The organism is Pseudomonas cremoricolorata (assembly GCF_000759535.1).
Classification (GTDB): domain Bacteria; phylum Pseudomonadota; class Gammaproteobacteria; order Pseudomonadales; family Pseudomonadaceae; genus Aquipseudomonas; species Aquipseudomonas cremoricolorata_A.
This window is the reverse complement of record NZ_CP009455.1, coordinates 1,829,785-1,886,264: the sequence shown is the minus strand read 5'-3', so window position 1 is coordinate 1,886,264 and position 56,480 is coordinate 1,829,785. Positions and strand designations below refer to the sequence as shown.

The window sequence follows — 56,480 nt, the reverse complement described above, 5'->3', positions numbered from 1 at the left end:
CCACTGGCGCTGCTGTCGATCGCCGTGTTCTACCTGGGCCTTCGCGACCTGACCCCGCGTCAGGCCATGGCCCGCGGCTGGTGCTTCGGCTTCGGCCTGTACGGTGCCGGCACCAGCTGGATCTACGTCAGCATGACCACCTACGGCGGCGCCTCGCCGCTGCTGGCGGTGCTGCTGTTGCTGGCCTTCTTCGCTGCCATCGCCTGGTTCTTCGCCCTGCCCGCCTGGCTGTGGGCACGCTGGCTGCGGCGCAGCGATTCGCCGCTGGCCGACGCTTTGAGCTTCGCGGCCCTGTGGCTGCTGCAAGAAGCGTTTCGTGGCTGGTTCCTCACCGGTTTTCCCTGGCTGTATGCCGGCTACAGTCAACTGGCCGGGCCGCTGGCCGGGCTCGCGCCGCTGGGCGGGGTGTGGTTGATCTCCTTCGTGCTGGCCTTGAGCGCCGCACTGCTGTGCAACCTGCATCGTCTGCGCGCGCGCCTGCCGACGCTGGCGGCAGGGCTGGCGCTGCTGGTCGCACCCTGGTTGCTGGGCGAGGTGCTGAAGCATCACGCCTGGACGCAACCGTCGGGTGAGGCGCTGCGCATAGCGGCCATTCAGGGTAACGTCGAGCAAGACCTGAAATGGGACCCTGCACACATCAACGCGCAACTGGCGCTGTACCGCGACCTGAGCCTGACGGCAAAGCCGGTCGATCTGCTGGTGTGGCCGGAAACCGCGGTGCCGATCCTCAAGGATCAAGCGCAGGGTTATCTGGACATGATGGGCAGCTTCGCCGCAGGTCGTGACACGGCGCTGATCACCGGGGTGCCGGTGCGCGAAACCGTGCACGGCCAGCGCCGTTACTACAACGGCGTGACCGTGACCGGCGAAGGTGACGGCACCTACCTCAAGCAGAAACTGGTGCCGTTCGGTGAGTACGTGCCGCTGCAGGACATGCTGCGCGGCGCTATCGAGTTCTTCAACCTGCCGATGTCCGACTTCGCCCGTGGCCCGTCCGACCAGACGCTGCTGCAGGCCAAGGGTTACCAGATCGCCCCCTACATCTGCTACGAGGTGGTGTATCCCGAGTTCGCCGCCGGCCTTGCCGCACGCAGCGACCTGCTGCTGACCATCAGCAACGACACCTGGTTCGGCACCTCGATCGGACCGCTGCAACACCTGCAAATGGCGCAGATGCGTGCCTTGGAAGCCGGGCGCTGGATGATCCGCGCCACCAACAACGGGGTCACCGCACTGATCGACCCGTTTGGCCGCATCACCGCCCAGGTGCCACAGTTCGAGCAGGCGGTGCTGTACGGTGAGGTGGTGCCGATGCAGCAACTGACGCCCTACCTGCAATGGCGCTCCTGGCCACTGGCGAGCCTGTGCGCGGTATTGCTGGGCTGGGCGGCGCTAAGCAGACGCAGGGCGCGCACGCCGCACCCTGCGGCAACGCATCAATAGAACAGCCGATACCCCAGCAGGCCGACCGCTTCATTGAGCAGTTGACCGTTCTGCCACAGCGCGCGGCTTTCCGGCAGCAACCCGGCGAAAGGACGCGCGTTGTCGCGGCCAAGGAAACCGACCGGTGCCGGCACCACGCTGAAACCGGCGCGCTCGAAGCTCCAGCGCGCCCGCTGCATGTGCCAGGCCTGGGTCACCAGCACCACGCGCCGTTTGCCCAGGGGCTGCAAAAGGGCTGCGCTGTAGAGGGCGTTTTCCCATGTGGTGCGGCTGGCCCCTTCCTGCCAGGTCACCGGCACGGCAAAGTCGCGCTGCATACCCTCAGCCATCAACTGCGCCTCGCTGGGCGGCGTGCCGTAGTGCAGGCCGCCGCTGGTCAGTACGGGCAGGCCGCTGGCCCTGGCCAGTGCCGCAGCGAAACCCATGCGCTGCAGGGCCAACAGACTTGGCTGGTCGGCACCGCCCCAGGCCGGGTCGCCGCGCTCGCGACCGGCGCCGAGCACGACGATCACATCCGCACGCTCTGCCAACTGCGCCCACTGCTCCAGGGCCAGGGGCGGCTCACTTTCCAGCACGCGCGCCGCCTGCTCCATCACCAACGGCAGGCTCATCAGCAGCAGCCCGCCGGCGCCGCTGAAAAAGCACAGTGCCGCCAGCCGCGGTCGGCGGCGGCGCAGCCACCAGCCGAGCACCAGGAGAATCAGCAGCAGCCCGGGCGGCAGCAACCATTGTTTGATGAAGAACCTGATCGGCATGGCGCACACCTTTGTCGAAGGCCTGCAGCCTAGGAGGATCGGCGCCCCACCTCAAGAGCACGGGAGCCGATCAGATTGAACAGGGTTGTGTATCAAGCGCGGCCCGCCGGACGGCGGGCGCGGTTCACCTGAAGGTCTGCGTGCGCGTGGCAGGTGCGCGCGCCGGACGCTTGCGGTCCTTGAGCCAGATGACTCTGGCAGTGGCGACAGGCGCGCGGTTATCGCGGCCAGCCTGGGCCAAGCGGCCAAGCGCCTGGGTTTCCAGCCAGGTCCTGATCAGCTCGAACTCGGCGGGGCTCAGGCCTCGCAGTTCCAGCTCAGTGGGTGTCTCGTCGCGCAATCGGACGGCAGTCCTGGCGGTTTCCAAGGCCAGGCCAAGACGATCGATCAGGCGTTCATAGACCTCCGGTTCGGTTGTGGTCAGCGGCGAATCTCCCATCCGTACACCTCATTGAAGATAACGATATCTCCCCCCAGCCATGAGCTTAGCGTCACTCGCAAAAGCAGCCGGGCGCCGCGACCAACGGCCCCGGGCATAGATTGGTTAGCCAGCGGCGGCGGCGCTCATGTATGCTACGGCGCTCACTCTCACGACGCCGGAGTGCCGGACGCAGCGAGGTTGCGCTGCCTGGAACAGGGTCCCTTCTCTCTCAGCAAAAAGTAGCCATGCACGAACAATACACGCCCCGTGATATCGAAGCCGCCGCCCAGTCTTTCTGGGATGCGCAACAGTCGTTCGCCGTCAATGAACAGCCAGGCAAGGACACCTACTACTGCCTGTCGATGTTCCCGTACCCGAGCGGCAAGCTACACATGGGCCACGTGCGCAACTACACCATCGGTGATGTGATCAGCCGTTACCAGCGCATGCTGGGCAAGAACGTGCTGCAGCCCATGGGCTGGGACGCCTTCGGCATGCCGGCGGAAAACGCCGCGATGAAGAACAACGTCGCCCCGGCCAAGTGGACCTACGAAAATATCGACTACATGAAGACCCAGCTGATGAGCCTGGGCCTGGCCATCGACTGGTCGCGTGAAGTCACCACCTGCAAGCCGGACTACTACCGCTGGGAACAATGGCTGTTCACTCGCCTGTTCGAAAAAGGCGTGATCTACCGCAAGAACGGCACCGTCAACTGGGACCCGGCCGACCAGACGGTCCTGGCCAACGAGCAGGTCATCGATGGCCGTGGCTGGCGTTCCGGTGCGTTGATCGAAAAACGCGAAATCCCGATGTACTACTTCCGCATCACCGACTACGCCGACGAGCTGCTGGAAAGCCTCGACGAGCTGCCGGGCTGGCCTGAGCAGGTCAAGACCATGCAGCGCAACTGGATCGGCAAGTCGCGCGGCATGGAAGTGCAGTTCCCCTACGACCAGGCCAGCATCGGCCATGCCGGTGCGCTGAAGGTCTTCACCACCCGTCCCGACACATTGATGGGCGCCACCTACGTTGCCGTTGCCGCCGAGCACCCGCTGGCGACCCAGGCCGCTCAAGGTGATGCCGCGTTGCAGGCGTTCATCGATGAATGCAAATCCGGCAGCGTTGCGGAGGCCGACATGGCCACCCAAGAGAAGAAAGGCATGCCCACTTCTCTGCGCGTCGAGCACCCGCTGACCGGCGAAAAACTGCCGGTGTGGGTCGCCAACTACGTGCTCATGCACTATGGCGACGGCGCAGTCATGGCGGTTCCTGCCCACGACGAGCGCGATTTCGAATTCGCCCGCAAGTACCAGCTGCCGGTCAAGGCGGTGGTCCGCACCAGTGCCGGCGACGAGGTCGGCAGCGAGTGGCAGGAGGCCTATGGCGAGCACGGTCAGCTGATCAACTCCGGCGAGTTCGACGGCCTCGACTTCGCAGGCGCCTTCGATGCCATGGAAGCTGCGCTGATCCGCAAGAGTCTCGGCAAGTCGCGCACCCAGTTCCGCCTGCGCGATTGGGGCATCAGCCGCCAGCGTTACTGGGGCTGCCCGATCCCGATCATTCACTGCGCTAGATGCGGTGACGTGCCGGTGCCGGAGGACCAACTGCCGGTCAAGCTGCCCGAGAACGTGGTGCCTGATGGCGCCGGTTCGCCCCTGGCGCGCATGCCTGAGTTCTACGAGTGCACCTGCCCCACCTGCGGCAGCCCGGCCAAGCGTGAAACCGATACCATGGACACCTTCGTCGAGTCGTCCTGGTACTTCGCCCGCTACGCCTCGCCGAACTATGAAGGTGGCATGGTCGACCCGAAAGCGGCCAACCACTGGCTGCCGGTCGATCAGTACATCGGCGGTATCGAGCACGCGATCCTGCACCTGCTGTACGCGCGCTTCTTCCACAAGCTGATGCGCGACGAAGGCCTGGTCACCTCCAACGAGCCGTTCAAGAACCTGCTGACCCAGGGCATGGTGGTCGCCGAGACCTACTACCGCGTCGCCAGCAACGGCGGCAAGGACTGGTTCAACCCGGCCGACGTCGAGATCGAGCGCGATGCCAAGGCCAAGATCATCGGCGCACGCCTGAAGAGCGACGGCCTGCCGGTGGAAATCGGCGGCACCGAGAAGATGTCCAAGTCGAAGAACAACGGCGTCGATCCGCAATCGATGATCGAAGCCTACGGCGCCGACACCTGCCGCCTGTTCATGATGTTCGCCTCGCCGCCTGACCAAAGCCTGGAGTGGTCCGACTCCGGCGTCGAAGGCGCCAGCCGCTTCCTGCGCCGCGTCTGGCGTCTGGCCCAGGGGCACGTCGCCCAGGGCCTGCCTGGCGCACTGGATATCAGCGCATTGGACGATGCCCAGAAAGTCGTGCGCCGCGCCATCCATGCAGCCATTCGCCAGGCCAGCACCGATATCGGTCAGTTCCACAAGTTCAACACCGCCATCGCCCAGGTGATGACGCTGATGAACGTGCTGGAAAAGGCACCGCAGGCCAGCGCCCAGGATCGCGCACTGCTGCAGGAAGGTCTGGAAGCGGTGACCCTGTTGCTGGCACCGATCACTCCGCACATCTCCCATGCGCTGTGGGCGCACCTGGGCCACGCTGGCGCGGTGATCGACGCGACCTGGCCTGCGGTCGACGACAGCGCGCTGGTGCAAGACACCCTGACCCTGGTGGTGCAGGTCAACGGCAAGCTGCGCGGTCAGGTGGAAATGCCGGCCAGCGCCAGCCGCGAAGAAATCGAAGCCGCTGCGCGCAGCAACGAAAACGTCCTGCGTTTCCTCGATGGTCTGACCATTCGCAAGGTCATCGTGGTACCGGGCAAGCTGGTCAACATCGTCGCCAACTGATGGCAACGCCTGCTCGCCAAGGGTGCGAGCAGGCGGAATCGGCCCACAAGGGAGCTACAACATGATCAAACGCAATCTGCTGGTGATGGGCCTGGCCGTCATGCTCAGCGCCTGCGGCTTCCAGCTGCGCGGCACCGGTGCCAATGACCTGAACATCCGCGAACTCGATCTCAGCGCGCGCAACGCCTATGGCGATACGGTCAAGCAACTGCGCACCGCGCTGGAAAACAACGGCGTCAAGGTGTACAGCGGCGCGCCGTACCACTTGGTGCTGACCAACGAGCAGGACACCCAGCGCGCAGCCACCTACACCGGCGGCACCCGCTCGGCCGAGTACGAACTGACCACCGTGGTCAGCTATGTCGTGCAGGGCCTGAACAACGCCGAGCTGCTGTCCGACACGCTGGAAGTGCACAAGATGTACGTGCATGACGGCAACAACATCACTGGCTCCGACCTCGAAGCCCAGCGCGTGCGCAAAGAAATGCGCAACAATGTCGTCCAGGGCCTGATGCTGCGCCTGCAGCAACTGACGCCAGCGCAGCTCGACGAGCTGCAGCGCAAGGCCGACCTGCGCGCCAAGGCCGAGGCCGAGCAGATGGAAGCGGCCCGCCGTGCGCAGGACGCCACGCCCCAGCAATCGCCGATGGAAGTTCCGGCCAATTGAGGCCGAGCGGGGCACTGCGGTGCCCCGCCCTATGTCATGAAGCTTGCCCCCGCCCAGCTCACCAAACACCTGCAAGGCAGCCTGGCGCCGGTCTACGTGGTCAGCGGCGACGACCCGCTGCTGTGCCAGGAAGCCGCCGATGCCATCCGCGTGGCCGCGCGCGCCCAAGGTTTCGATGAGCGCCAGGTGTTCAGCGCCGACGCCAACTTCGACTGGGGCACCTTGCTGCAAGCCGGTGCCAGCCTGTCGCTGTTCGCCCAGCGGCGCCTGCTGGAGCTGCGCCTGCCGTCGGGCAAACCCGGCGACAAAGGCGCTGCTGCATTGATCGAATACTGCAGCAGACCCGCCGAAGACACCGTGCTGCTGATCAGCCTGCCGCGGCTCGATGCCAGTGCCCAGCGCAGCAAGTGGGGCAAGGTGCTGGTGGAAGGTCAAGCGTGCCAGTTCATCCAGATCTGGCCAGTGGAAGCTCGGCAGTTACCGCAGTGGATTAATCAGCGCCTGGCCCAGGCCGGGTTGTCGGCGCAGCGCGAAGCGGTCGATCTGATCGCTACGCGAGTGGAAGGCAACCTGCTGGCCGCAGCGCAGGAAATCGAAAAGCTCAAGCTGCTTGCCGAAGGCAACCAGATCACCGTCGAGACGGTGCAGGCGGCAGTGGCCGACAGCGCGCGCTTCGATGTATTCGGCCTGGTCGATGCGATTCTGGCCGGTGACGCCGGCCATGCCCTGCGTATTCTCGAAGGGCTGCGCGGCGAGGGCGTCGAACCGCCGGTGATTCTCTGGGCACTGGCCCGCGAACTGCGCTCACTGGCAGGCCTGGCCCAGCAGTTCAGCCAGGGCGTGCCGCTGGACAAGGCCTTCAGCCAGGCCAAGCCACCGATCTGGGACAAGCGCCGGCCTTTGGTAAGCAAAGCGCTGCAGCGCCTCTCTGCCCAGCGCTGGGCGCAGCTGCTGCAGGATGCCCAGCGCATTGATGCGCAAATCAAGGGCCAGGCTGAAGGTTCGCCGTGGATGAGCCTGAGCCGCCTGACCCTGCTGATGGCAGGACAGCGCCTGGCACTGCCCGCGCAGTGACCGCAGCGGCGATTGACACATTCAATTGGCCCGCACCCACGCTGCGGCCTAAAGTGCCAGTCGTCTCCCCTCCTGCACAGGACACTGCAATGAGCAAAAAGGCCAGCAAACCCGGCCCGAACAAAGCCAAATCGATCATCGCCCAGCCACTGTTCCGTTGCCGCCAGGAACGCTCTGGCAAGGGCAAAGGTAGCTACCGTCGCGAAGCCTTCCAATCGAGAGATTGGGAGGCTTCTTCCTTTCTGGCGGCATGAAGGCGCAAACCGCACAAGCATGATATGGTCGTCACCTGCCCTGTAATTCCTGGACCTGTGCATGCCTCCCAGTCTTTTCCCTCGCTGGCAATCGCGCCAGCTGATCGCGGCCTCCAGTCTCATTCTGCTCGTGGCCTGCGCGGAAAAACCCACCGCCGCCGATGCGCTACCGCTCCCCCCGGCGCAACCGGCGCCAGTGGTCACGGTGCCGAACGCTCAAGCTGACACCAGCAACGATATCCAGCCCGTTCAGACGTTCGCTCAATGGCAGGCAGGCTTCCGCCAGCAGGCGCTGCAAGCCGGCATCTCCGCCAGCCTGTTCGACCGTGCTTTCCTCGGTATCACGCCGGACATGGACGTGATCAAGGCCGACCGCAGCCAACCCGAGTTCAGCCGTCCGGTGTGGGAGTACCTCGAAGGCGCGCTGTCGCCGCTGCGGGTGCGTAACGGCAAGCGCCTGCTCGAGCAGAACGCCGATCTGCTGGCGCGCCTGGAACAGCGCTATGGGGTCGACCGGCAGATTCTGGTCGCGGTGTGGGGCATGGAAAGCAACTTCGGCCAATTCCAGGGCAGCAAATCGGTTATTCGCTCGCTGGCGACCCTGGCTTATGAGGGTCGCCGTCCGCAGTTCGCCCAGGATCAACTGATTGCCGCCTTGCAGATTCTGCAGAACGGCGACATCCAGCCCGAGGCCATGCTCGGTTCGTGGGCCGGCGCCATGGGCCAGACCCAGTTCATTCCCACCACCTACAACACCCATGCGGTGGACTTCGACGGCGACGGCCGCCGCGACATCTGGAAAAGCACGCCCGATGCCCTCGCCTCCACCGCCCACTATCTTCAAAGCTCGGGCTGGAAGCGTGGCCAGCCGTGGGGCTTCGAGGTACAAGTGCCGGCCGGCTTCGATTACTGGCAGGCCGACGGCGCGCAGCGCAAACCCGTCAGCCAATGGCTGCAAATGGGCGTGACCTTGCCTGCTGGCACGCAGTTGCCGGCTGGCAGCAACGAACTATCCGCCGCATTGCTGCTGCCGGCAGGCGCTCGCGGCCCGGCTTTCCTGGTGCTGGACAACTTCCGCGCCATCCTCAAGTACAACAACTCTTCGTCGTACGCGCTGGCGGTCAGCCTACTCGGCGATCGCTTCTCCGGCTGGGGTTTCATCGGCGGCAGTTGGCCGAAAGATGACCAACCCCTGAGCCGCAGCGAGCGTGTCGAACTGCAGAACCTGCTCAATGCCAGCGGTCACGAGGCTGGCAATGCCGATGGCATCATCGGCGCGAACACGCGCAAGGCGATTCGTACCGCGCAGCAGGCGCTGGGCTGGCCGGCCGATGGCTACCCCACGCACAAACTGCTCGATAGCTTGCGCAGGTAGGCACGCCCGTCAGGCCAGTAGCGACATCACGCGTGGGCTGCCTGGCGGCCCATCGCAGGTAAACCGGGGTGCCCGTCGCTACGACCTGAACAGGCCTTGCTCGAGCGTCAGGGTCTGCGCCGTGCTGTCCAGGCACACCTGGGCGCCCAAGGGCAGGCACAGGTTCGGGTCGCAATGGCCGCTGCGCCAGCCGGCCAGTACCGGTATCTGCAAGGGGTCGAAGATATCCCGTAACAAGGGCGTCAGCGCCGCGACCGTGATGCCGGCGAAATCGCCCACCAATACCCCTTTCAGCCCGGCAAGCTTGCCCGCCAGGCGTAGCTGAGTCAGCAGGCGATCGACCCGATACAGCGGTTCGTTGACATCCTCGATGAACAGCACCGCATCCTCCATATCAAGCTCGGCCAGCGTGCCAAAAGTGGCCCCGAGCATCGACAGGTTGCCCCCCAACAGACGCCCGCTGCCCTGCCCTGCAATGACCGTGCTCAGCGCAAACGCCGCGGGGTGCGCGATTGCGCTACCCGGCTGCAACTGTCCCGACAACTGCTCGATCAGTGAGCTCAGCGTCGGCTCGAGCTTGCCGCCCAGCAAGTCGGCATTGAGCATCGCCCCATGAAAGGTAATGAACCCCGCGTGCCGGGCAATCGCCGTATGCAGTGCGGTGATGTCGCTGTAGCCAATCAGCGGCTTGCGATGGCGTTCCAGCAGCGCGAAGTTGATGCCATCGAGCAGGCGCATGCTGCCGTAGCCGCCGCGCATGCAGACGATGGCATCGACGTCAGGGTCTGCGAAGGCGTCGTGGAGGTCTTTCAGGCGTCGCGCATCGCTGCCCGCCAGGTAGCCATCAGCCTCGCCCACCGAAGGATACAAACGGCACCGGTAGCCCCTGCTGACAAACCACTCGCAGGCCTTGTGCGCATCCAGCCGAGCTGGGCCTGCGGGGGCGATCACGGCAAAACAGGCACCAGGGGTGAGCGCGCGGGGCAGGCGGGTATCGGCGGGCTGAAGACCGGTCATCGGGTGGCTCCACAAGTCAATGCGGCGCAACCAGCGCCGAGGACAATCGATTCAAAAAAAATGCCGACGGCGCCTTTCGGCAGCCCTCGGCATCTTCTACTCAGCGCACGCTCAGAGCTTGATCTTGGCTTCGTGCGCCTGCTGGTCGGCGTGGTACGAGGAACGCACCAGCGGCCCGGAGGCCACGTTCTTGAAGCCCATCTTGTAACCTTCTTCGGCGAACCAGGCGAAGGTGTCCGGGTGCACGAAGCGCTGCACCGGCAGGTGGCTGCGCGACGGTTGCAGGTACTGGCCGAGGGTGAGCATGTCGATGTCATGCTCACGCATGCGGTGCATGACCTCGATGACCTCTTCGTCGGTTTCACCCAGGCCCAGCATCAGGCCCGACTTGGTCGGCACATGCGGCACCAGTTGCTTGAATTTCTGCAGCAGGTCGAGCGACCAGTCGTAGTCAGAACCCGGACGCGCGGCCTTGTACAGGCGTGGCACGGTTTCCAGGTTGTGGTTGAACACATCCGGTGGCTCGGCGGCGGTGATGGCCAGCGCCACGTCCATGCGCCCGCGGTAGTCCGGCACCAGGGTTTCCAACTGCACACCCGGTGACAGCGCGCGGATTTCCCGAATGCAGTCGGCAAAGTGCTGGGCACCGCCGTCGCGCAGGTCGTCGCGGTCAACCGAGGTGATTACCACGTACTTGAGGCGCAGGTCGGCGATGGCCACGGCCAGGTTCTTCGGCTCGTCGGCGTCCAGCGCCTTGGGCCGGCCATGGCCGACGTCGCAGAACGGGCAACGACGGGTGCAGATGTCGCCCATGATCATGAAAGTGGCGGTGCCGCCCGAGAAACACTCGCCCAGGTTCGGGCAGGAGGCTTCTTCGCAAACGCTGTGCAGCTTGTGCTTGCGCAGCAGTTGCTTGATGCGGTCGACCTCCGGCGATACCGGAATGCGCACACGAATCCAGTCGGGCTTCTTCGGCAGCTCATCGGTGGGGATGATCTTCACCGGAATCCGCGCAACCTTCTCGGCACCGCGCAGCTTGACGCCGGCTTCGACTTTCTTGGGCGCCGGACGCGGCGTGACGTCGGTGGTGGCGATGAGGTTCGGCACGGCTTCTTGCACAGTTGTCATATTCAGTCGATTCCGCCCGTGAGGGTCGTCTGCTCTGCGTAGTCGAGGTGTCTGACCAGCTGTTCACGCAGCCTCGTCCTGACCTCGTCGAGTTCGATCGGCCCTGTGTGCTCGCGCAGCTGGGTCATGACCAGCCCGGCATAGCCACAGGGGTTGATGCGGCGAAACGGCGCCAGGTCCATGTCGACGTTCAGCGCCAGGCCATGGAACGAGCAACCGTTACGGATGCGCAGCCCCAGCGAGGCGATTTTCGCCCCGTTGACGTACACGCCGGGGGCGTCGGGCTTGGCCGCCGCTGGCACGCCATAACTGGCGAGCAGGTCGACCAGGCTGCGCTCGATGCGGCTGACCAGTTCGCGCACGCCAATGCCGCGGCGACGCACATCGAGCAGCAGGTAGGCCACCAGTTGCCCGGGGCCGTGGTAGGTCACCTGGCCGCCGCGCTCGGTCTGCACCAGTGGAATGTCGCCCGGCAACAAAAGGTGCTCGGGCTTGCCTGCCTGGCCCTGGGTGAACACTGGAGTGTGTTCGACCAGCCAGACTTCATCCTGCACTGCCGCATCGCGCTGCCCGGTAAATCGCCGCATGGCTTCCAGCACCGGTTCATAGGGCTGCAGACCAAGCTCACGAAAACCCAGGCACGCGTGCATCAGAGCACCATTTTCACGATGCCGGTGGCACGCAGGGCGCTGTTGATGTCGTGCAGCTGATCTTCGCTGGTGGCGACGATGTGCAGTTGCACGGTGGTGTACTTGCCTTCCTTGCTCTGCCGCTCGGCCAGGGTCGAGAGGTCGACTTCGGCGTGCTTCTTGAGGATTTCGATCACCGTATCGCGGAAGTTGACCACGGTGTCGCCGATCACCTTGATCGGATAGTCGGCGCAGGGAAATTCGATTTTATGCGACTTGACGTCTGCTTCGCTCATGGCGGTAACGGCCTCGTAAGCCGTGGCAACAACAAAACCCCCGCAGGTGGGCGGGGGCTTGCCGGGTCACGTATCAGTTGAACAAGCCGTAGAAGAATAGCCGAATGCTATCCCACATACGACGGATGAAACCACCTTCCTCGACCGGCTCGAGGGCGATCAGGTCGGCGCTGTGGACCACTTTGTCATCCAGTTTGACTTCCACTTTACCGATCACGTCACCTTGGGCGATGGGCGCGGTGAGCTGTGGGTTAATGGTCATCGAAGCCTGCAGGCGCTTGAGCTGGCCTTTGGGCATGGTCATGGTCAGGTCGTTGGCCAGACCGGCCTTGACCTGCGAGGTAGCACCCTTCCACACCGGCGCCTGGGCCAGTTCGGTACCTTTCTGATAGAAGGTCTGGGTTTCGAAGAAGCGGAAGCCGTAGGTCAGCAGTTTCTGCGTTTCGGCAGCGCGCGATTGCTCGCTGTTGGTGCCGAACACCACGGCGATCAGACGCTGACCGTCACGTACCGCCGAGGCCACCATGCAGTAGCCGGCCTCTTCGGTGTGGCCGGTTTTCAGGCCATCGACGGTCTTGTCACGCCACAGCAGCAGGTTGCGGTTGGGCTGCTTGATGTTGTTCCAGAAGAACTCTTTCTGCGAGTAGATCGCGTAGTGCGCCGGGTCTTCGTTGATGATCGCCCGGGCCAGCACGGCCATGTCGTGCGCCGAGGAGTAGTGCTCGGGGTGTGGCAGGCCGGTCGGGTTCATGAAGTGGCTGTTGCTCATGCCCAGGTCGGCGGCGGTCTTGTTCATCATGTCGGCGAAGGCGTCTTCGCTGCCGGCGATGTGCTCGGAGAGCGCCACCGAGGCATCGTTGCCCGACTGAATGATGATGCCGTGCAGCAGGTCGCTGACGCTGACCTGGGTGCCGACCTTGATGAACATGCGCGAACCACCGGTGCGCCACGCGTTTTCGCTGACGGTGACAGGGTCGTTCTCGCCGATCTGCCCGCGACGGATGTCGAGGGTGGCGATGTAGGCGGTCATCAGTTTGGTCAGGCTGGCGGGCGGCAGGCGCTCGTCACCGTTGTTCTCGACCAGCACGTTGCCGCTGGAGGCATCCATCAGCACGTAGGACTTGGCGGCCAGTTGCGGCGCTGCTGGCATCATCTGCTCCGCCGCGAAGGCAGCAGGCATGATCATCAGCAGCACGGGCAGGCACAGGCGTTTGGCTATTTTGGTGATGTTCATCCGTCTCTCGTAAATCGCTAAGGGTCTGATGTTTCGTGGACCGGGTAATCTCGGCTATCCAGACCACGCCCCCACATCAATGTTCACGCCTTGGGCCTGGGCCCAGGGTCTGGCGGGCAAAAACGGCCATTGTACATGGCCCTGCCCGCCGATTCATGACAAAACCTGCAGATGCGCTCAGTCGGCACTGACCAGCTTGGCCTGACCAAGATTGGCCAGGCGCACGCTGTCCTGCATCTGCTGCACTTCGCCCTGGCTGTTGATCGGCCCCAGGCGAACCCGGTGCAGCGTTTGCTGGTTACGCACGATCGAGCTGATGAACACCGGCGCGCTGACCATGGTGCTCAGTTTCGAGCGCAGCAGCTCGGCGGCATCGGGGTTGGCGAAGGCGCCGACCTGCAGGAACATCGCGCCACTGTTGGCTGGGCCGGCGTTGCCACCGACCTGCACGGGCACCACGGGTGCGGCGTGCTGCTGCGGCGGCGGCGTCCACTGCTCGACGGTTCCGGTGCTGGCCGGAATCGGCTGGGTCTGCGCCATCTGCGGTTCCTTGAGCACCAGCGGCGCAGGACGGCCACGCTGGGCCCACCACTGCTGCGGATCGATGCCCTCGACGCGCACGCGAGCGGTGCCGGTTTCGGCATAGCCGAGTTTTTTCGCCGCCGCGTAGGACAGGTCGATGATGCGGTCGGAGTAGAACGGCCCGCGGTCATTGACCCGCAGGATCACACTGCGCTGGTTGTCCAGGTTGGTCACCCGCACATACGCCGGCAGCGGCAGGGTCTTGTGCGCCGCGCTCATGCCGTAGAGGTCATAGACCTCGCCGTTGGCGGTGTTCTGGCCATGGAACTTGGTGCCGTACCACGAGGCAGTGCCCTCGGCGCGGTAGTTGCTCGATTGCTGGATGGGGTAGTAGGTCTTGCCCAGTACGGTGTACGGGTTGGCCTTGTAGTTGCCGGTGTGCACGGTCGGCGTGGCGTCGGGAATCTTGTTGACGTCGACGTCCCACCAAGGCGCGCCATCCTTGTGTGCACGGTTGATGTCCAGGCCCGGCTGCGCACGCACGATATCGCCGCTCTGCTTGGGTTTGGTCGCGGTCGGGCGGCTCGACGAGCAACTGGTCAATACCAGCGCAGCGGCTAGGCAGCCGATCAGCTTCAAGGTGTTCGCTTGGAAAAAATCGCGCATTTAGTTGACGCCTCGTGCCTTGACCAGCTGCTCGGAAAGCTGATGCACCGCCATGGCATACATCACGCTGCGGTTGTAGCGAGTGATTGCGTAGAAGTTCTTCAGGCCCATCCAGTATTCCGCGCCGTTGTCGCCTTCGAGGCGAAACGCGGTGACCGGCAGATCGTCAGGCAGCGCATCATGACTCGACCAGCCCAGCGCTCGCAACTGAGCCACCGTGCTGGCCGGCTCGATGCCTTGGGTGACGCCTTGCTCGAAGCGCTCGCCGCTGACCTGGGCGCGGCTGACCACGCCTTGGCCGGCAACCCAGCCGTGACGCTTGAAGTAGCTGGCGACACTGCCGATGGCATCATCCGGGTTGTTCCAGATATTGATATGACCGTCGCCGTCGAAATCCACCGCGTAGGCGCGGAAGCTGCTCGGCATGAACTGCGGCAGGCCCATGGCGCCGGCGTAGGAGCCTTTGAGGGTCAGCGGATCGACTTGCTGCTCGCGGGCCAGCAGCAGGTACTCACGCAGCTCCTTGCGGAAGAACTGCGCACGCGGCGGGTAATCGAAGCCCAGGGTCGACAACGCATCGATCACGCGGAAGTTGCCGGTGTTGCGGCCAAAGAAGGTTTCGACGCCGATGATCGCCACGATCACTTGCGCCGGCACGCCGTATTCCTGCTCGGCGCGGGCCAGCACGGCTTCGTGCTGGCGCCAGAAGTCGACACCACGGGCAATGCGCGCGTCGGTGAGGAACATCGGCCGGTATTCCTTCCACGGCTTGACCCGCTCGGCCGGGCGCGAAATGGCGTCGAGAATCGACTGCTTGCGCTGCACCTCGGCGAACACCTCGAACAGCTGCTCGCTGGCGAAGCCGTGGTCGCGGGTCATCTCGGCGACGAACTCGGCCACCTGCGGCGAGCCATCGTAATCGCCGGCATTGGCTTGCTGGACAGCGCCAAGCAACCCCAAGGCACCGATCCACGGTACCCAACGAGCGGCCCAGCCGCGCACGACTTGCATGAAATTGATCACCTTATTCAAACCTGTGCGATCCACTTGCGGTGCGTGTGGATCGACATCAAAACGCCAAACGCTGACAGCAGCGTCACCAACGAAGTTCCGCCGTAGCTGATGAAGGGCAACGGCACCCCTACCACCGGCAGCAAGCCGCTCACCATACCGATATTGACGAACACGTACACGAAGAAGGTCATGGTCAGGCTGCCGGCCAGCAGCTTGCCGAACAGGGTCTGCGCTTGGGCGGTGATCATCAATCCGCGGCCGATCAGCAGCAGGTAGATGATCAGCAACAGGCAGATACCCACCAGGCCGAATTCCTCGCCGAGCACGGCGATGATGAAGTCGGTATGGCTCTCGGGAAGAAAATCCAGGTGCGACTGGGTGCCGAGCAGCCAGCCCTTGCCGAACACCCCGCCCGACCCGATCGCGGCTTTCGACTGAATGATGTTCCAGCCGGTGCCGAGCGGGTCGCTTTCCGGGTCGAGGAAGGTCAGCACGCGCTGTTTCTGGTAGTCGTGCATGACGAAGAACCACATGCCCACTGCCACCGGCACCGCTGCGGTCAGCACGCTGATGATCCAGCGCCAGCGCAAGCCGCCCATGAACAGCACGAAGGCGCCGCCAGCGAGAATCAGCAACGCGGTGCCCAGGTCGGGCTGGCGCACGATGAGAATGAATGGCACGCCGATCAGCACCAGGCTGATCAGCACATGCCTGAGGTGGGGCGGCAAGGTGCGCTTGGACAGGTACCAGGCCAACGTCGCCGGCATGATGATCTTCATGAACTCCGAGGGCTGGAAGCGGATCACCCCGGGAATGTTGATCCAGCGCGTGGCGCCCATGGCGTTGTGGCCCATGACGTCGACCACCACCAGCAGCAGCACGCCGAACAGGTAGGCCAGCGGCACCCAACGGGCCATGAAGCGTGGTTCGAGCTGGGCGATGATGAACATCGAGCCCAGGCCCAGGCCGAAGGAGGTCGCCTGCTTGAGCAGCAAGTCCCAGTTCTTGCCGCTGGCCGAATACAGCACGAACAGGCTGCCGGCGGCCAGGGTCAGGAGGATGAGCAGCAACGGCCCATCGATGTGGATGCGTTGCAGGAAGCTGGCGCGGCGGCGCATCACGTCTTCGCTGGAGAGCATCCGGTCGAAATTGTTCATCACGGGGCCGTCTCCTCGGCAACGGTGGCAGGCACGGCGCCGGACTTGAGCCGACCGTGTTCATCGAGCAGCCAGGCATCCATGATCTGACGTACCACAGGCGCGGCGACGCCAGAGCCGGATTCGCCGTTCTCGACCATCACCGAAATGACGATCTCGGGTTTCTCCGCTGGGGCGAAGGCGACGAACAGGGCATGGTCACGGTGGCGTTCCTGCAATTTGTTGCGGTCGTACTTCTCGCCCTGGCGGATGGCGACCACCTGCGCCGTGCCGCTCTTGCCAGCGATGCGGTACTGCGCGCCGAGCGCGGCCTTGCGCGCAGTGCCACGGGCGTTGTGCATCACCTGCTCCATGCCATGGGTGACCTTGGCCCAGTCGGACTTGTCACGCAAGACGATGTCCTCCATGGGATTTTCATCCACCGGCGGCTGACCTTCGATGGTCTTGGCCAGATGCGGACGATTCCACACACCCTTGTTGGCGATCAGCGCCGTGGCCTGGGCCAGTTGCAGCGGCGTGGCCTGCATGTAGCCCTGGCCGATGCCCAGAATCAGGGTTTCCCCGGGGAACCAGGCTTGGCGGCGGGTGGCGCGTTTCCATTCACGGGAAGGCATCAGCCCGGCGGATTCTTCGAACATGTCCAGCGACACGCGCTGGCCGATGCCGAACTTGTTCATGTAGGACGACAGGCGATCAATGCCCATCTTGTGCGCCAGATCGTAGAAATAGGTGTCGTTGGAGCGCATGATCGCCGCGTCCAGGTCGACCCAGCCATCGCCGCTGCGGTTCCAGTTGCGGTACTTGTGGTCGTAGTTGGGCAGTTGGTAGTAGCCGGGGTCGAACACCCGGCTGCCGGCGTTGACCACGCCGCTGTCGAGGCCGGCGATGGCCACGGCCGGCTTGATGGTCGAGCCAGGCGGATACAGCCCGCGCAGCACGCGGTTGAACAGCGGTCGGTCGATCGAATCGCGCAGCTCGGCGTAGGCCTTGAAGCTGATGCCGGTGACGAACAGGTTGGGGTCGAAGCTTGGCTGGCTGACCATCGCCAGCACCTCGCCGGTGCGCGGGTCGAGCGCCACCACCGCGCCACGGCGGCCGCCCAGCGCCGCCTCGGCGGCCTCTTGCAGCTTGATGTCCAGGCTCAGGACGATGTCCTTGCCGGGCTTGGGGTCGGTGCGTTTAAGCACCCGCAGCACGCGGCCGCGGGCGTTGGTCTCGACCTCTTCGTAGCCCACCTGACCATGCAGCGAGTCTTCGTAGAAGCGCTCGATGCCGGTCTTGCCGATGTGGTGGGTGCCGCTGTAGTTGACCGGGTCGAGGGTCTTGAGCTCTTTCTCGTTGATGCGCCCGACATACCCCACCGAATGGGCGAAATGCGCGCCCTGCGGGTAGTGCCGCACCAACTGCGCGACCACTTCCACCCCAGGCAGGCGGAACTGGTTCACCGCAATGCGGGCGATCTGGTCTTCGTTGAGCTCGAACAGAATCGGCACCGGCTCGAACGGCCGGCGCCCCTGACGCATGCGCTTCTCGAACAGCACGCGGTCGTCTTCGCTGAGCTTGAGCACCTCGACGATGGTGTCGAGCACCTGCTGCCAGTCACCGCCAGCCCGTTCACGGGTCATGCTGAGGCTGAAGCTGGGCCGGTTGTCAGCGATGATCACGCCGTTGCGGTCGTAGATCAGCCCGCGGGTCGGCGGAATCGGCTGCACGTGCACCCGATTGTTCTCCGACAGCGTCGAGTGATAGTCGTACTGGATCACCTGCAGGTAATACAGCCGAACGATCAACACGCAGATGAGCAGCATGATCGCCACGGCACCGACCACGACGCGGTTGCGCACCAAGCGGGCGTCTTTCTCGTGGTCCTTGAGGCGGATCGGCTGCGACATCGGTCTGGCTTACAGGCTCATTTGTGGTAGGGATGCCCGGACAACACGGTCCAGGCGCGGTAGATCTGCTCGCCGATCAGTATCCTTACCAACGGGTGCGGCAAGGTCAGCGGCGACAGCGACCAGCGCTGCTCGGCCCGCGCGCACACTTGCGGCGCCAGGCCTTCCGGCCCACCGACCATCAGATTGACGGTGCGCGCATCCAGCCGCCAGCGGTCGAGTTCACCGGCCAGTTGCTCGGTACTCCACGGCTTGCCGTGGACTTCGAGGGTGACGATGCGCTCACCGGGCTGCACCTTGCTCAACATGGCGTCGCCCTCCTGACGAATCAGGCGGGTGACGTCGGCATTCTTGCCGCGGGTGTTGAGCGGGATTTCAACCAGTTCCAGGGCCATTTCCGCAGGCAGGCGCTTGGCGTACTCGTGCCAGCCTTCCTCCACCCACTTGGGCATGCGCGAACCAACCGCGATCAGACGCAGACGCACGGCGCAGGCCTATTCCCGATCCTTGAGCTTTTCGAAGTAGTCGTGGGTGGCGTTTTCCGGGCTGTGGTGCTTGCCATCAGCGGCGCGGCTCTGCTCGGCACCGACCCACAGACGCTCGAGGTCGTAGAACTGGCGGGCAGCGGCGGTCATCATGTGCACGATGACGTCGTTGAGGTCGAGCAGCACCCAGTCGCTGTCGCCCTTGCCTTCTTCGCCCAGCGGCTGTGCGCCCTTGGCCTTGACCGCTTCACGGACCTTTTCCAGCATCGCGTTGATCTGCCGGTTGGAAGTACCGGTGGCGATGATCATGTAGTCGGTGAGGCTGTGCTTGTCGCGCACGTCGATCACCTGGATGTCCTGGGCCTTGACGTCTTCCAGCGCGGCCTTGGTCAGCTCGACCAGTTCTTCGCCGTGGATTTTCTGCTTGGTCATATAAAACTCGTTCAACGTGTTGAGTGAGGTGCCCGCGGACACCTTCAGTTAGACGCACGGTACAAGTCGTGCGCCTCTATGTAGGCCAGTACTGCGTCCGGCACCAGGAACCGCACCGACTTGCCGCTGGCCAGCAGCTGTCGGATCTGCGTGGCAGACACCGCAAGCGGTGTCTGCCAGACGAACGAAATGTTTCCCGCCGGGCCGGACATGGCGGTGGGATCGCTCTCGGAGCGTGCAGCCAGCAGGTTGCGCAGCTCAAAAGGGGGTTCAACGTCGGCATCCGGGCGTTGCAGCACCAGGATGTGACAGTGTTGCAGCAATTCTTCCCAGCGGTGCCAACTGGGCAGTCCACAGAAGGCATCCCAGCCCAGCACCATGAACAGCTGGTCGTCAGCGCCCAGCTCGGCGCGCAACGACTCCAGGGTGTCGATGGTGTAGGACGGTTTGTCGCGGGCCAGCTCACGGGCATCGACGCGCAATGGCGCCGCACCCTCTACCGCGCCGCAGACCATGGCCAGACGCTGCTGCGCGGTGACCTGCGGGGTCTCGCGGTGCGGCGGCCGGGCGTTGGGCAGCAGGCGCAGTTCGTCCAGCTGCATCAGCTCGACCACTTCCAGCGCGCTGCGCAAGTGGCCGATATGCACCGGGTCGAACGTACCGCCGAGAATGCCGATGCGCCGGGCTGCCGGGGGCTGGGTCAAATCAGCACGGCTCCTGACCGCGCAGTTGACCGTCGCCCACCACCACATACTTCTCGCAGGTCAGCCCTTCCAGGCCCACTGGACCGCGCGCATGCAGCTTGTCGGTGGAGATGCCGATTTCGGCGCCCAGGCCATACTCGAAGCCATCGGCGAAGCAGGTTGGCGCATTGAGCATGACCGAAGCGGAATCGACTTCAGTCATGAACTGACGGGCCTGGCCCTGGTGTTCGGTGACGATGGCATCGGTGTGGTGCGAGCCGTAATGATTGATGTGCTCGATGGCCTGTTCCAGCCCCTCGACCACGCGAATCGACAGGATCGGCGCCAGGTACTCGGTGTGCCAGTCCTGTTCGCTGGCCGGCAGCACGTCGATCAGCGCCTGGGTGCGCTCGCAGCCGCGCAGCTCGACGCCCTTGGCCAGCAGCGCCTCGGCCATCGACGGCAGGAAGGCCGCGGCCACGCGCTGGTCGACCAGCAGCGTTTCCATGGCGCCGCAGATGCCATAGCGGTAGGTCTTGGCGTTGAGGGCGATGCGCTGGGCCTTGTCCAGCTCGGCGTGTTCGGCGACGTAGACATGGCAGATGCCGTCGAGGTGCTTGATCACCGGCACGCGGGCGTCGCGGCTGATGCGCTCGATCAGGCCACGGCCACCGCGCGGGACGATGACATCGACGTACTCGGGCATGCTGATCAACGCGCCAACGGCTTCGCGGTCGGTGGTTTCCACCACCTGCACCACGGCGGCCGGCAAATCGGCGGCGGCCAGGCCACGCTGAATGCAGCGGGCGACGGCGCGGTTGGAATGAATGGCTTCCGAGCCGCCACGCAGAATGGTCGCGTTACCCGACTTCAGGCACAGGCTGGCGGCGTCGATGGTCACGTTCGGGCGTGATTCGTAGATGATGCCGATGACCCCCAGCGGTACGCGCATCTTGCCGACCTGGATGCCCGAGGGCCGGTAGCTCATGTCGCGGATCGCGCCGACCGGGTCGGGCAATGCCGCGACCTGGCGCAGGCCGGTGATCATGCCGTCGATGCGCGCCGGGGTCAGCGCCAGACGGTCGAGCAACGCGGGCTCAAGACCGTTGGCGCGACCGGCGGCGAGGTCTTGCTCGTTGGCCGCGGTGAGCTCTTCACGGGCAGCGTCCAGCGCGTCAGCGGCGGCATGCAGGGCGCGGTTCTTCTGCGCGGCGCTGGCACGGCCGATGACCCGCGACGCCTGGCGGGCGGCGCGACCCAGGCGGGTCATGTAGTCAAGAACGGACTCAGTCATGGGTTCGGTGTCTTGGCGAAGGGGAAATCGGCTGATTATAACCGGCGCGCCGGTATACGCCCAGCAGTGGGAGGCGGATGGTAGTGGATGTGTACTTCTGAATGTAGGAAAGATGTAACCGGCGGTATCGGATTGTTCTGATTGTTTTCCACCACCGAAGCTGCTCATGCCGCGTCACCACTCGCCTGGCGCCTGGCAGCGGCGTCGCTTTGAACGCCCCCAGGGTGCGCCTCGGTCAGCGGCGATTCAGCCACCGCTGGCCGATTCATTGCTATGCTCGCGCTCTTTTCATTCGGACCGACCGCGCGCATGACCCAGCCCGCCCCTTCGCCCTACCCGGCTCTGCCCGATACCTTCTTCAACCGTGACGCCCAGACCGTCGCCAAGGACCTGCTCGGCAAGGTCATTCGTCATCGCCATGAGGGTCTGTGGCTGGCGGCGCGCATCATCGAAACCGAAGCCTATTACCTCAGCGACAAGGGCAGCCATGCCTCGCTGGGCTTTACCGAAAAGCGCAAGGCGCTGTTCCTCGACGGCGGGCATATCTACATGTATTACGCCCGCGGCGGTGACTCGCTGAACTTCAGCGCCGAAGGGCCAGGCAACGCGGTGCTGATCAAGGCCGCCTACCCGTGGCTGGATGCGCGCAGCGACGCCAACAGCCTGGCGCGCATGCAACTGAACAATCCCGACGCCAGCGGCAACGTGCGCCCGGCCGAGCGCCTGTGTGCCGGCCAGACCCTGCTCTGTCGATCCCTGGGCCTGAAGGTGCCGGACTGGGACGCGCAGCGCTTCGATCCGCAGCGGCTGTACGTCGAGGACTGCGCCAACCCCGTGCCGGAGGTGATCCAGACCACCCGCCTGGGCATTCCACAGGGCCGCGACGAACATCTGCCCTACCGCTTCGTCGACGCCCAGTACGCGCGCTTCTGCACACGGAACCCCCTGCGCCGGGGCCAAGTCGAAGGCCGAGACTTTTTCCTCCTGCAACAACAAGGAAGCTGAAACCATGGGCCAATGGCTCGACAGCCTCACCGTCTGGCTCAGCGCCAACCCCGAATGGCTCGGCGTTGCGATCTTCATCATCGCCTGCATCGAATGCCTGGCGATTGCCGGCATCATCGTTCCTGGCACCGTGCTGCTGTTCGGCGTTGCCGTGGCCGCCGGCAGCGGTGCGCTGAGCCTGGGCCACACGCTGCTGCTGGGTTTCCTCGGCGGGCTCCTGGGCGACGCAATGTCCTACGCCATCGGCAAGTACTTCCACCAGAACATTCGCCGCCTGCCGCTGCTGCGCAGTCACCCGGAGTGGATCGGCGGTGCGGAAACCTATTTCCACCGCTATGGCATCGCCAGTTTGCTGGTCGGTCGCTTCATCGGCCCGTTGCGGCCCATGCTGCCGATGGTCGCCGGCATGTTCGACATGCCGCTGCCGCGCTTCATCGCTGTCAGCCTGGTGGCCGCAGCCGGGTGGTCGGCAGCCTACCTGCTGCCGGGCTGGGCCACCGGTGCGGCGATGCGCCTGCCCTTGCCTGAACACTTCTGGCCACAGGCCGGGGTGGTTGCCGCGGGCCTTGCGCTGCTGCTGGGACTGAGCCTGAACAGCAGCATCCGCGACCGCCGCTACGGCACGCGGATGATCAGCGGCCTGTGCCTGGCAACGTTGATTGCGCTATTTCTCGGCTGGCCGTGGCTGCACGACTTCGATCAGGGCGTGATGACCCTGGTTCAGGAACACCGCAGCCAGGCACTGGACGGCACTGTGGTGCTGGTCACGCGGTTGGGCGACTTCCGTACCCAGTTCTTCCTTGGCGGGCTGCTGACCGGCCTGTTGCTGCTGATGCGGCAATGGCGCCATGCCCTGTTCGCCGGCGCCGCGCTGATTGGCACGGCGATCGGCAACGGCACGCTCAAATGGCTGTTCGCCCGCGCCCGTCCGGAGGTGCTGACCGATCCACTGACCAGCTACAGCATGCCTAGTGGCCACAGTTCGGCGTCGTTCGCCTTCTTCCTGGTGCTGGCGGTGCTCGCCGGACGCGGCCAGCCGCCACGCATGCGCCTGACCTGGATACTGCTGGGCTGCATACCGGCGCTGTCGATTGCCTTGTCGCGGGTCTACCTGGGCGCGCACTGGCCGACCGACATCCTCGCCGGCGCGCTGCTGGCGTGCTGCGTCTGCGCCCTCAGCCTGACCCTGGTGCAGCATCGCCAGCCATTGCCGGCCATGCCGCTGCGTGTCTGGTGGCTGGTGTTGCCCGCGTGCATTGCGCTGCTGGGCTTTTTTGCCCTGTATGCCTTGCCCGATGCGGTGGCGCGCTATCAATACTGAGCGGCCAGCCGTCTGGCTCAGTCGAACAGTTCTCCCTGCAGACGTTCGAGCAGCACCTGGATCGCATCCAGGCGCTGCCCGGGCGAGTCGATCGCCAGCAAGTCGAGCTTGTCCTGCTCGGTGAACGGCAGCAGGTAACCGAGCTGATTGGCCAGCGCCTGCCGCCCGGTGATCGCCAGCGGCATGTCCAGCGCCTTGACCATCGGGTGTTCTCCCAGCGCCAGCAGCAGGGCGAGCAGGTCGTCGTCCTCCTCCGCCAGAGCGCTGTCGGCGTGCTCGCTCAACCAAGTCGGCTCGCCGAGCAGCAGTTGGTCCTTCTGCACCTCGGTGTGCCTCACCTTGAAACGCCGAGCACCTTCGACGCGAATGCCCAGCAGGCCGTTGTCCTGCTGCACGAAGTCACGGATCAGCGCCTCACAGCCAAGGCTGGCGATGCCTGTCGGCGCCTGGCCGACCTGCTCGCCCTCATGGATGCACACCACGCCAAAGCCTTCACCCTGTTTCATGCAGCGGCCGATCATGTCCAGGTAGCGCGCCTCGAAGATCTGCAAATCGAGCAAGCAGCCTGGGAACAGCACGGTATTGAGCGGAAACAGCGGTAAGGTCATTTTCCCTCCTCAAGCAATCACGCTGACGGCCAGCGGCAGGAACACCGCGGTCGCCACGCCCATCAGGCTCATCGCCAACGCGGCGAATGCACCACATTCATCACCCTCTTGCAGCGCCACCGAGGTGCCCACCGCATGGGCGGTGACACCCAGCGACATACCCCGCGCCTCCGGGCTGGTGACCCCGAAGCGGTCGAGCAAGGCCGGGCCGAAGATCGCCCCCAGCACCCCGGTAATCAGCACGAACACCGCCGCCAAGGCCGCCACGCCGCCGATCTGCTCGGCCACCAGCATGGCGATCGGTGAGGTCACCGACTTCGGTGCCATGGTCATCAGGATCATGTGTTCGGCGCCAAACCAGTAGCCCAGCGCCACGCAAGCCACGGTGGCGAACACGCCACCGATCACCAGCGTAGTGAAGGTCGGCCAGAACAGCTGGCGAATGCGCCGCAGGTTCAGGTACAGCGGCACGGCCAGGGCGACCGTGGCCGGGCCCAGGAGGATATTGAGGATTTCCGTGCTCTTGCGGTATTCGGGGTAGTGAATGCCGCACAGCAGCAGTACGCTGATCACCAGCAGCATCGACACCAGCACCGGTTGCAGGAAGATCCAGCGGGTCTTGTCGTAGGCCGCCACCGCCAGTTGATAGGCGCCCAGGGTGATACCGATGCCGAACAGCGGGTGATGCACCACTGCGTCCAGCGCGCCTTGCCAGTCCGGGTTCATGGCTGCTCCTTGCGTGCGGCCTGGCGATGGATGAGCTTTTGCATCAGCACACCGACCAGCACCAGGGTCAGCAGGCACGACAGCACCAGCGCGCCGACGATGGCCCAGAAATCGGCGGCGATGTCCCTGGCGTAGACCATCACCCCCACCGCTGGCGGCACCAGCAGCAATGGCAGGTAGCGCAGCAGGCTGGATGAAGCCTCGCTCAGCGGCTGGGCCACTTCGCCACGGCTGATCAACCAGGCGAGCAGCAACAGCAGACCAATGATCGGCCCCGGCAGCATGGGCAACAGCAGGTGATTGATCGCCGTCCCCAACAACTGGAACAGCACCAGCCAGGTCAATCCACGCAACAGCATACGTACCTCCTCCGGGCAATTGCGCCTATTAAGCAAGCTGCGCACGGCATGCTGCAAGGTGCAGGCTGGGACTGCCAGCGATCGGCGAACGTCATTGACCCGCCCGCTGACGCTTGAAGCACGTGCGCAGCCAGCCCCATACTCGCCGGTTTGCCGTCCCCGGATACCGTCCATGCGCCCACTGCTGCCACTCGCCTTGCTCCTGCTGCTCGCTGCCTGCGGCGAAGGCGAGCCGCTGTCGCCACCCGATGCTCGCCTGCCTGATGGCGGCCGTTATCGCGGCGAGGTGGTCAATGGCCTGCTGCAGGGCCAAGGGCGTATCGACTACCCCAACGGCAGTTTCTACCAAGGCGGCTTTCACGACGGCCAATGGCAGGGCGACGGGGAATGGCACGGTAGCCACGGTGAGGTGTATCGCGGCCAGTTCAAGGGCGGGTTGTTTCATGGCCTGGGCGATCTGACCACCCCGGGCAGCCACTACAGCGGCACCTTCGAGGGCGGGCGGCGCTCCGGTGAAGGCACCCTCAAGCAGAACGACCAGCTCTACCGTGGGCAATTCAAGGACGATCAATACCAAGGCGCCGGCGAGTTGCAGATGGCCGACGGCAGCCGCTACCAGGGCCTGTTCAGCCAAGGCAAACCCAATGGCGCCGGCGTGCGCAGCGATGCCAGCGGCAACCAGTTCAGCGGCACCTTCGTCGACGGCCAGTTGCAAGGCAGCGGCACCTTCGACAGCGTCGAGGGCGAGCAGTACATCGGCGAATTCAAGGACAACCGCCTGCAAGGCCGTGGCCGTTATGAAAATGCCGACGGCGATGTCTGGATCGGCACCTTCAAGGATGGCGCGCTGGTCGGTGACGGCGAACTGCTTGGCGCCGATGGCAGCCATTACAAAGGCCAGTTCCGCGACTGGCGCTTTGCCGGCAAGGGCCACCTGCAACTGCCCGACGGCAGCCACTACCGCGGCGGCTTCGATAACGATGCGTATGAAGGTCAGGGTCGCCTGACCCACGCTGACGGCCGTGTCGAAGCGGGGCTGTGGCGCAATGGTGTGCGCGTGCGCGATGACCAGGGCCACGCGCTGCCCGACCCGCTGGATCTGGCCCTGCTCGATCAGGGTCGCTTGCTCGACGACGCGCTGGCGCACGTGCCGCCCTCAGACAAGGCGGTGCAGCTGTACAGCCTGGTGGTGGCGGGCGACGGGCAACAGAGCGTGTTCATGCGCGAGGCCGATTACGTTAGCAATCTGCTCAAGGTGCGCTTCGGCGCCAGCGGGCAAGTGACCCTGGTCAATCATCGCGACAGCATGACCACCCGGCCCATGGCCACCCGCGAGAGCATCAGCCGCGCCGCGCAGACCCTGGCCGAGCGCAGCGACGCTGACGACCTGCTGTTCATCTACCTGACCACCCACGGCAGCGCCGACCACCAGCTGGTACTCGACCAACCGCGCCTGCAACTGGCCGACCTCACCGCCGACGAACTGGTCAGCGCCCTGGCACCGCTGAAAAAACGCAACAAGGTCATCGTCATCTCGGCCTGCTATTCGGGCGGTTACATCGAACCGTTGAAAGATGCCCACACCCTGATCATGACTGCGGCGCGGCCTGATCGGGTCTCGTTCGGCTGCTCGGAAGAAGCTGACTTCACCTATTTCGGCGATGCCCTGTTCGCCCAGGCACTGAACCAGACCGACGACCTCGAACAGGCGTTTGAACTGGCCCGCGCCAGCGTTGCCGAACGAGAACAGCGCGAAGGCTTCGAAGCCTCCGAACCTCAGCTCTGGGCGCCCGCTGCAGTGCTTGAACACTGGCAACGCCTGCGCCGCCAGCAAGCCGAACAGGCGCTGGGCGAACAGGCGCACGTCACCGGCCAGGCAAAGGAAAAACGCTCACAGAGCCACTAAGCTGGATGTAAACAAGGAGGGACACCATGTATCTGACTCCTCAGCACGTGCTGCTCGCAGGCGCCACCGGCCTGACTGGCGAACACCTGCTCGACCGTCTGCTCAGTGAGCCGACGATCACGCGTGTGCTGGCGCCGACCCGCAAGCCGCTGGCCGAGCATCCGCATCTGGACAATCCGGTGGGCGACGTATCCACGTTGCTCGAGCACCTCGATGGCTCGATCGATATCGCCTTTTGCTGCCTGGGCACCACCATCAAGCAGGCTGGCTCGGAACCCGCGTTTCGCGCCGTCGACCTCGACCTGGTGGTGGCCTTCGCCCAGCGCGCGCGGGCCTTGGGCGCGCGGCACTTGCTGGTGATCAGTGCCATCGGCGCAGACCCGCAGTCCTCGGTGTTCTACAACCGCGTCAAAGGCGAAATGGAGCAGGCACTACGGCAGCAGGACTGGCCGCAACTGACCATCGCCCGCCCCTCCCTGCTGATTGGCGAACGCGCCCAAGCGCGGCTCGCCGAGCGTCTGGCTGCGCCGCTGTCGCGGTTGATTCCCGGCAAGTACAAAGGCATCGAAGCGCTGACCCTGGCCCGCGCCCTGTGGCGCCTGGCGCTGGAAGAAGAAGATGGCGTGCGGGTAGTGGAGTCGGACGATCTGCGGCGGTTGGGCAAGTGAGGTTCGCTGCCTGTAGGAGCGGACGGTCCGCTCCTACAACCCTCCGCTCACCTGACTATACGCACCTGCCGCCATCGGCAACGACAACGGCAGCAGCAGGGTGTCGAGCAGCGCGCTGCCGGGCAGGTCGAGCGCCGGCCAGCGAGGGCCGGCGGTGCCGAAGCGCTCTTGCGCGCAGCAACCGCCTTGCAGCGTATAGAGATTCAAGCGGGTGCCGGCGTACACCACCGGCGCGCCGGGCTTGTTGGCGTCCAGGGTGCTGACCGTGGCGCAACCGCCCAGCAACGCCAGCCCGCCGATCACCAGAGCGGCTTTCACTCTTCCCCGCCGATGTGATGCTCGCCCCAGCGCGGCAGCATGTCCTGGGGGATATCCAGCAGATTGAGAATCCGCGCCACGACGAAATCGACCAGGTCGTCGATGGTCTGCGGCTGGTGATAGAAGCCCGGCGCCGCCGGCAGAATAACCGCGCCCATCTGCGACAGCTTGAGCATGTTCTCCAGGTGGATGGTCGAGAACGGCGCCTCGCGCGGCACCAGGATCAGCTGCCGACGCTCCTTCAAGGTCACATCGGCGGCGCGCTCGATCAGGTTGTTGCAGGCGCCGGTGGCGATGGCCGAAAGGGTGCCGGTCGAACACGGCACCACGACCATCGCCGCCGGCGCACCGGAGCCGGAGGCCACCGGCGACATCCAGTCTTCCTTGCCATACACACGAATCTGCCCGGCCGCCGCGCCGGTGTATTCGGTGAGAAACATCTGCGCAGCCTGCGGTTTGGCCGGCAACTGCACATCGGTTTCCGTGGCCATGACCAACTGCGCGGCCTTGGAAATCAGAAAGTGCACCTCGCGCTCTTCGCGCACCAGGCAGTCGAGCAAACGCAGGCCGTATTGCGCGCCGGAGGCCCCGGTCATCGCCAGGGTGATGCGCTCAGGGCCGCTCACTGCAGCGCCTCGGCCAGCTTGCCATGCAGGCCGCCGAAGCCGCCGTTGCTCATGATCACCACGTGGGTGCCGGGCCGCGCCTGGCCCTTGACCCGCTCGATGATCGCTTCGAGGCTGTCGGCCACCACCGACGGCACGCTGCACTGTTCGGCGGTGGCGGCCAGGTCCCAGCCGAGGTTGGCCGGGGCGTACCAGATCACCTGATCGGCGTCGTTGACGCTTTCCGGCAAGCCATCGCGGTGGGCGCCGAGCTTCATCGAGTTGGAACGCGGTTCGATGATGGCGATCACCGACGCTTCACCGACGCGCTTGCGCAGGCCGTCGAGGGTGGTGGCAATGGCGGTGGGATGGTGGGCGAAGTCGTCGTAGATGGTCACACCGTGTACCTCGGCGACGGTTTCCATACGCCGCTTGACGCTCTTGAAGGCACTCAGGCCCTCGATACCCATGGCTGGCACCACGCCGACATGGCGCGCCGCGGCCAGGGTGGCCAAGGCGTTGGCGACGTTGTGCTGGCCGGTCAATGGCCACTGCACCACGCCCTGCACTTCGCCGTCGAACAACACCTCGAAGCGCGAGCCGTCGGCGCTGAGCAGGCGCGCCTGCCATTGTCCGCCGTCGCCGGTGGTCTGCACCGGGGTCCAGCAGCCCATGTCGATGACCCGCGCCAGCGCAGGTTCGCTGGTGGGGTGAATCACCAGGCCTTCGCTGGGAATGGTACGCACCAGGTGGTGGAACTGCCGCTCGATGGCCGGCAGGTCGGGGAAGATGTCGGCGTGGTCGAATTCCAGGTTGTTGAGAATCGCCGTGCGCGGGTGGTAGTGAACGAACTTCGAGCGCTTGTCGAAGAACGCGCTGTCGTATTCGTCGGCCTCGACCACGAAGAACGGCGTGTCGCCCAGACGCGCCGACACCGCGAAGTTCTGCGGCACACCGCCGATGAGGAAGCCCGGGCTCATGCCGGCATGCTCCAGCACCCAGGCCAGCATGCTGCTGGTGGTGGTCTTGCCGTGGGTGCCGGCGACGGCCAGTACCCAGCGGCCTTGCAGCACGTGATCGGCCAGCCACTGCGGCCCCGACACGTAAGGCAGGCCCTTGTTGAGCACGTACTCCACGGCCGGGTTGCCACGCGACATGGCGTTGCCGATGACCACCAGATCAGGCGCCGGCTGCATCTGCGCAGGGTCGTAGCCCTGGGTCAGTTCGATGCCCTGAGCCTCGAGCTGGGTGCTCATGGGCGGGTAGACATTGGCGTCGGAGCCGGTGACATGGTGGCCAAGCGCCTTGGCCAGCACGGCCAGCGAGCCCATGAAAGTGCCGCAAATACCAAGAATATGAATGTGCATGATCGACCTCGCAAAACGTCGAGGCAGGGTAGCCCAGCGCCAGGTAAAGCGCACCCGCTGATTCGCTCAGTGACGGCGGGCGATGCCGTGTTTGCGCAGCTTGCGGTACAGCGTGTTGCGGCTGATCTGCAGCTGCGCTGCGACCTCGGTCATGTGCCAGCGATGCTGCTCGAGCGCTACCAGCAGTGCGCTGCGCTCGGCGTCGTCGAGGCCGCAGGCGGGGCTGGCGGCAGGCGCCGCACTACGCATGATCAGCGCCGGCAGCTCGGCCAGGCCGATGCTCGGGCCATCGGCAAGCGCAAGCAGCGTGCGCAGCACGGTGCGCATCTGCCGTACGTTGCCTGGCCAGGGGAAGGCCAGCAGCGCCGCGCGTGCCGCTGGGTCGAGAGCGACCACCTGCTCGCCTGCCTCTTGCTGCAACAACAGCTCGAGCAGTTGCGCCTTGTCGCTACGCTCGCGCACCGGCGGCAGGTTCACTTCCAGGCCGTTGAGGCGGTAATAGAGGTCTTCGCGGAAACTGCCCTGCTCGACCCGTTCGAGCAGGTCGCGGTGGGTGGCGCTGACGATACGCACATCGACCTGCTGCGGCTCACCGCCAATCGGCACCACCTGACGCTCTTCCAGCACCCGTAAAAGGCGGGTCTGCAACGCCAGCGGCATGTCGCCGATTTCATCGAGCATCAAGGTGCCACCGTCGGCCTGCAACAGCTTGCCGCGCATGCCCTCCTTGCGTGCCCCGGTGAAGCTTCCGCCGCGGTAGCCGAACAGCTCGCTTTCGATGAGGTTTTCCGGAATCGAGGCGCAGTTGATCGCCACGAATGGCTTGCCCTGGCGATCGCTGGCCTGATGCACGGCCTGGGCGAAGGCCTCTTTGCCACAGCCGGTTTCGCCGCGAAGCAGCAAGGGCACATCCCGGTCGAAGACTCGCACGGCGCGGCGCAGATCCTCTTTCAGGGCAGGGTCGAGCAAGCACCAGCGTGGGGGTTGTACAGGCTGTGGCGCGGGCGCAGCGGGCACGGCAAACAGTGTCTTACGCGGCTGCCCGCGCAGGCTGGCGAACATCTGCCGACCGCTCAGGGTGCGTAGCGGCCAGGCCGCGCCGCCGTCACCGGTAGCGCGGGCGAACAGCTCGTCCGGGTGGCAGGCGAACACCTGCTGCACGGGCTGGCCGAGCAGCCCGGCGCGGGTGCCACCCAGCAAGTTCATGGCGCTCTGATTGAGCGCGCAGATACGCCCGTCGCCATCCAGCGCCAGCAGCCCTTCGCTGAACAGTCCGACCGACTCGGCCTGCACATGCAGGCGCAACAGCCACAGATGCTCGAACTGGCGCAGGAAATAACTGCTCTCGATCAGCTTGGCCGACAGGTTGACCAGCGCCATGGTGTGGAACTGGCTCTGCCGCGACACATCGCGCCGCGCAGAAGACACATCGAGCACTGCCAGCAGTTCGCCGTAAGGATCGAACACCGGGCTGGCCGAGCAGGTCAGCCCGGTGTGGCGGCCACGAAAATGTTCATCACGATGAATGATCAGTGCCTGACGCTCGACCACGCAGGTGCCGATGCCGTTGGTGCCTTCGCGAGCCTCGCTCCAGTCGGCACCCAGCCACAGCCCCGCGCCCTCGAACACGCGCTGTTCGCTCGGGGCGGTGATGCAGTTGAGGATGATTCCCTGGGCGTCGGTCAGTAGCACCGCATGGCCGGCGCCACTGAGTTGCTGGTGCAGGCTGTGCATCTCGCCGCCGGCAATCTCCAGCACCCGCCCCAGGCGCTCGCGGGTCTGCTGCAGGTGGCCCTGCTCGAGCACGGCCGGTGCCTGCGCCAGAGCCGGATCGAGATGGTAATCCTCCAGGCAGCGCAACCACGAACGGGCAATCGATGAATCACTGCCGGGCTCGCCAGGCTGGCTGCGGGCGACCGTGAACACTTGCTGGGCATGACGGCTGAACGGGCTGCTCTGCATGATCGCGGGCTTCTGTGCAGAAAGAGTTCCCTGAGCATCCTCCAGGCGATTGTGCTTTGCAATGGTGCACGGGCTTTGCGGTGCTCAAACGTCACGCCGATGGCACAAAGTGTCACTCAGGCTGTGTCACACGCGGTACAGGCTGGCCGGGCAAATCCGCGCTGCGCCTGGCAACCCCTTGAATTCATTGGCCCTGCCCACGCTGGCCCAGGCTTTGCTCTACGCTTTGCACTCCTCAACAACCATAAATCAACCAGGAGACACACCATGCGTTACGCACATCCCGGTACCGACGGCGCCAAAGTCTCGTTCAAGGATCGCTACGGTAACTACATCGGCGGTGAGTTCGTCCCTCCGGTGAAAGGTGAGTACTTCACCACCACGTCCCCTGTGAATGGCCAGCCCATCGCCCAATTCCCCCGTTCCACTGCCGAAGACGTCGACAAAGCCCTCGACGCTGCCCACGCTGCCGCCGACGCCTGGGGCCGCACCTCGGTGCAGGATCGCTCCAACGTCTTGCTGCGCATCGCCGACCGCATCGAGCAGAACCTCGAAGTGCTGGCCATCACCGAAACCTGGGACAACGGCAAGCCGATCCGCGAAACCCTCAACGCCGACATTCCGCTGGCCGTCGACCACTTCCGCTACTTCGCCGGCTGCATCCGCGCCCAGGAAGGCGGCGCTGCCGAAATCAACGAAACCACCGTCGCTTATCACATCCACGAGCCACTGGGCGTGGTCGGGCAGATCATCCCGTGGAACTTCCCGCTGCTGATGGCCGCCTGGAAACTCGCCCCGGCCCTGGCCGCCGGCAACTGCGTGGTGCTCAAGCCTGCCGAGCAGACGCCGCTGGGCATCACCGTGCTGATGGAGCTGATCGGCGACCTGCTGCCCAAGGGTGTGCTCAACGTCGTCCAGGGCTTTGGCCGCGAAGCTGGCGAAGCCCTGGCCACCAGCAAGCGCATCGCCAAGATCGCCTTCACCGGCTCTACCCCGGTCGGCTCGCACATCATGAAGTGCGCCGCCGAGAACATCATTCCCTCGACCGTAGAGCTGGGCGGCAAGTCACCCAACGTCTATTTCGAAGACATCATGCAGGCTGAGCCGACCTTCATCGACAAGGCCGCCGAAGGCATGGTGCTGGCGTTCTTCAACCAGGGCGAAGTGTGCACCTGCCCGTCCCGCGCGCTGGTCCAGGAGTCGATCTACCCGCAGTTCATGGAAGTGGTGATGAAGAAGGTGCTGCAGATCAAGCGCGGCGACCCGCTCGACACCGACACCATGGTCGGCGCCCAGGCGTCCGAGCAGCAGTTCGAGAAGATCCAGTCGTACCTGAAGATCGCCCAGGAGGAAGGCGCCGAGCTGCTCACTGGCGGCAACGTCGAGAAGCTCGAAGGCTCGCTGGCCACCGGTTACTACATCCAACCGACGCTGCTCAAGGGCAACAACAAGATGCGCGTGTTCCAGGAAGAAATCTTCGGCCCGGTAGTCAGCGTCACCACCTTCAAGGACGAAGCCGAAGCCTTGGCGATTGCCAACGACACCGAGTTCGGCCTCGGCGCCGGGGTCTGGACCCGCGACATCAACCGCGCCTACCGCGTTGGCCGTGGCATCAAGGCTGGCCGCGTGTGGACCAACTGCTACCACCTTTACCCCGCCCATGCCGCATTCGGCGGCTACAAGAAGTCCGGCGTCGGCCGTGAAACCCACAAGATGATGCTCGACCACTACCAGCAGACGAAAAACCTGCTGGTCAGCTACGACATCAATCCTTTGGGCTTCTTCTAAGCCCCCGCCGCTGGGGCGGCGGGGCAGCTGCAAGCTTTGAGCTTCAAGCTGCAAGAAAGGGCGATCGGCGTAAGGTGCGCTCTTTTCTTGCCGCTTGTAGCTCACCGCTTGCCGCTCGCCAGACCGCCGCTCTGGCGCGCTTCCTGCAACACAAAAATCACCAGGGGCCGGGCTCATCCGGCCAACAAAAAGAACAGGTGAATACATGCCAAGCGAACACACCGGCCCTGCGCCGACCACCTCGTCGGTCGACTTCGAAAAAGTCGGCTCGGACTACTTTCAACAACGTCAGCTCAAACAAGGCGCCGCCGGCTGGGTATTGCTGGTCGGCCTGGGCGTGGCCTATGTGATTTCCGGCGACTACGCCGGCTGGAACTTCGGCCTGGCCCAGGGCGGCTGGGGCGGTATGTTCTTCGCCACCCTGCTGATGGCGACCATGTACCTGTGCATGTGCTTCTCGCTCGCCGAGCTGTCGTCGATGATCCCCACCGCGGGCGGTGGCTACGGCTTTGCCCGCAGCGCCTTCGGGCCGTGGGGCGGATTCCTCACCGGCACGGCGATTCTCATCGAATACTCCATCGCCCCGGCGGCCATCGCCGTGTTCATCGGCGCCTATTGCCAATCGCTGTTCGGCATCGGCGGGTGGATGATCTACCTGGCCTTCTACATCATCTTCATCGGCATCCACATTTTCGGCGTGGGTGAAGCCTTGAAGCTGATGTTCGGCATCACTGCGGTCGCCGCCATTGCACTGGTGGTGTTCCTGGTGAGCATGGTGCCCCATTTTGATGCAGCCAACCTGTTCGACATCGCCAAGACCGACGCCGCCGGCGCCAGCAGTTTCCTGCCCTTCGGGTATGTCGGAGTGTGGGCAGCGATTCCTTATGCCATCTGGTTCTTCCTCGCTGTTGAAGGCGTGCCCCTGGCTGCCGAGGAAACCAAGAACCCCAAGCGCGACCTGCCGCGCGGTCTGATCGGCGCCATGCTGGTGCTGCTGACCTTCGCCTTGCTGATTCTGGTGATCGGCCCAGGCGCTGCCGGTTCGGAAGCGCTCAAGGCCTCGGGCAACCCGCTGGTCGAGGCACTGGCCAAGGCTTATGGCGGCTCGACCTGGATGGGCAGCTTCGTCAACCTGGTGGGTCTGGCCGGGCTGATCGCCAGCTTCTTCTCGATCATCTACGCCTACTCGCGGCAGATTTTCGCCCTGTCACGCGCCGGCTACCTGCCGCGCAAGCTGTCACAGACCAACAAAAGCAAGGCGCCGGTACTGGCCCTGGTGATCCCCGGGCTGATCGGCTTCGCCCTCTCGCTGACCGGCCAGGGCGACCTGCTGATTCTGGTGGCGGTTTTCGGCGCGACGTTGTCCTACGTACTGATGATGGCTGCGCACATCACCCTGCGTATCCGCCGGCCGAAAATGGAGCGCCCGTATCGCACCCCTGGTGGCATCTTCACCTCGGGCCTGGCCCTGGTGCTGGCGTGCGTGGCGGTGGTCGCCGGGTTCCTGGTCGATCCACGGGTGGTGATCGGCGCGGCGGTGATCTACGGCGTGCTGATCGCCTACTTCGCCTTCTATAGCCGTCACCATCTGGTCGCCGGTACGCCGGAGGAAGAATTCGCCGCGATCCAACAGGCCGAGGAGGCCTTGCACTGATCGCCACGCTGCGCCCCGGGCCAGGCCTGGGGCGCTCTGGAGAATTTGTATGGCACGTTTCGTACACACGGCAGGCAACCTGCTGTACCGCTTCGACAGCCTCAGGGAAGTCATGGCCAAGGCAAGCCCTGCCCGTTCCGGTGACTTTCTCGCAGGCGTTGCCGCCAGCAGCGATGCCGAGCGGGTGGCGGCACAAATGGCCCTGGCCGACATTCCCTTGCGCCAGTTTCTCGACGAGGCACTGATTCCCTACGAAGACGACGAAGTCACCCGGCTGATCATCGACAGCCACGACCCTGAAGCCTTCGCCGCGGTCAGCCACCTGACCGTTGGCGGGCTGCGCGACTGGCTGCTCAGCGAAGCGGCCGACGAACACAGCCTGCGCGCCCTGGCGCCTGGGCTGACGCCGGAAATGGCTGCGGCGGTGTCGAAGATCATGCGCGTGCAAGACCTGGTGCTGGTGGCGCAGAAGATCCGCGTAGTCACCGCGTTCCGCGGCACCATGGGTTTGCGCGGGCGGCTATCGACCCGGCTGCAACCCAACCACCCCACTGATGAGCCGGCCGGTATCGCCGCGAGCATTCTCGACGGCCTGCTGTACGGCAATGGCGATGCCATGATCGGCATCAACCCGGCCACCGACAGCACGGCCTCGATCTGCGCCTTGCTGGAAATGCTCGACGCGGTGATCCAGCGCTATGAAATCCCCACCCAATCGTGCGTGCTAACCCACGTCACCACCTCCATCGAAGCGATCAACCGCGGCGTACCGCTGGACCTGGTGTTCCAGTCCATCGCCGGCACCGAGGCGGCCAATGCCAGCTTCGGGGTCAACCTCAATGTTCTGCAGGAGGGTTACGAGGCGGGGCTGTCGCTCAAGCGCGGCACGGTGGGGCAGAACCTCATGTACTTCGAGACCGGCCAGGGCAGCGCGCTGTCGGCCAACGCCCACCATGGCGTCGACCAGCAGACCTGCGAGACCCGCGCCTACGCCGTGGCGCGGCACTTCAAGCCGTTTCTGGTCAACACCGTGGTCGGCTTCATCGGCCCGGAATACCTGTACAACGGCAAGCAGATCATCCGCGCCGGTTTGGAAGATCACTTCTGCGGCAAGCTGCTCGGCGTGCCGATGGGCTGTGACATCTGCTACACCAACCATGCCGAAGCCGACCAGGACGACATGGACACCCTGCTCACCCTGCTGGGCGTGGCCGGCATCAACTTCATCATGGGCATTCCTGGCTCCGACGACATCATGCTCAATTACCAGACCACCTCGTTCCACGACGCGCTGTATGCGCGGCAGACCCTTGGTCTGCGGCCAGGGCCGGAGTTCGAAGCCTGGCTGGCACGCACCGGCATCTTCACCCAGGCCGATGGCCGGGTGCATTTCAGCAATGACCTGCCCCCGGCATTCCGCCAGGCGCTGGCCCAACTGGCCTGAGAGGTTAGCATGGACCGTTCGACACCCGCTGCCGACAACCCCTGGCTGGCCCTGCGCACCCTGACTCCGGCGCGCATCGCCCTGGGCCGTACCGGCACCAGCCTGCCAACCCAGGCGCAGCTCGATTTCCAGTTCGCCCACGCCCAGGCGCGCGATGCCGTGCACCTGCCCTTCGACCACGCCGGCCTGCGCCAGCAACTGAGCGACGCCGGGCACGACAGCCTGTTGCTGCACAGTGCCGCCAGCGACCGTCACGAATACCTGCAACGCCCCGACCGTGGCCGGCGCCTGGCTGAAGCGTCGGCCGAACACTTGCGCAGTCACGCCAGCGCCAACCCGGGCGGCGTGGACCTGGCCATCGTCATCGCCGACGGCCTGTCGGCGCTGGCCGTGCATCGGCACAGCCTGGCGTTGATCAAGCGCTTCGACGAACAGGCCCAGGCCGATGGCTGGAGCCGTGCACCGGTGGTGCTGGTCGAGCAAGGGCGGGTGGCCGTGGCCGATGAGATCGGCGAGCTGCTGGGCGCACGCATGACGGTGATGCTCATCGGTGAACGTCCGGGCCTGAGCTCGCCTGACAGCCTGGGGGTGTACTTCACCTACGCGCCACGGGTCGGGCTCAATGATGCCGCGCGCAACTGCATCTCCAACGTGCGCCTGGAAGGCCTGAGCTATGGCATGGCGGCGCACCGGCTGCTGTACCTGATGCGTGAGGCCTGCCGCCGGCAGCTGTCGGGGGTGAAGCTGAAGGATGAGGCGGAGATTCAACGCATCGACGGCGATGATTCCACTGCGAAAGTGGGTAATTTCCTCTTGGGCGAGGAGTAGCGGCAACACTGCACCCATCCTCTTTTCGTCGATCCGGAGCGTTCGCCCGAACGCTTGCGGTCGACGAATCACCTCGGCGAAGCCTGCAAAACTCGTAACCCCCCGCTACAAACTCCCCGGGCACATTCTCAAGTTAGCCGTATAATGCCCGCACTATCGTGTATGAAATTTTACCCACACCCTGGCCCGCCCAGTGCCATGGCGCAGTCCATCATCGCTCGCCCGTCGCTGCGGGACCCGAACACAGGTGTTGTACATGGAATTCAACCCGCTCGACCTCATCCTGCATCTCGACTACTACCTCGATGTCCTGGTGGCCAACTACGGCACCTGGATCTACGCCATCTTGTTTGCGGTGATCTTCTGTGAAACCGGGCTGGTGGTAATGCCGTTCCTGCCGGGTGACTCGCTGTTGTTCATCGCCGGCGCGGTGGCTGCTGGTGGTGGCATGGACCCGGTACTGCTGGGCGGGCTGCTGATCATCGCAGCCATCCTGGGCGACAGCACCAACTACGTCATCGGCCGAACGGCTGGGGAACGGCTGTTCCGCAACCCGACGTCGAAAATCTTCCGCCGCGACTACCTGCAGAAGACCAACGATTTCTACGCCCGCCACGGCGGCAAGACCGTGACCCTGGCGCGCTTCCTGCCAATTCTGCGTACCTTCGCCCCATTCGTGGCCGGCATCGCGCGCATGCACTACCCACGCTTCCTTGGCTTCAGCGTCGCAGGCTCATTGCTGTGGGTCGGCAGCCTGGTGACCTTGGGTTACTTCTTCGGCAACGTACCGTTCATCAAGCAGCACCTGTCGCTGATGGTCGTGGCGATCATCCTGCTGTCGCTGGTGCCGATGATCCTCGGCCTGCTGCGCGGTCGCTTCGGCCGCGCCGCCAAGGCCCACTGATTCACCCCAATGTGGTCGTTCAGCGCCTGGCGCCGTCGGCGCACCCTCGCCCGCTACCCGATCAGCGAGTCGCTGTGGCAGCAGGTGCGCCAGCGCCTGCCGATGCTCGACGGTATCGAGGCCAGGGAAGACCGCTGGCTGCGTGAAGCCAGCGTGCTGTTCCTGCACGCCAAGCACCTGACTCTGCTGCCCGGCGTCGAACTGGACGATGAACAGCGGCTGTTCCTCGCCGTGCAAGCGCAGTTGCCGCTGCTGCATTTGGGCGAGCACGACTGGTACCCGGGCTTTCACGAGCTGATTCTTTACCCCGACGACTTCCAGAGCCCGCAGCGACACCGCGATGGCAGTGGTGTCGAACATGTGTGGAATGGCGAGCACAGCGGCGAAGCCTGGCAGCAGGGGCCGGTGATCATGGCCTGGCCCGGGGTGCTGGCCGGCGGTGGCTGGGAGGCCTACAACCTGGTCATCCATGAGCTGGCGCACAAGCTCGACATGCTCAATGGCGATGCCAACGGCCTGCCGCCGCTGCACAGCGACATGCACATCGGCGATTGGGCGGCGGCCATGCAGCAGGCCTATGACGACCTCAACCGTCAGCTCGACGCCAACCCCGAGGCCGACACCGCCATCGACCCCTATGCTGCGGAAAACCCCGCGGAATTCTTCGCCGTGACCAGCGAGTATTTCTTCAGTGCCCCCGACCTGCTGGCGCAGGCGTACCCCGAGGTCTACCGGCAGTTGGCGCTGTTCTATCGGCAGAACCCGCTGACGCGTCTTCAGCAGCTGCAAGCCGAGCATTCCGAGTATCAGCACGATCAGCCGTGAGGCCGCAGCGCATCAGGGCGGGCGTGGCATGGCTGGGCAGAATATGCCTATAATCGCCGCCACTTTTTCGGTCAAACACGGGGGCACTGCCCAATGAGCTACAGCAAGATTCCGGCGGGCAAAGACCTGCCGAACGACATCTACGTCGCCATCGAAATCCCGGCCAACCACGCGCCGATCAAATACGAGATCGACAAGGACAGCGACACCCTGTTCGTCGACCGTTTCATGGCCACCCCGATGTTCTACCCGGCCAACTACGGCTTCATCCCCAACACCCTGGCCGACGACGGTGATCCCCTCGACGTGCTGGTCGTGACCCCGTACCCAGTGGCGCCAGGCTCGGTCATCCGCGCGCGTCCGGTCGGCATCCTGAACATGACCGACGACGGCGGCGGCGACGCCAAGGTCATCGCCGTTCCCCACGACAAGCTCTCGCAGCTGTATGTCGACGTGAAGGAATACACCGACCTGCCGGCCCTGCTGATCCAGCAGATCGAGCACTTCTTTGCCAACTACAAAGATCTCGAGAAGGGCAAGTGGGTCAAGATCGAAGGCTGGGACGGCGCTGACGCTGCCCGCGCTGCGATCACCAAGTCGGTCGCTGCCTACAAAGGCTGATCGCACTGCCTAAAAAACCCTGCCTCGGCAGGGTTTTTCGTATCCGCCGTATGGCGGCCGCTTATCAGGTGCGCCGAAACGTCCTACACCAAGGTCTGACAGACCCAGCCTTTTTCGCACAGCCTGTTCAACGTTCCGTTGATACGCCGCGCGCCCGCCCGTCGCTAGAATGCGCTGCATGAATAATTCCGGCGATCGCTTGAAAGCACTGCTGCAGGAGTGCGACCTGACCCCCTCGGACTTCGCCGCGCAGCGCGATGTCTCGCCGCAGCACATCAACAACTGGTTCAAACGCGGCGTGCCCGTCGCCCGCCTGGAAGAAATCGCCGACCTGTTCTGCGTGCACCGACGCTGGCTGAAAAGTGGCGAAGGGCCCAAGCACCCTGATCCGATCCTGCGCCCCCGCCCCGTCACCCCGACCCCGCCTCAACCAGCGTCGCTGCTGCTGACCAGCAATGGCGTACAGGTTCAATGCCCGCTGCAGCACTGGCAGCACGGCGAGTTCATGGTGGTGGAGGAATGCCGAGTAAGCGTCCCGCAGCAGGCCCTGGAAGCGCTGGGCATCTTCCCCCGCGACGTGTTGTGCCTGGCGATGCCGGCAGACAACATGGCGCCGGTGATTCCGCGCGACAGCATCCTTGCCATCGACCGTAGCTGTACCCAGGTGGTGGAAGGCGAAACCTATGCGTTGCTGCACGGCGACCAACTACGTATCCACTGCCTGAGCCTGGGCCACAAGGACGTGCTCAGCCTGCACAGCCACGACCGTCTGCACCACCCCAGCGAACGCTACTCCCCCTCCCAGCGCCAGGCGCAAGACCTGCGCATCCTCGGCTGGGTGTTCTGGTACACCCACCTGCGCCCGCAACACCCCCGCCACAGCGAAGGCAGTTAAGGCTGGGCAACCGCGCCCAAGGCTTGTATCCTAGCCGCCACGTTCACCCCAGCCCGTCTACGACGCAGCGCCTGGGGCCGGCAGTGGCGCACACCGCCGCTCGCCCATCCTTTCCATGGCCCTTGCGGTCATACCGTTCAAGGCGGTCGCGGCCCATCAAAAATGGGCCAAAACCGCCCTCGAGAAGCCGGCCACAAGCCGGCTTTTTAATGCCTGCGATTTTTAAACCTGGTGACGACACCGTTGTCGGCACTCGCACGATGGCGGGAGACGCTGGCGTATTCGAGTGCGAGCCATCGCACTTTCACAGGTAAAGCGGTCAGTCGCGTTTCGCCCGCCCTCCAATCTCCATCGCCAGGCCATGGAGGGCGTTGTAGCGATTTTCGCGACAGACCTCCCCCTCAGAGGACTGATTTGATCTGCAATCCGAACACCAGGGCATTGGCGATATCCCTGCCGGAGAACGCGCCTGGCTCGATGATGTATTGCACATCCGGGCGCAGGCTCAGCCATGGCGTTACCTGGTAGCCGTAGCTCAGTTCGATCAACCGCTCGGCATTGTCGATAGCGGGGAACCGCTCACCCTTGTCGAATGCCGCGTCTTCGAGAATGTCTCGGCTGCGCGGGTTGGGGACTGCACGGCCATAGCCCAGGGCCACGGTATCGCGCGGGCGGCTCTGGAATGGTTTGTACAGCACCACACCCGCGCCATACCACTGGGTGAACGGCGAAGCGGCCTTGCTCGATGCCGAGTATTGACCGAAGACGTACAGACTGCGGCCCGGCGATGACTCATCGTTCCACACGGCCTGGTCGGCCAACAGGTAGTGGCCGCTACGCCCGGACACGTCCTTGTCGCTACCGATGCGCTTCACGTCCGAGCTGTCGTAGTAATAGCCCAACTTGTACTCCCCTGACCGCTCGCCCTGAACCTTGTACACCAGCTCCAGCGGTACGACGGTACCGGTGGTGTACTTGGGCCCGAGGTGCCACGCACGACTGGAGTTGCCATTGCTTTCAGGATCGACGTTGAACGCGGCCACGCGTAGTTGCCAGGAGGAGGACAGGTCGTATTTAACGCGCACGCCCAGGCGTGCGTTGGGGTAGTTGGTCCAGCCGCTGCCGCCGGACATATTCAGCGGGTGGCCGCAGAAACCGGCATTCATGAAGTTGCACAGGATGCCGCTATCCAGGCCGCCCAGGTCGTTGCCCATGGCCATGTAGCCAAGCTTTACATTGAGCGCCGGGGTCAACAGGGTGCGCTCATAGCTCAGTTCGGTGAGGCGGGTGTAGAGGCCGCCGAAGTTTTCCTGAATGGGCAGGCGGTTGCCGACGAGGTCTTCGGAGGCGCTGTTGCCGCGGCGGTCGTTGATGGTCAGTTGCACATTGCCGCCGTTGTCCAGCGCAAAGATGTTCGACAGGTCGAACCGCGCGCCGAGCTTGAGGTTCTGCGAATAACGGGCCGAGCGGTGCAGGCCACCGTGGGCGTTATAGGCCGTTTCGCCGCTGTAGTCGCCGGTGAACTTGATGCCGTTGTCCTCGAGCTGGTGGCGCAGGCCGCCCCAGTCGCCGGTCATGGTGCTACGCGAAAATACGTCACTGGCGGCCAGCGCGGGGCGGCTGGCCAGGGTCAGGACTGCCAGAAAAAGAGAGCGAGAAGTGGGTGGCATGAGGGTGAGCGTCTGTCAGTGTTCAAAGGTCGTTTCGCCGTTGGAACAGTCCTGCAAGCCAATGGGCTTGCAGGAAAACTGCTCTCGACGGCTGGAGCGGTGCAGCACTTACTGCAGGGTGTAGGCGATCACGTAGTCGCCGCGATCCGTCGACTGACGCGCACCGCCGGCGGTGATCACGACATACTGCTTGCCGGTCTTGGGCGAGACGTAGGTCATTGGCCCTCCCTGGCTGCCTACGGGCAGGCGGGCCTTCCAGATTTCGTTACCGTTGCTGCTGTCGTAGGCGCGCAGGTAGAAGTCCTGGGTGCCGGCGATGAACACCAGGCCACCTTGGGTGGACAGGGTGCCGCCGAGGGTCGGCAGGCCGATCTTGATTGGCAGGTGCATGCGGATGCCCATCGGGCCTGTGTCTTCGACAGTGCCGACCGGAACCTGCCAGGCGATCTGGCGAGTCTTCATGTCGACGGCGGTCAGGGTGCCGAATGGCGGTGCCTGGCAAGGAATGCCGGCAACCGACAGGAAGCGGTTCTTGTTCACCGCATAAGGCGTGCCCTTGAGCGGGACGGCGCCCATGCCGGTGTTCAGCGCCTCGCCACCCGAGGCGGCGTCACCCTTGTTTTGCGACGGGATCATCTGGATCCACAGGCCCAGACGCATGTCGTTGACGAAGATGAAATCGTGTACCGGGTCGGTCGAGATGCTGCCCCAGTTCATGCCGCCCAGCGAGCCAGGGAAGCTCAGCGACAGATCGCTGCCTGGCGCGGTGTAGAGGCCGTCATAGCGCATCTTCTTGAAGTCGATGCGGCACAGCAGCTGGTCGTAAGGGGTTGCGCCCCACATGTCAGACTCGGTCAGGGTCTGCGCGCCGATCTGCGGCATGCCGACCGATTTCGGCTGGGTTGGGGAATACGGCTCGCCAGGAATGTTGCTCGGCTTGACCGGTACTTCGTCGACCTGGGTCAGCGGTTTGCCGGTGGCGCGGTCAAGCACGTAGATCTGCCCGGCCTTGGTGCCGATCACTACCGCAGGAACGGTCTTGCCATCCTCCCGGGTGAAATCGATCAGGCTCGGCTGCATCGGCAGGTCGAAGTCCCACAGATCGTTGTGCACGGTCTGGAAGACCCACTTCTGATTGCCCGTGGTGGCGTCCAGCGCCAGTACCGAAGCCCCATAGGTGTGGTCGAGCCTGGTGCGCTCGACACCGTAGATGTCGGTGGACGAAGAGCCCATCGGCAGGAATACGGTGTTCATGTCCGCATCGTAGGACATCGGCGCCCAGCTGTTCGGGGTACTGCGAACGTACGTGCTGCCGTCGGCTGGCGCCGCACGGTCTTGCGGGTTACCCGGGTCGAAGGCCCATTTCATGGCCCCCGTGATCACGTCGAAGCCTCGGATCACACCCCCTGGCATGTCGGTCTGGACGTTGTCGGCAACGCGGCCGCCAACGACCACGGTGGTACCGGCCATCAGCGGCGCGGAAGACAGCTGGTAGTAGGAATCCGGCACCTCGCCCAGGCCTGCCTTGAGGTCGACCTGGCCGTTGTTGCCGAAGTCCTGGCAGAACTCGCCGTTATCCGCATCGACAGCGATCAGGCGGCCATCGATGGTATTGGTCAGCAGGCGGCGCTGGCATTGGCTACCGGCCGCAACGCTACCGCCGGTCACTGGCGAGCTGTCTGGCTGGGTCGGCTGGACGATGGCGCTGGTGGCGTCGTAGTAGGCCATGCCACGGCAACGCTGCCAGACCTTGGACTGGGCGTTGATCTGGTTTTTCCACAGCTCTTTACCCGTGTCGGCATCGAGTGCGATCAGGTTGTTGTGCGGGGTGCAGATGAACACCTTGTTACCGATCTGCAGCGGGGTCAGTTGGTCTTCGGCACCGTTGCCGTCGCTGATGGCGACGTCACCGGTGTGATAAGTCCAGGCCACCTTGAGTTTGTCGACGTTGTCGCGGTTGATCTGGTCGAGCGCGGCGAAGCGGCTGCCACCTTCGGTGTTGCCGTAGTGGGCCCAATCCTTTTGCTCTTTGCCCGCCTCGACGGGCGTCATGCCCGGACCCTTGCCATTCGGTGCGACGCTCGGATGAGCGACGAACATGTTGCCAGCGGCGATCACCAGCGCCACGGCCAGCACGCCGGCAAGACCATAGGCGCTACGCCCGGCAACGCCACCACTGGCACGCACCAGCATGGGATAGACCAGGGCCACGACCAAACCGATGGCGCCGAACATGAACAGGCGAGAGAACAATGGCCAGAACACCAGGCCGGCGTCGATCACCGCCCAGAGGGCCGTGCCGAGCAAAAAGACGGCATACAGCCAGGCGCCGGCAGGTTTGCGCAAGGCTAGCAGGATGCCTGACAAGGTCATCAGAGCGCCGCCCACCAGGAAATACCAAGAGCCACCCAGGCTGACCAGGCGAGCGCCGCCGATGGCAAGGCCTGCTCCGAGCAGGCTGATTATCAACCCTAACCCGATCAGAACGATGGTCGAAGCTCTAAGTCGTGAGCCAGTGTTTGTCATGATTGAAGACCTCATGGGGATCATCTGAAAATGTGTTTTTCTAGCCGAAGAACGGTGCCGGCAAAAACCCGCAAGCGAACCGACTGCCAGCGAACGAGCACGGCCATGCCGCAGCCGAGGGCCAAATGATCGTCCAGACGTGGTCCAGATCGACGTAGGCGCTTTGGTCGATCTAAAGCCATGAACCCTCGAGCACTACCGGCAGCTCGCAAGGCCAGTGGTGATGGCAGAGACCGGGCTGCGAAACGAAACGACGATAGCGAACGGGTTTCGCGCAGGCTCTGGTACACGTCCATCGAACATGCACTTCTCCCCTGACACGGGTGGCACAGGCAGTGGTCCGTCAAGGCGGCAGGTCGCAGTAACATTAGCTTACACGTTGTGACAACCGCCTGTCGTGCCTAAGCCACCTGCCCGATACGGGTTCCCGGCCACTACTGGCGTATCCCTGCTCGAGATGATGACGCAGGTGATGGACAAGCACTATGAATGTCCATTGTTGCATCAGTAGTCCGGTGTTTAACTCAAACGCCACACCTACACCCTACGCTGGAGAAATATAACTCTTGCCGATTTTTTTCAATAACACAAATGTAGATCCCTCCGCAGACATACACCGTCCACCTCAAATTTTCAGAAAAGTCTTAACTGAAAAATCAATCCATCCTTCAATAACGCGCTTCACTTTTATCGGAATAGATGTATCAGCATTACAGCCCTAACATCCGCAAACCACGGTCAAGTAAGCACAAGGTGAAAGTTACACTTTATCGCTTTTCCCTCCCGCACGAGTTCTCTAGAGTTCCGACGCTCCGGCACAGTCAGGAACGCCTCGCTCGCCAAGGTCTTTCTGAAACGCCGATCCCGGCCCAGCCAAGCGTTCACTGGCTATCCATCTTCTTCAGAGAGTTCGTCAATGTATAAATCGGCGTTAATCGTCATGGCCGCCCTTGCCCTCACCGCCTGCGCAAGTCCGAACCCTTCCACACACAGTGCCGAACTGAAGCTCGCCGCCGTGCGCTGTATGTTGCTGACCGAAACACCGCCGGTGAAAGCCAGTACCGTCGACTATGTGATGACTCAGGCAGAGAGGGGCAACACGACGTGCATGAAGACACTGGGCAAGCTGTATCGACATGGCAAAGACTATGGTGTTTCGCAGAACTTCACCAAGGCGCGCAGGTTGTTCCGCGCCGTCAGCCACTATGATCCCTCCGCCTATGCGGAATTGGGCCAGATGGCAGAAAAAGGCCAGGGCCAGCCGGTCGATTACAGCAAGGCGCGCGAGCTTTATCATCTGGCAGGCGAGCCCGGCGCCGTGCAACTTGGGCAACTTGTGGAGGCAGGAAAAGGCGGCCCGAAAGATGTTGACGGGGCCTTGGCGCTTTATATGAGCGTCATGCGCCGCTTCGACGACGAGGCCTGGAACAACGTGGCTCGTTTGCGCAGCCTTGGGCAGCCGTTCAACGCGGTGCAGCGCGAGCGGTATCAGGACGTGTGGGTACGAGGGGTGCACGAGCGGTTAGGCTCGATCCTCAGAAGCCAAGAGGTAGTCGATGCCTTCAGGGCAAGTGGGCAAACCGACGAGGTCAGGACGGCCAGATTGTTTCTCACCTTCACCGCCGACAGCGGCAAACCGAGGGTCAGGCTGAGCGAGCGTACCGGGGATGCTCGCCTGGATGCGGCGCTCCTCAATGCCGCATCAACCTTCAGCATGGGCTCGTTCGCGCCCTTCACTGAAAAGTCAGGCGAGGTGGAAGTGATCGCACCGGTGATCTTCGCAACCCCATTCGAGCGGTAAAGGCGGCGATCGATGCCCGCATCGAGGTGCCTGCGCCGCTCGACCTGCGAGCCAGATACCACCACCGACCGCTTGTCATCCTGCTGGCTTTTCGCCAACAATGTAGAGAATCATTCTCACATAGCACGTTGCCATGTCTGCCCTCAACTCCTCTTCGTTGCATCAGCTCTACCAAGCCCACAACGGCTGGTTGAAACAATGGCTGCGCACGCGTCTGGGCAATGCCAGCGATGCGGCGGATCTGGCCCAGGACACGTTCGTGCGTGTGCTCACGGCGCGCAACGTGCAGTCGATTCGCGAGCCGCGCACCTACCTCAGCGCCATCGCCCGAGCGTTGATGATCGATCGCTTCCGCCGCCGCGCCATCGAGCAGGCCTACCTGGAAACCCTGGCCTTGCAGCCCGCTGCCGTGGCGATTTCTCCGGAAACTCGCCTGTTGATCATCGAAACGCTGGTGGCCGTAGATGCGCTGCTCGATGGCCTGGGCGAAAGGACCCGGGCGATTTTCCTTGCCGTGCAGCTCGAGGGCCTGAGCTACGTGGCCGCCGCCGAACGCTTCGCGGTCTCGGTGACTACTGTGAAGAAGCACATGGTCCGCGCCCTCACCCACTGCCTGCTGTTGGCCCAGGAAGGCGATGGTGCTTGAGCGCAAGGTACTGGAGACGGCAGCCCACTGGTACGTGCAACTGACAGCGCAGCCTGGGCATGCGCCGACCGAGGACGCCTGGCAGCGCTGGCTGGCGGCCGACACGCAGCACGCCCAGGCTTGGGCGCAGGTGGAAAAGCTGCAGCGTCAGTTTGCCCAGTTATCACCCGAACAGGCCCTGCCGACCCTGGCCGGTGCCAGGGCTCGGCGGCGTCAGGTGCTGAAAGTGCTTGGCGTGCTGCTCGCCGCTGGGGCTACGGGTACAGGCGCACTGCTGGTAGAACCGCTGCCTTCGCGCCTGGCGCAGTACCGCACCGGTAAAGGCGAGCGCCGGCATCTGCAACTGGCCGATGGCAGTCGGTTGCTGCTCGATACCGACACCCGCGCCGATGTGCATTTCAACGAGCAGCGCCGTGAAGTGCAGTTGCATCGAGGTCAACTGCTGCTCGAATCAGCCCCCGACCCCGCCAACAGGCCGCTGCTGGTACTGACCCCGCAAGGCAGTGTGCGCGCCCTGGGTACGCGCTTCAGCGTGTCCAGCCAAGGCGAGCACAGCCGTGTGCAAGTGTTCCAACACGCGGTGGAACTGCGCCCGTTGAACAACCCCGGCGCGCTGCTGCGGGTGAAGGCCGGGGAGCGCTCGGGCTTCGATCGGCAAGGCCACGACCCCATCGCCGCGCTGCCACCCGGCAGTGATGGCTGGACCCACGGCATGCTCATGACCCTCGACTGGCGCCTGCGTGAGGTGCTGACCGAACTGGCCCGCTACCGCCCTGGCTACCTCACCTGCACCGACGCCGCCGCCGGGCTGCGGGTGACTGGGGCGTTTCGTCTGGACGACAGCGATGCGGCGCTGGGCAACCTCGCCAGTGCCCTGCCGATTCACATTCAGTACCTGACCCGCTACTGGGTACGTATCGACCTGGCATGAAAAAACTGCGGGCAAGGGTTGCCGATTTTCATTCTCGTTCGGCCATGCACTGAAGCGGCGATCACTGCCGTACCTCTGCCACGTCGACGAAAGGAAATTCGCATGTCCCGCCCCACCCCGAAACTGCCCAGTGCGCTGGCGCGCGCCGTTCACCTGGCCTGGCTCGGCCTGCTGGTCGCGCCGATCACTGCGCTGCCAGGGCTGGTCCTGGCGCAGACCCAGGTCACCCATTTCGACATCGCCCCCGGCCCGCTGGGCAAGGCGCTGGCGGAATTCGCCAATCGCGCCGGGGTGACGCTGTCGTTCGCCAGTGAACAGACCGCTGGCCTCAGCTCGCCAGGCTTGCGCGGCGATTATGGGGTGGATGATGGCCTGGCCCAGCTGCTGCAAGGCAGCGGCTTGCAGGTGCGCCGGGAAACCAACGGCGGTTACCTGCTGATGCCCAGCACCGCCACCACCGACGGTGCGCTGGAATTGACCGCATTGAGCATTTCCGGCAAGGCGCCGGGCGCCACCACTGAGGGCACCGGGTCGTACACCACGGCATCGTCGAGCAGCTCGACGCGGCTGAACCTGTCGCTCAAGGAAACCCCGCAGTCGATCACCGTGCTGACCCGCCAGCGCCTGGACGATCAGAAGCTCGACACCCTCACCGACGCGCTCGACGCCGCGCCCGGCATCACCGTGATTCGCGAGAGCCTGGGCGCAGACAGCACGGTGTACATGTCGCGCGGCTTCTCGATCCGCAACTTCGAGATCGACGGCGTGCCGACCTCGGCCAACATGGACAACTACACGCAGAACACCGCGATGTACGACCGGGTCGAGATCGTGCGCGGCGCGACCGGCCTGATCAGCGGCATGGGCTACCCGTCGGCGACCATCAACCTGATCCGCAAGCGCCCGACCGATGCTCCGCAAGTGCTGCTCTCGGCCGAGGCCGGCAGTTGGGACCGCTATGGCCTGAGCGTTGACGTCGGCGGTGCCCTGAACGATGCGGGCACGGTGCGCGGCCGATTCGTTGCCGACCATAAAGACCAGCACGCCTGGATCGACCGCTTCAGCCAGGAGACCTCCACCCTGTATGGCATCACCGAAATGGACCTCAGCGACTCGACGCTGCTGACCTTCGGCCTCAGCCATCAGGTAACCCACAGCAACGCGCCGATGCGCACTGGCTTTCCGCTGTTCACCGTCGATGGCGAGCGCACCGACTTCAAGCGCTCGTTCAACACTTCGCCGGACTGGAGCTACTACGATCGCCAGCAGAGCACGCTGTTCACCTCGCTGGAGCACCAGTTCGCCAACGGCTGGAGCGGCAAGCTCGAGTACAGCCACGCGCGAAATGCCTACGACACGGTGATCGCCTACGTCGACGGCGAGATCGACCCGGTCACCGGCGAAGGCGCGACCATTTCGCCCAACCGCTGGCAAGCCACCCCGACCCAGGACAACCTCGATGCCTACCTCACCGGCACCCTCCCGTTGCTGGGCCGTGAGCACGAACTGATCGGCGGCGTCACCCTGTCACGCATCGAAGAGCGCGGCACCGCCAACTACGGCGGCTGGCAGAGCGCCCGCACCGGTTATGACGACACCATCGACGACATCTTCAACTGGCACGGCCAGTCGCCCAAGCCGGTATTCACCAAGTTCGGCACCACCGACATGACCGAAACCCAGTACGCCGCCTACCTGACCTCACGCTGGCGCCTGAGCGATGCGGCCAGCCTGATCCTCGGCACGCGGGTGGTGGACTGGCACCGCGAGAACCTCAACAAGCCTTACAGCGGCGACCGCCAGCGCACCGAGCGTACCGAAAGCGGCGTGGTGATCCCCTACGCCGGCCTGGTCTACGACCTGGATGACACCTGGACCGCGTATGCCAGCTACACGCAAATCTTCAACCCGCAGGGCAATCAGGTGCGCGACGTGAACGGCTCGCCCCTCGACCCGCTGGAGGGCACCGGCTACGAGCTGGGCCTGAAGGCCGACTTCTTCGACAGCCGCCTGAACGCCAGCCTGGCGCTGTTCCGGGTCGAGCAGGACAACCTCGCCGTGGCCGATGGCAGAAATCTTCAGCCCAGCGGCTTTCAGGCCTACCGCGCCGAGAGCGGCACCACTAGCGAAGGGGTGGAACTGGAGGTCAATGGCGAGTTGAGCGAAGGCTGGCAGGTGATGGCCGGCTATTCCTATAACGTCAGCTTCAATGACGACGACAAGCGCATCGTCACCGAGATTCCGCGCAACAGCGTCAAGTTGTTCACCACCTACCGCCTGCCCGGCGAGCTGGATAAATGGACCGTCGGCGGCGGCGTGAACTGGCAGAGCGCCGCAGGCTACGACCTGAGCTACGCCACCACGCAAAGCAGCTACGCCGTGACTAACCTGATGACCCGCTACCAGATCACTCCGGCATTGTCGGCTACCGTCAACCTCAACAACCTGTTCGACAAGCACTACCTGACCACCACCGCCGGCGGCCTGTACGGCGCGCCGCGCAATGTCATGACCACATTGCGTTATGCGTATTGACCCCGTTGCTTGAGTGCCCCGTTGCGTGCGTGAACCAGGCGGGGTTCAGAACGCGTAACGAGCGCCGACCATCATGCTGCGCAAAGGCCCGTAGAAGTTGAAGGTCGAGGTCGAGCCGACCCGGGAGAGGTAGTCGCGGTCGTTGCTATCACGAAGCGCTGATGGAGCGGGAGGTCGTAGCAGGGTGAAGGGACATGGTCGAGGATCGGGCTTGGTGCGATCCGCCTAGGTCCGAATCTTCAGGTGCTCATCCTTTGACGGCAACGAATAGAGTTACGCCATGTGTGGCAACAGCAAGATCATTAATGACTGGATGTCCTGACCCATTAGATGGCAGCCGTACAAGTCCTCGAAAGCGGTCGATCGTGGCCGCTCGGGGTGGCGCGAAGCCGTCCGCTGCGCACATGTCATATCTTGCCCACGCTCATCCCATTGGCCTGTAATTGGCAGCCGTTCACAGTGGTTCACGGTGACACAGCAGAAACGAATTCCTACAATTGCGCCTCAATCGATAACAGGGATGTTGGTATGGGTCCGGCCTCGATGGACCGTTTGAGTTTCTGGGGCAAGCTGACCAGCTCGACTGCCCTCTACTGGCTGATCGCCGTGGGTGTATTCACCCTGGCCTTCAGATTTCTGGCAAAGCTGCAGTTGAACTCGAAGAAGCTGGTGGCGGACCTGAACGCACGTGAAGGCCTGGCGCTGGACACGGGTCTTCTGCTGGGCTATCCCAGCCCCATCTTCATGGTATTCGATCGGCAGAACCGCAAGTTTGCGGTCTGCAACGTGGCGCGCGGCGAGTCGCAGATCTATGACTTCTCGTGGGTACTGCGCTGGGACATCACCTTCCGCGAAGTCGAAAGAACCCAGATGGGCGGCGGCACCCGGCAGATCAATTCCAATGGCATGAGCGTGCCCAACTTCGAGCGCGTCACTGAGGTCAAGGACTATGCCATCGCGTTGCAGACCGCCGATATTCATGAGCCCGTGATGAGATTCCCGATGAGCCGCAAACAGGCTGAGATCTGGTGCGCGCGCCTCAACGCGATCTTCAACGGCTGATCGCCCTCGCGCCAAAACCAGGCGTCAGCATTGAACCCTGCACGGATACCCGGCACGTCGATCGACGTGCCGGGCTGCGTTACAGCTTCAGTTGTTGCTTGAGGAAGTCGTACAAACCCTGAGCACTCTGGCGGTAGCCGTCGGCGCTCAGGTGGACGAGATCGGGTCGGGCCAGGCCCTGGGCTTGCCAACGGGCGATCGAGCAAGGGCCGCCCATGTAGGCCTGCCAGTCCCAGAACAGCGCCTGATGCTTGCGCGCCAGCTGACGTTGAATCCGCACCACTGCCGCCAGCGGTTGCGGCTGGCGGGCGGCACAGCTGACGGCGCGGCGTTGCTTGATCGAGTCTGGCGGGCCGACCAGCAGAATCGCGGCGCCTGGCAGGTCACGATGCAGGCGGGTCAGCGTCGCGTCCATCTGGCTCTGATATAACGCCAGGTCCAGGGTGTCATCGAAGGCTTCATTGGTGCCGTAGGCGAGGATGATCAGGTCGGGGCGCAGTGCCTTGAGGGTGTCTTGCCAGCCAGCTTGCCATTTGTCGACTACCTCCAGCCGCGCTCCGTTGATGCCCAACGATGAGTAGGTGACGCCGGCGTTCTTGCGGCCCTGCACGTACCAGCCGCCCAGGGCCAGGCCCGGGCTCGCGCTGACGTTCAGTTGTGTCGGTAATCCGACATTGTCCAAGGCCGGGCTCAAGCGCCATTGCCCTTGCGTGGCGGGCAACGCGACGCGCTGGCCAGCGCTGGCACTGAGGCTGGTATCGACGTCGGCACGGTACAGCGCCGAAACCTGGTAGCGCCGGCTGTCATCGCCCCGCGCTTGCAGGCTCACTGTCGAACGCGCCGCCAATGGCAACGAGAGATACCCGCCCAGCGGGAACTGCTCGCTCTGCTCGTTGCGCGCCGACACCAACTGCCACTGACGAGCGCTGCTGTTGATGATCAGCCGGTCGCTGCGGATGCCCGGCACCGCACTGGCCGGCACCAGGCCGATGCCACCGTCGCCGTAGCGCGCCTGCAACAACTGGCGCAGCTCGCCGCTGAACAGGTCGGCGGCGGTGTGCGAATCGCCCAACTGCACGATATGTACACCCGCCCGATTGGCCGCGCGCAGTTTGCCGGCCAATACCGCCGCCGGCGTTCGTGGTGCAGCGGGCACGGCGGCGACCGGTGCGAGGTTCGGCGCCGGCTTGGCGTGTTCGCCGGCGTCGGCGCTACAGCCCGGTGTGGCACTGAAGATCAGCGCCGCGGCGGCGAGGTGAAGCCATGGGCGCATGTCAGTGTCCTGTAACGGTCAGGCCGGAAAAACCGATCAGGGCCATGAGCTGGCTGGCGATCATTTTTTGTCCAGTGATGGTGAAGTGAATGCCGTCGTCGCCGCGCACCTTGACCTGGGTACCGTCGGCGCCAGGCACGCTGGCGGCGAACTGCTCGTCGGTGTAGCCGAGGAACGGGTTGGCGGAAACGTAGTGCTGGCCGTACTGCTCGGTCTGCTGCTGGTACAGCTCGCTCAAGTAGGCCATGGCCTGAGACAGACGGGGCGTGTTCATGTTCGGCGGGCCGACCCAGATCACTTGCACATGGTGGTCGCGCGCAGACTGCAGCATGGCGTCGATGCGCGCGCGGTAGGTCTGTTCCCACAGCGGCGACTTGAAGTACACGAACGGCTTGCCCTTGCCTTGCGGCATGTCCCACGGATCGTTGGCGCCGAGAAACACCACCATCAGGCGGATGTGCGGATGTTGCGCCAAGGTGTCAGCGACGGTACGCGGCCAGTTGAAGAAGCCCGGATACGACAGCCCGGTGCTTTGCCGGCTGAGGTTGACGGTGCGCACCTTGTGCCGGCGCAACAGGCTGTTGGCCAGGTGCGGCGCGACGCCTTGCATCAGCGAGTCGCCGACCAGAAACACTTCATCGCCCTCGGCCAGGGTCGCCAGTACAGGCCGGTCGCTGGACAGCGCTGACGGCGCTGCGGGTGCGGCCGGCTGCACCGGCAGCGGCGGTTGTGGCGCCGGCGCGGTGCTGACATCCACCGTGACCACCGGCGCGGTGGCAGGCAGGTTCACGGTTGGCGGCTGATCGGCCTGCTGCTCGCGGTCGCTCAGGCTGGCGAGGAAACTGTCGCGGCCTTCACCCAGCGCGGTGCTCAGATCCGCGCCCAGGCGCCACAGCGACCAGCCGCCCAACACCGGCACTTCGCAGCTCTGATGGTATTTCTGCTGGCAATAGAGCTTGATCGAATCCTGATTCAGCCAGCACAACAGCACGCTGACCACCAGCATGGCGTACAGCGTACGGGCGACGCCGAACGTGCTCTGCGGCGCGTCAGAAACTGGCATAGATGAACCCCGGCACACCCGATTGCGAGGCGAAAATCACCAGCGCGATGAACAGCGTCAATGGCAATGGATACAGCTGCCACGGCAGGCGCTGACTGGCGGCAAAACCCTGGCGCAGCATCGCCAGCCACTGCGGATAGGTGGCGACGAACAGCAGGAAGGCCAGAATCAGCGCGCCGCTGCTCGAGTGCAGGCCGGCCAGGCTCAGGCCGCCCAGGCCACTGAGCATGTCCCACGCATCGTCCAGCGTTGCGCAGCGGAAGAACACCCAGGCCAGGGCCACGTAGTGGAAGGTCAGCAAGCGCGCCAGCAGCGCCGCGCCGGGCATGCGGGCAAAGCCCCAGACCTCCTGGCGAAACAGCTTGAACAGCGCCAGGCCCACACCATGCAGTGCGCCCCAGACGATGAAATTGAGGCTCGCGCCGTGCCACAGGCCTGAAACCAGCATCGCCACCAGCATGTTCAGGTTGCCGCGAAGGGCGCCTTTACGGTTGCCGCCCAGCGGGATGTACACGTAGTCACGAATGAAGCGCGACAGGCTGATGTGCCAGCGTTCCCAGAATTCCTTGAGGTTGTGCGCGGTGTAGGGTGCGTTGAAGTTCGCCGGCAGGCGAAAGCCGAGCAGCAGCGCGATGCCGGTGACCAGGTCGGTGTAGCCGCTGAAGTTGAAGTAGATGAGGAAGCTGTAGGCATACACGCTGAGCAGAATCTGCTCGGCGCCGAAGCTGCCGGGCGTGGCGAACACCGGGTCGACCCACAGGCTACCCAGCCAGGCACTGCAGAAGAACAGCTTGAACACCGCCAGCGCCACCAGCCCGAGGGCCCGCTGCGGTTCGAGGACCTCTCGTCGCTCGCTGCCGCGGAGTTGCCCGAGCAGGTGATCGGCGCGGTTCACCGGCCCCGCCACCACGCAGGGGAAGAACGCCAGGTACAACGCCAGGTCCTGGGGCGCCGCAGGCTTCATCTCGCTGCGGTGGATCGACACCAGGTAACTGACCGAATGAAAGGCATAGAACGACAAGCCGATCGGAACCAGCAATTGCAGCACCGGCAACGACAGATGCACGCCCAGGTCGGCGAACGCGGCCTGCGCGCCTTCGACCAGGAAGGTCTGGTACTTGAACAGATAGAACGCGCCGAGCACCAGGCTCAGCAACAACAGCGGATTGAACCAGCGTCCCGGGTAACGCCCGGCCAGCAGCCCCAACAGATACACCAGCACGGTGTAGCCCAGCAGGGTGTACAGCGAGGTCAGCCCGAAGCTTGCGACCAACCCGTAGCTGGCGCCCAGCAGCAGCAGGTTTTGCCACTTCGGCCAAGCGCCCAGGCCCCAGTAGGCCACGAACAACAGCAGAAAACACAGGCCGAATTCGATCGAAAGGAAGCTCACGACGCAGTCCGTTACGCGATAGAGAAGAAATAACTGGCAAACCCGTGCCGGGGCCTGTGCCAGAGCGCGGCGAGTATGGCAGAGGGCATCAGGGCTCACAATGAAAGGAATTTCCTGAAATCAAGAGGAAATCGGCCATCGACCCTAAGGAAAGTGCAACAAGACGTAAGCGCGTAGCCATTTGCTACCCCTGTCCCGCTCTGCTAACGTCGCCGCGTTATATACGCCACCGAGACCAGCGCCATGGCCCGCAAGAAAACCCCTATCGATTTCGAACAATCCCTCGCGGAGCTTCAAGCTGTGGTCGAGCGCTTGGAGAATGGGGAGCTGTCGCTGGAAGACTCGCTGGCCGCCTTCGAACACGGCATCAGCCTGACCCGCGATTGCCAGGGCGCCCTCGCCCAGGCCGAGCAGAAAGTGCAGATTCTGCTGGAGCGCGACGGTCAGCTCAGGGAGCAGCCGTTCGACCCGGAGCCCGAAGCATGATTG

52 protein-coding genes (2 of these 52 only partly in view) are annotated in these 56,480 nt (G+C 64.2%); 25 read left to right on the top strand and 27 right to left on the bottom strand.

Features of this window, described 5'->3' with window-relative positions; genetic code table 11:
• Window positions 1–1,443 carry the 3' portion of an apolipoprotein N-acyltransferase gene (gene lnt, locus LK03_RS08255; RefSeq protein WP_038411869.1) on the top strand. 96 nt of this gene lie to the left of the window's left edge, so the window shows 1,443 of its 1,539 coding nt (coding positions 97–1,539); the start codon falls outside the window, past its left edge; it ends in the stop codon at window positions 1,441–1,443.
• On the opposite strand, the gene LK03_RS08250 is transcribed toward lnt, so the two are convergent.
• Together LK03_RS08250 and LK03_RS08245 are read right to left on the bottom strand one after the other, a co-directional pair.
• Window positions 1,437–2,198, bottom strand: coding sequence for a YdcF family protein (locus tag LK03_RS08250; protein ID WP_038411868.1), 762 nt, complete (start codon window positions 2,196–2,198; stop codon window positions 1,437–1,439). The two genes, lnt and LK03_RS08250, sit on opposite strands and share 7 nt — an antisense overlap.
• 124 nt (window positions 2,199–2,322) lie before the next feature.
• The gene (locus LK03_RS08245) at window positions 2,323–2,637 is read right to left on the bottom strand and encodes a hypothetical protein (RefSeq protein WP_038411867.1); all 315 of its coding nucleotides are present in this window, start codon (window positions 2,635–2,637) and stop codon (window positions 2,323–2,325) included.
• Window positions 2,638–2,864: 227 nt separating this feature from the next.
• Between LK03_RS08245 and leuS the strand changes: the two genes are divergently transcribed.
• From leuS to LK03_RS08220, 5 genes are all read left to right on the top strand, one after another.
• On the top strand, window positions 2,865–5,471 hold the full coding sequence (leuS, locus tag LK03_RS08240; protein WP_038411866.1) for a leucine--tRNA ligase: 2,607 nt from the start codon (window positions 2,865–2,867) through the stop codon (window positions 5,469–5,471).
• A gap of 61 nt (window positions 5,472–5,532) precedes the next feature.
• Window positions 5,533–6,138, top strand: a complete 606-nt coding sequence (gene lptE, locus LK03_RS08235; protein ID WP_038411865.1) for an LPS assembly lipoprotein LptE — start codon at window positions 5,533–5,535, stop codon at window positions 6,136–6,138.
• Between the two features lie 36 nt (window positions 6,139–6,174).
• Window positions 6,175–7,212 carry a DNA polymerase III subunit delta gene (gene holA, locus LK03_RS08230; RefSeq protein WP_038411864.1) on the top strand — a complete coding sequence of 346 codons (1,038 nt, stop codon included), beginning with the start codon at window positions 6,175–6,177 and terminating at the stop codon, window positions 7,210–7,212.
• An 89-nt stretch (window positions 7,213–7,301) separates the two neighbouring features.
• Window positions 7,302–7,466: an alternative ribosome rescue factor ArfA gene (gene arfA, locus LK03_RS08225; protein WP_038411863.1), complete on the top strand. Its 165-nt coding sequence runs from the start codon at window positions 7,302–7,304 to the stop codon at window positions 7,464–7,466.
• Between the two features lie 61 nt (window positions 7,467–7,527).
• Window positions 7,528–8,841, top strand: coding sequence for a lytic murein transglycosylase (locus LK03_RS08220; RefSeq protein ID WP_038411862.1), 1,314 nt, complete (start codon window positions 7,528–7,530; stop codon window positions 8,839–8,841).
• A 78-nt stretch (window positions 8,842–8,919) separates the two neighbouring features.
• Here LK03_RS08220 and LK03_RS08215 read toward each other — a convergent pair whose 3' ends face one another.
• From LK03_RS08215 to LK03_RS08155, 13 genes are all read right to left on the bottom strand, one after another.
• On the bottom strand, window positions 8,920–9,858 hold the full coding sequence (locus LK03_RS08215) for a S66 peptidase family protein (RefSeq protein ID WP_038411860.1): 939 nt from the start codon (window positions 9,856–9,858) through the stop codon (window positions 8,920–8,922).
• A 111-nt stretch (window positions 9,859–9,969) separates the two neighbouring features.
• Window positions 9,970–10,986 (bottom strand): lipoyl synthase, encoded by a 1,017-nt coding sequence (gene lipA / locus LK03_RS08210; protein WP_033727674.1) that lies wholly within the window; start codon window positions 10,984–10,986, stop codon window positions 9,970–9,972.
• Window positions 10,987–10,988: 2 nt separating this feature from the next.
• Entirely contained in the window at window positions 10,989–11,636 is a 648-nt protein-coding gene (gene lipB / locus LK03_RS08205) for a lipoyl(octanoyl) transferase LipB (RefSeq protein ID WP_038411856.1), read from the bottom strand.
• Entirely contained in the window at window positions 11,636–11,911 is a 276-nt protein-coding gene (locus LK03_RS08200) for a DUF493 domain-containing protein (protein ID WP_028695514.1), read from the bottom strand. Before LK03_RS08200 ends, lipB begins: the two co-directional genes overlap by 1 nt.
• Window positions 11,912–11,984: 73 nt before the next feature.
• Window positions 11,985–13,145 carry a D-alanyl-D-alanine carboxypeptidase family protein gene (locus LK03_RS08195; protein WP_038411855.1) on the bottom strand — a complete coding sequence of 387 codons (1,161 nt, stop codon included), beginning with the start codon at window positions 13,143–13,145 and terminating at the stop codon, window positions 11,985–11,987.
• A gap of 177 nt (window positions 13,146–13,322) precedes the next feature.
• Window positions 13,323–14,333, bottom strand: a complete 1,011-nt coding sequence (locus tag LK03_RS08190; protein WP_038411854.1) for a septal ring lytic transglycosylase RlpA family protein — start codon at window positions 14,331–14,333, stop codon at window positions 13,323–13,325.
• On the bottom strand, window positions 14,334–15,344 hold the full coding sequence (mltB, locus tag LK03_RS08185) for a lytic murein transglycosylase B (RefSeq protein WP_038414652.1): 1,011 nt from the start codon (window positions 15,342–15,344) through the stop codon (window positions 14,334–14,336). It lies immediately after the preceding gene.
• A gap of 17 nt (window positions 15,345–15,361) precedes the next feature.
• A complete protein-coding gene (rodA, locus tag LK03_RS08180) occupies window positions 15,362–16,465 on the bottom strand; it encodes a rod shape-determining protein RodA (protein ID WP_049870604.1) in 1,104 nt (367 codons plus the stop codon).
• A gap of 38 nt (window positions 16,466–16,503) precedes the next feature.
• Complete coding sequence (gene mrdA, locus LK03_RS08175; protein WP_038411852.1) at window positions 16,504–18,396, bottom strand: penicillin-binding protein 2; 1,893 nt, start codon at window positions 18,394–18,396, stop codon at window positions 16,504–16,506.
• Between the two features lie 17 nt (window positions 18,397–18,413).
• Entirely contained in the window at window positions 18,414–18,881 is a 468-nt protein-coding gene (gene rlmH, locus LK03_RS08170; RefSeq protein WP_028695508.1) for a 23S rRNA (pseudouridine(1915)-N(3))-methyltransferase RlmH, read from the bottom strand.
• Window positions 18,882–18,890: 9 nt separating this feature from the next.
• The gene (gene rsfS, locus LK03_RS08165; RefSeq protein WP_028695507.1) at window positions 18,891–19,313 is read right to left on the bottom strand and encodes a ribosome silencing factor; all 423 of its coding nucleotides are present in this window, start codon (window positions 19,311–19,313) and stop codon (window positions 18,891–18,893) included.
• Window positions 19,314–19,357: 44 nt separating this feature from the next.
• Window positions 19,358–20,065: a nicotinate-nucleotide adenylyltransferase gene (gene nadD / locus LK03_RS08160; protein ID WP_081951578.1), complete on the bottom strand. Its 708-nt coding sequence runs from the start codon at window positions 20,063–20,065 to the stop codon at window positions 19,358–19,360.
• Window positions 20,019–21,290, bottom strand: coding sequence for a glutamate-5-semialdehyde dehydrogenase (locus LK03_RS08155; RefSeq protein WP_038411851.1), 1,272 nt, complete (start codon window positions 21,288–21,290; stop codon window positions 20,019–20,021). The genes nadD and LK03_RS08155 overlap by 47 nt, the downstream gene beginning before the upstream one ends.
• A gap of 309 nt (window positions 21,291–21,599) precedes the next feature.
• Here LK03_RS08155 and LK03_RS08150 point away from each other — a divergent pair, with 309 nt between their 5' ends.
• Both LK03_RS08150 and LK03_RS08145 read left to right on the top strand, forming a co-directional pair.
• Window positions 21,600–22,295 carry a DNA-3-methyladenine glycosylase gene (locus LK03_RS08150; RefSeq protein WP_038411850.1) on the top strand — a complete coding sequence of 232 codons (696 nt, stop codon included), beginning with the start codon at window positions 21,600–21,602 and terminating at the stop codon, window positions 22,293–22,295.
• 4 nt (window positions 22,296–22,299) lie between these two features.
• Complete coding sequence (locus tag LK03_RS08145) at window positions 22,300–23,616, top strand: bifunctional DedA family/phosphatase PAP2 family protein (RefSeq protein WP_038411849.1); 1,317 nt, start codon at window positions 22,300–22,302, stop codon at window positions 23,614–23,616.
• A 17-nt stretch (window positions 23,617–23,633) separates the two neighbouring features.
• Here the strand turns inward: LK03_RS08145 and LK03_RS08140 are convergent, their stop codons facing one another.
• From LK03_RS08140 to LK03_RS08130, 3 genes are read right to left on the bottom strand one after another with little or no spacing between them, the layout of a single operon-like run.
• Window positions 23,634–24,224 (bottom strand): LON peptidase substrate-binding domain-containing protein, encoded by a 591-nt coding sequence (locus LK03_RS08140; protein WP_038411848.1) that lies wholly within the window; start codon window positions 24,222–24,224, stop codon window positions 23,634–23,636.
• 9 nt (window positions 24,225–24,233) lie between these two features.
• Window positions 24,234–24,950 carry an LrgB family protein gene (locus tag LK03_RS08135; RefSeq protein ID WP_038411847.1) on the bottom strand — a complete coding sequence of 239 codons (717 nt, stop codon included), beginning with the start codon at window positions 24,948–24,950 and terminating at the stop codon, window positions 24,234–24,236.
• Window positions 24,947–25,309 (bottom strand): CidA/LrgA family protein, encoded by a 363-nt coding sequence (locus LK03_RS08130; protein WP_038411846.1) that lies wholly within the window; start codon window positions 25,307–25,309, stop codon window positions 24,947–24,949. The genes LK03_RS08135 and LK03_RS08130 overlap by 4 nt, the downstream gene beginning before the upstream one ends.
• A gap of 172 nt (window positions 25,310–25,481) precedes the next feature.
• On the opposite strand from LK03_RS08130, the gene LK03_RS08125 reads away from it, so the two are divergent.
• Both LK03_RS08125 and LK03_RS08120 read left to right on the top strand, forming a co-directional pair.
• Complete coding sequence (locus LK03_RS08125) at window positions 25,482–27,215, top strand: C13 family peptidase (protein ID WP_038411844.1); 1,734 nt, start codon at window positions 25,482–25,484, stop codon at window positions 27,213–27,215.
• 26 nt (window positions 27,216–27,241) lie between these two features.
• Complete coding sequence (locus tag LK03_RS08120; RefSeq protein WP_038411843.1) at window positions 27,242–27,883, top strand: oxidoreductase; 642 nt, start codon at window positions 27,242–27,244, stop codon at window positions 27,881–27,883.
• 33 nt (window positions 27,884–27,916) lie between these two features.
• Here LK03_RS08120 and LK03_RS08115 read toward each other — a convergent pair whose 3' ends face one another.
• From LK03_RS08115 to LK03_RS08100, 4 genes are all read right to left on the bottom strand, one after another.
• On the bottom strand, window positions 27,917–28,201 hold the full coding sequence (locus LK03_RS08115; RefSeq protein WP_038411842.1) for a YceK/YidQ family lipoprotein: 285 nt from the start codon (window positions 28,199–28,201) through the stop codon (window positions 27,917–27,919).
• On the bottom strand, window positions 28,198–28,827 hold the full coding sequence (gene ubiX, locus LK03_RS08110) for a flavin prenyltransferase UbiX (protein WP_028695496.1): 630 nt from the start codon (window positions 28,825–28,827) through the stop codon (window positions 28,198–28,200). Before ubiX ends, LK03_RS08115 begins: the two co-directional genes overlap by 4 nt.
• Window positions 28,824–30,173 (bottom strand): UDP-N-acetylmuramate:L-alanyl-gamma-D-glutamyl-meso-diaminopimelate ligase, encoded by a 1,350-nt coding sequence (mpl, locus tag LK03_RS08105; protein ID WP_038411841.1) that lies wholly within the window; start codon window positions 30,171–30,173, stop codon window positions 28,824–28,826. The genes ubiX and mpl overlap by 4 nt, the downstream gene beginning before the upstream one ends.
• A 66-nt stretch (window positions 30,174–30,239) precedes the next feature.
• The gene (locus LK03_RS08100) at window positions 30,240–32,135 is read right to left on the bottom strand and encodes a sigma-54-dependent Fis family transcriptional regulator (RefSeq protein ID WP_038411840.1); all 1,896 of its coding nucleotides are present in this window, start codon (window positions 32,133–32,135) and stop codon (window positions 30,240–30,242) included.
• A gap of 267 nt (window positions 32,136–32,402) precedes the next feature.
• On the opposite strand from LK03_RS08100, the gene exaC reads away from it, so the two are divergent.
• From exaC to LK03_RS08060, 8 genes are all read left to right on the top strand, one after another.
• Complete coding sequence (gene exaC, locus LK03_RS08095) at window positions 32,403–33,923, top strand: acetaldehyde dehydrogenase ExaC (RefSeq protein WP_028695493.1); 1,521 nt, start codon at window positions 32,403–32,405, stop codon at window positions 33,921–33,923.
• A gap of 205 nt (window positions 33,924–34,128) precedes the next feature.
• The gene (eat, locus tag LK03_RS08090) at window positions 34,129–35,577 is read left to right on the top strand and encodes an ethanolamine permease (protein WP_038411839.1); all 1,449 of its coding nucleotides are present in this window, start codon (window positions 34,129–34,131) and stop codon (window positions 35,575–35,577) included.
• A gap of 49 nt (window positions 35,578–35,626) precedes the next feature.
• Window positions 35,627–37,021, top strand: coding sequence for an ethanolamine ammonia-lyase subunit EutB (locus LK03_RS08085; protein ID WP_038411838.1), 1,395 nt, complete (start codon window positions 35,627–35,629; stop codon window positions 37,019–37,021).
• A gap of 9 nt (window positions 37,022–37,030) precedes the next feature.
• Window positions 37,031–37,849, top strand: coding sequence for an ethanolamine ammonia-lyase subunit EutC (eutC, locus tag LK03_RS08080; RefSeq protein WP_038411837.1), 819 nt, complete (start codon window positions 37,031–37,033; stop codon window positions 37,847–37,849).
• Window positions 37,850–38,105: 256 nt separating this feature from the next.
• Window positions 38,106–38,753: a DedA family protein gene (locus LK03_RS08075; RefSeq protein WP_038411836.1), complete on the top strand. Its 648-nt coding sequence runs from the start codon at window positions 38,106–38,108 to the stop codon at window positions 38,751–38,753.
• Between the two features lie 9 nt (window positions 38,754–38,762).
• The gene (locus LK03_RS08070) at window positions 38,763–39,578 is read left to right on the top strand and encodes a zinc-dependent peptidase (protein ID WP_038411835.1); all 816 of its coding nucleotides are present in this window, start codon (window positions 38,763–38,765) and stop codon (window positions 39,576–39,578) included.
• Window positions 39,579–39,671: 93 nt separating this feature from the next.
• Window positions 39,672–40,199: an inorganic diphosphatase gene (ppa, locus tag LK03_RS08065; RefSeq protein WP_016497835.1), complete on the top strand. Its 528-nt coding sequence runs from the start codon at window positions 39,672–39,674 to the stop codon at window positions 40,197–40,199.
• Window positions 40,200–40,377: 178 nt separating this feature from the next.
• Complete coding sequence (locus tag LK03_RS08060; RefSeq protein ID WP_038411834.1) at window positions 40,378–41,094, top strand: LexA family transcriptional regulator; 717 nt, start codon at window positions 40,378–40,380, stop codon at window positions 41,092–41,094.
• Between the two features lie 401 nt (window positions 41,095–41,495).
• On the opposite strand, the gene LK03_RS08055 is transcribed toward LK03_RS08060, so the two are convergent.
• Window positions 41,496–42,764 (bottom strand): carbohydrate porin, encoded by a 1,269-nt coding sequence (locus LK03_RS08055; RefSeq protein ID WP_038411833.1) that lies wholly within the window; start codon window positions 42,762–42,764, stop codon window positions 41,496–41,498.
• A 108-nt stretch (window positions 42,765–42,872) separates the two neighbouring features.
• Complete coding sequence (locus tag LK03_RS08050; RefSeq protein WP_038411832.1) at window positions 42,873–45,290, bottom strand: glucose/quinate/shikimate family membrane-bound PQQ-dependent dehydrogenase; 2,418 nt, start codon at window positions 45,288–45,290, stop codon at window positions 42,873–42,875.
• A gap of 916 nt (window positions 45,291–46,206) precedes the next feature.
• Here LK03_RS08050 and LK03_RS08045 point away from each other — a divergent pair.
• The 5 genes from LK03_RS08045 to LK03_RS08025 all read left to right on the top strand — a co-directional run bounded on the left by LK03_RS08045 (window position 46,207) and on the right by LK03_RS08025 (window position 52,265).
• Window positions 46,207–47,091: a tetratricopeptide repeat protein gene (locus LK03_RS08045; protein WP_049870450.1), complete on the top strand. Its 885-nt coding sequence runs from the start codon at window positions 46,207–46,209 to the stop codon at window positions 47,089–47,091.
• A gap of 133 nt (window positions 47,092–47,224) precedes the next feature.
• Complete coding sequence (locus LK03_RS08040; RefSeq protein ID WP_038411831.1) at window positions 47,225–47,737, top strand: sigma-70 family RNA polymerase sigma factor; 513 nt, start codon at window positions 47,225–47,227, stop codon at window positions 47,735–47,737.
• Window positions 47,727–48,668, top strand: a complete 942-nt coding sequence (locus LK03_RS08035; RefSeq protein ID WP_038411830.1) for a FecR domain-containing protein — start codon at window positions 47,727–47,729, stop codon at window positions 48,666–48,668. Before LK03_RS08040 ends, LK03_RS08035 begins: the two co-directional genes overlap by 11 nt.
• 102 nt (window positions 48,669–48,770) lie before the next feature.
• A complete protein-coding gene (locus LK03_RS08030) occupies window positions 48,771–51,203 on the top strand; it encodes a TonB-dependent siderophore receptor (protein ID WP_081951577.1) in 2,433 nt (810 codons plus the stop codon).
• 528 nt (window positions 51,204–51,731) lie between these two features.
• Window positions 51,732–52,265 carry a hypothetical protein gene (locus tag LK03_RS08025; protein ID WP_240478651.1) on the top strand — a complete coding sequence of 178 codons (534 nt, stop codon included), beginning with the start codon at window positions 51,732–51,734 and terminating at the stop codon, window positions 52,263–52,265.
• Window positions 52,266–52,344: 79 nt separating this feature from the next.
• Here the strand turns inward: LK03_RS08025 and LK03_RS08020 are convergent, their stop codons facing one another.
• Genes LK03_RS08020 through LK03_RS08010 form a run of 3 tightly spaced genes read right to left on the bottom strand, consistent with a single transcriptional unit; the run spans window position 52,345 to window position 55,991 of the window.
• On the bottom strand, window positions 52,345–53,538 hold the full coding sequence (locus tag LK03_RS08020) for an SGNH/GDSL hydrolase family protein (protein WP_038411829.1): 1,194 nt from the start codon (window positions 53,536–53,538) through the stop codon (window positions 52,345–52,347).
• Window position 53,539: 1 nt separating this feature from the next.
• A complete protein-coding gene (locus LK03_RS08015; RefSeq protein WP_038411827.1) occupies window positions 53,540–54,601 on the bottom strand; it encodes an SGNH/GDSL hydrolase family protein in 1,062 nt (353 codons plus the stop codon).
• Complete coding sequence (locus LK03_RS08010; RefSeq protein ID WP_038411826.1) at window positions 54,588–55,991, bottom strand: MBOAT family O-acyltransferase; 1,404 nt, start codon at window positions 55,989–55,991, stop codon at window positions 54,588–54,590. The genes LK03_RS08015 and LK03_RS08010 overlap by 14 nt, the downstream gene beginning before the upstream one ends.
• A 243-nt stretch (window positions 55,992–56,234) precedes the next feature.
• Between LK03_RS08010 and LK03_RS08005 the strand changes: the two genes are divergently transcribed.
• Both LK03_RS08005 and LK03_RS08000 read left to right on the top strand, forming a co-directional pair.
• A complete protein-coding gene (locus tag LK03_RS08005; protein ID WP_038411825.1) occupies window positions 56,235–56,477 on the top strand; it encodes an exodeoxyribonuclease VII small subunit in 243 nt (80 codons plus the stop codon).
• Window positions 56,474–56,480, top strand: partial view of a polyprenyl synthetase family protein gene (locus LK03_RS08000; protein WP_038411824.1) — the 5' end (the start) only. The gene runs 881 nt beyond the window's last position; the window shows 7 of its 888 coding nt (coding positions 1–7); the start codon lies at window positions 56,474–56,476; its stop codon lies off the right edge, out of view. Before LK03_RS08005 ends, LK03_RS08000 begins: the two co-directional genes overlap by 4 nt.

Bases quoted from the DNA above. Each gene is read 5' to 3' on its own strand.
- LK03_RS08250 (WP_038411868.1), bottom strand. From the start codon at position 2,198: ATGCCGATCAGGTTCTTCATCAAACAATGGTTGCTGCCGCCCGGGCTG.
- LK03_RS08245 (WP_038411867.1), bottom strand. From the start codon at position 2,637: ATGGGAGATTCGCCGCTGACCACAACCGAACCGGAGGTCTATGAACGC.
- leuS (WP_038411866.1), top strand. From the start codon at position 2,865: ATGCACGAACAATACACGCCCCGTGATATCGAAGCCGCCGCCCAGTCT.
- lptE (WP_038411865.1), top strand. From the start codon at position 5,533: ATGATCAAACGCAATCTGCTGGTGATGGGCCTGGCCGTCATGCTCAGC.
- holA (WP_038411864.1), top strand. From the start codon at position 6,175: ATGAAGCTTGCCCCCGCCCAGCTCACCAAACACCTGCAAGGCAGCCTG.
- arfA (WP_038411863.1), top strand. From the start codon at position 7,302: ATGAGCAAAAAGGCCAGCAAACCCGGCCCGAACAAAGCCAAATCGATC.
- LK03_RS08220 (WP_038411862.1), top strand. From the start codon at position 7,528: ATGCCTCCCAGTCTTTTCCCTCGCTGGCAATCGCGCCAGCTGATCGCG.
- LK03_RS08215 (WP_038411860.1), bottom strand. From the start codon at position 9,858: ATGACCGGTCTTCAGCCCGCCGATACCCGCCTGCCCCGCGCGCTCACC.
- lipA (WP_033727674.1), bottom strand. From the start codon at position 10,986: ATGACAACTGTGCAAGAAGCCGTGCCGAACCTCATCGCCACCACCGAC.
- lipB (WP_038411856.1), bottom strand. From the start codon at position 11,636: ATGCACGCGTGCCTGGGTTTTCGTGAGCTTGGTCTGCAGCCCTATGAA.
- LK03_RS08200 (WP_028695514.1), bottom strand. From the start codon at position 11,911: ATGAGCGAAGCAGACGTCAAGTCGCATAAAATCGAATTTCCCTGCGCC.
- LK03_RS08195 (WP_038411855.1), bottom strand. From the start codon at position 13,145: ATGAACATCACCAAAATAGCCAAACGCCTGTGCCTGCCCGTGCTGCTG.
- LK03_RS08190 (WP_038411854.1), bottom strand. From the start codon at position 14,333: ATGCGCGATTTTTTCCAAGCGAACACCTTGAAGCTGATCGGCTGCCTA.
- mltB (WP_038414652.1), bottom strand. From the start codon at position 15,344: ATGCAAGTCGTGCGCGGCTGGGCCGCTCGTTGGGTACCGTGGATCGGT.
- rodA (WP_049870604.1), bottom strand. From the start codon at position 16,465: ATGCGCCGCCGCGCCAGCTTCCTGCAACGCATCCACATCGATGGGCCG.
- mrdA (WP_038411852.1), bottom strand. From the start codon at position 18,396: ATGTCGCAGCCGATCCGCCTCAAGGACCACGAGAAAGACGCCCGCTTG.
- rsfS (WP_028695507.1), bottom strand. From the start codon at position 19,313: ATGACCAAGCAGAAAATCCACGGCGAAGAACTGGTCGAGCTGACCAAG.
- nadD (WP_081951578.1), bottom strand. From the start codon at position 20,065: ATGTGGTGGTGGGCGACGGTCAACTGCGCGGTCAGGAGCCGTGCTGAT.
- LK03_RS08155 (WP_038411851.1), bottom strand. From the start codon at position 21,290: ATGACTGAGTCCGTTCTTGACTACATGACCCGCCTGGGTCGCGCCGCC.
- LK03_RS08150 (WP_038411850.1), top strand. From the start codon at position 21,600: ATGACCCAGCCCGCCCCTTCGCCCTACCCGGCTCTGCCCGATACCTTC.
- LK03_RS08145 (WP_038411849.1), top strand. From the start codon at position 22,300: ATGGGCCAATGGCTCGACAGCCTCACCGTCTGGCTCAGCGCCAACCCC.
- LK03_RS08140 (WP_038411848.1), bottom strand. From the start codon at position 24,224: ATGACCTTACCGCTGTTTCCGCTCAATACCGTGCTGTTCCCAGGCTGC.
- LK03_RS08135 (WP_038411847.1), bottom strand. From the start codon at position 24,950: ATGAACCCGGACTGGCAAGGCGCGCTGGACGCAGTGGTGCATCACCCG.
- LK03_RS08130 (WP_038411846.1), bottom strand. From the start codon at position 25,309: ATGCTGTTGCGTGGATTGACCTGGCTGGTGCTGTTCCAGTTGTTGGGG.
- LK03_RS08125 (WP_038411844.1), top strand. From the start codon at position 25,482: ATGCGCCCACTGCTGCCACTCGCCTTGCTCCTGCTGCTCGCTGCCTGC.
- LK03_RS08120 (WP_038411843.1), top strand. From the start codon at position 27,242: ATGTATCTGACTCCTCAGCACGTGCTGCTCGCAGGCGCCACCGGCCTG.
- mpl (WP_038411841.1), bottom strand. From the start codon at position 30,173: ATGCACATTCATATTCTTGGTATTTGCGGCACTTTCATGGGCTCGCTG.
- LK03_RS08100 (WP_038411840.1), bottom strand. From the start codon at position 32,135: ATGCAGAGCAGCCCGTTCAGCCGTCATGCCCAGCAAGTGTTCACGGTC.
- exaC (WP_028695493.1), top strand. From the start codon at position 32,403: ATGCGTTACGCACATCCCGGTACCGACGGCGCCAAAGTCTCGTTCAAG.
- eat (WP_038411839.1), top strand. From the start codon at position 34,129: ATGCCAAGCGAACACACCGGCCCTGCGCCGACCACCTCGTCGGTCGAC.
- LK03_RS08085 (WP_038411838.1), top strand. From the start codon at position 35,627: ATGGCACGTTTCGTACACACGGCAGGCAACCTGCTGTACCGCTTCGAC.
- eutC (WP_038411837.1), top strand. From the start codon at position 37,031: ATGGACCGTTCGACACCCGCTGCCGACAACCCCTGGCTGGCCCTGCGC.
- LK03_RS08075 (WP_038411836.1), top strand. From the start codon at position 38,106: ATGGAATTCAACCCGCTCGACCTCATCCTGCATCTCGACTACTACCTC.
- LK03_RS08070 (WP_038411835.1), top strand. From the start codon at position 38,763: ATGTGGTCGTTCAGCGCCTGGCGCCGTCGGCGCACCCTCGCCCGCTAC.
- ppa (WP_016497835.1), top strand. From the start codon at position 39,672: ATGAGCTACAGCAAGATTCCGGCGGGCAAAGACCTGCCGAACGACATC.
- LK03_RS08060 (WP_038411834.1), top strand. From the start codon at position 40,378: ATGAATAATTCCGGCGATCGCTTGAAAGCACTGCTGCAGGAGTGCGAC.
- LK03_RS08055 (WP_038411833.1), bottom strand. From the start codon at position 42,764: ATGCCACCCACTTCTCGCTCTCTTTTTCTGGCAGTCCTGACCCTGGCC.
- LK03_RS08050 (WP_038411832.1), bottom strand. From the start codon at position 45,290: ATGACAAACACTGGCTCACGACTTAGAGCTTCGACCATCGTTCTGATC.
- LK03_RS08045 (WP_049870450.1), top strand. From the start codon at position 46,207: ATGTATAAATCGGCGTTAATCGTCATGGCCGCCCTTGCCCTCACCGCC.
- LK03_RS08040 (WP_038411831.1), top strand. From the start codon at position 47,225: ATGTCTGCCCTCAACTCCTCTTCGTTGCATCAGCTCTACCAAGCCCAC.
- LK03_RS08035 (WP_038411830.1), top strand. From the start codon at position 47,727: ATGGTGCTTGAGCGCAAGGTACTGGAGACGGCAGCCCACTGGTACGTG.
- LK03_RS08030 (WP_081951577.1), top strand. From the start codon at position 48,771: ATGTCCCGCCCCACCCCGAAACTGCCCAGTGCGCTGGCGCGCGCCGTT.
- LK03_RS08025 (WP_240478651.1), top strand. From the start codon at position 51,732: ATGGGTCCGGCCTCGATGGACCGTTTGAGTTTCTGGGGCAAGCTGACC.
- LK03_RS08020 (WP_038411829.1), bottom strand. From the start codon at position 53,538: ATGCGCCCATGGCTTCACCTCGCCGCCGCGGCGCTGATCTTCAGTGCC.
- LK03_RS08015 (WP_038411827.1), bottom strand. From the start codon at position 54,601: ATGCCAGTTTCTGACGCGCCGCAGAGCACGTTCGGCGTCGCCCGTACG.
- LK03_RS08005 (WP_038411825.1), top strand. From the start codon at position 56,235: ATGGCCCGCAAGAAAACCCCTATCGATTTCGAACAATCCCTCGCGGAG.